Origin of the sequence: Desulfovibrio sp. Fe33 (assembly GCF_028532725.1) — a bacterium.
GTDB lineage: Bacteria > Desulfobacterota > Desulfovibrionia > Desulfovibrionales > Desulfovibrionaceae > Pseudodesulfovibrio.
Genome location: NZ_JAQKGU010000015.1, coordinates 1 through 43,902 on the forward strand (window position 1 = coordinate 1; position 43,902 = coordinate 43,902).

The window sequence follows — 43,902 nt, forward strand, 5'->3', positions numbered from 1 at the left end:
GCGGATCGCCTCCGGTGCCACGGATTCGGCCCTGCCCGCCCGGGTGGCCTCGTCCCTGGCCAACTACATGCTCTGGCTGGTCAACCAGTCCGAGGCCATTTGCGCCACCGAGGCGCGCCTGGCCGACATCCTCACCGTCCTCAACAAGGCCATCGAGGAAATGACCCGCCCCATCGACACCATCCGCCACCAGGCAAAAACCGTCACCGTCGGCATCTCCAGGCCGCAGGGATAGACGGACAAATCGAGACGAAGACAAAGGCCGGACGCGATCGCGCCCGGCCTTTTTTTCACGGGACCGCCCGGTCCGGGCCGATTTACTTCCGCCATCCGATCGGCTAGCATTCGAATGTCCGGGCTTCCGCACCGAAAAGCCGGACCATTTCCCCTAACCCGCTATCCAGACACGCGCCCGGCCGGACGGCCGAAACGCGGAACGAGGCCCCAATGCAGATGACCGTCACCACTCCGGCCCTGCTCTTCCCCGCCATCTCCCTGTTCATGCTCGCCTTCACCAACCGCTTCCTCTCGCTGGCGGCGCGCATCCGCACCCTGCACGACGAATATCGGCGGTCGCCGGACAAATCCATTCTGGCCCAGATCGACAATCTGCGGACGCGAGTGCGCATGATACGGAACATGCAGGTATACGGCGTCCTGTCCATGCTCGCCTGCATCTTCGCCATGGTCTGCATTTTCCAGGAATTCATGCTCGCGGGGCAGATCCTGTTCGGCGCAAGCCTCCTCTTCCTGATAGTCTCCATGCTCTATTCATTCCTGGAAATCCGCATTTCCATCCAGGCCCTCGACATTCTCCTTCAGGACATGGAGCGACGCTGACCCAATGCGCCGCGAGGAATGAAGCAAAATAAAAAAGGCCCCGGACGATTGTCCGGGGCCTTTCGGCGAACATCTTTCAGCGGCTAGATATACAAAGTCTTGAAATTCTGTTTGACGTCGGGAAACCGCTTGAACTCCTTGTACTCTCCTGCGGCCTTGCCCATGTAGCCGACCAGTTGGGAGACCATCTTGCCGCGCGGGACCTTGCGGCTCCACGACTTGACCACCAGGTCGCCGTTGGTCTGCAACTCCACGGCGAAGACCAGCACCGTCGACGGGGTTATATCGTCCACGCGCCCCACCGTATCCACCGTGAGGATCACACCGGTAAACGTGTCGCGATATTTCTCCACGGCCCGGTTGATGTCCTCGACCTCCCGGTCGGACAAAGCCAGCCGGTCGAGGGAGACCGTCCCCCTGACGAAGACCAGCCCCGACAGGCCGCGCTCGGGAGAACCGCCACGGAAGAAATCGGTCTGGAAATACACCAGCCCGCCAACGGCTGCGAAAAAGAAGAAGACTGCAAAAAAGCCGACCGGAAAGCGTCTCCCGGAGCCTGCGCCCTTCGTCATGACAAATAGACCGCCTTAATTCAATTTTTCCAACATGAAAGAATGTGGAAAACCTGCCTGTAAACACAGAATTAAACCATTTGGGACATATTGGCAACGCTTTTCCGGGAAAAGGCGAGTCGGCTCAAGTCCCGGCCGACGCGGGACAACGGGCCGTATAAAATCGTGGATAACGGACATAAACTTAATGAACTCGTTATTAATCAAGCGTTTAAACAAACATTTCTTCCTTAAGTGTTGTCGGGAACTTCGCAATGTTGTATATTCCCGCCCATGGTGGACAAAAACGTGCCCGAACTCCGCATCTCGGTTGCCCAGCTCAAGCCGGGCGTCTTCATCCGGCTGGAAGAAACCAACTGGTTCGAGCACCCGTTCCTTTTCAGCAACTTCAAGATCAGGGACGATGACCAGATAGCCCTCCTACGGAGCCTGGGCATTACCCATGTAATCTGCATCCCTGAGAAATGCGACGTCCTGCCCGCCGTCCCGGCCAAGGGCGGGGAAACGGCCCGGCCCGAATCCGAGCCCGTGCCCCGCGAAGTCATCGACCGGCTGTGGGAGGTCAAGAAGGAGCGCACCCGCAGGCTGAAACGGAAGAAAGAGCGCATCGCCCAATGCGAGGAGCGCTTCAACGCCTGCATCAAGGCCTTCAACGACATCCTCAAGGGCGTGACCGCCGGGCAGGCCGATTCGGTCGGCGACGCCGTGCGTTTCGTCTCGCGCATGACCGGCTATTTCCTGGACGACCGCGAATCCACCCTGCACCTGATGAACGTGGTGGATCGGGGCGAATCCGCGTACTCGCACCCCATGAACGTGGCCGTGCTGTCCATGATCGTGGGCAAGGAGGCCGGTCTTTCCGAAGAGGAAATGACCATTCTGGGGCTGGGCGCACTGTTCCACGACATCGGCAAGGACCGCATCCCGAAGAAGATACTGAAGAAGCGCGGCGAGTTGACCCGGCCGGAAAAGGAACTCATCGAACGGCACCCCGCCCACGGCGCGGCCATGCTGGCGGCGATCGACGTCTTCCCGCGCGAGGCGGCCACGGTGACGGCCCAACACCACGAACGCATGGACGGTTCGGGCTTTCCCCAGAAGCTTGCCGGAGACAAGATAGACCGGCTGGCCCGCATGGTGGCCATTGCGGACGCCTACGACAACCACTGCAACCGGCCCGATCCCATGGAGTCCCTGACGCCCTACCTGGCCCTGTCCTATATGTTCGGGCAGCAGAAGCACCTCTTCGACGTCCAGTTGCTCGCCCTGTTCATCCGCTGCCTGGGCGTATACCCGCCCGGCACCGTTGTGGAGCTGTCCAACGGCGAGGTGGGCATGGTCATGGCCGTAAACCCCAAGAACCAGCTCAACCCGAGCGTGATGCTCTACGATCCGGACGTGCCCAAGAAGGAAGCCCTCATCGTGGACCTGGCCGACGAGCCGGACCTGCGCGTGGAAAAATCCATCCGTCTCGCCCAGCTCTCCCCGGAAATGCTCGAATACCTCTCCCCGCGTACACGCATCACCTACTACGTGGACCCCGCGTAGCCCGGCCCGGGACGCGTTCCGTCCCGGTTCCTCCTACTCCCAGCGGCGTTATTCGCCGGACAGCAGACGGCTGATGGAAGCCATCAGATCGTGCTTGAGGATTGGCTTCATGATGAAGTCGCCGATGCCGATGTCGCGCAGCCGGTCGTAGGACACCGCATCGGAAAAGCCCGTGCACAGTATGATCGGGATGTCCGCGCGAATCTTCAAGACCTCGCGGGCGAACTCCATGCCGGTCATGTTGGGCATGGATTGATCGGTGATTATCAGGTCGAAATCGTCGGCCCGGAACTTGAAGGCTTCCAGTGCCTCGATGGAGGATGTGCGCGTGACCACCTGGAATCCGAAGGACTCCAGCATCTCGCGGCCGATGTCCGTGAGCGGCTTCTCGTCGTCCACGAACAGGATGCGCCCCTCGCGGAACACCAGATCGGCGGGAATGTCCGCGTCCGGACGCTCGGTCTCGGAACTGCGCGGCAGGAAAACATGGAAGGCCGCGCCGCTGCCCGGCCGGTTTTCCAGCTCCACATAGCCGTCATGCCGCTTGACGATGCCGTGGACCATGGCCAGCCCCATGCCGGTCCCCTCCCCCTGCTTCTTGGTGGTGAAGAAGGGGTCGAAGACGCGCTCGGCCACGTCGGGGTCGATTCCCGGTCCCGTATCCGCCACGGTCAGCCGCACGAACCGCTCGGCCTTGCCCAAATCGCCCGGCGGCAGCACGGGATCGTCGGGACGCACATCGGCCAGGGTCAGGGTCATGGCTCCGCCCGTCACCTGCATGGCCTGGGAGGCGTTGCCGCAGAGGTTGAGCAGAATCTGATGCATCTGGGTGGGATCGGCCATGACCTGATCCCGGTCGGTTTCGAACCGGGTGATGATCTCCACGTTGGAGGGCACGCTGGACCTGAGCAGTTTCAGGGCCTCCTTGATGAGCGGAGTCAGGGTCATGGAGTGCCGTTCCTGCGGCCCTTGCCGGGAGAAATTGAGAATCTGCGTGACCAGGTCGCGCGCCCGGCGGCCCGCCCTGGATATCTCCTGAATACGCCGCTCCAGGCCGGAATCAGGCTCGGCGGACGACTCGATGATCTCCGCGTAGCCCAGAATGACGCCCAGGATGTTGTTGAAGTCGTGGGCGATACCCCCGGCCAGGGTGCCCAGGGCTTCCATCTTCTGGGATTGACGCAACTGCTCCTCGAGCCGCTTGGGCTCGGAGATGTCGAAAAGATAACCGCGAACCTCAACCGGCTCGCCCTCGGCGTCGGTCACCGTGTCGCAACTGACCAGAAGATGCCGCCTGAGCGCGCCGCGCGTGAAGACTACCTCCTGATTGGACATGCGCCCGGGAACGGCCAGCAGGTCGCGCAGGGGCTCCCCGCCCCCGGCCCGGTCCCACAGTTCGAAGATGTTCGCTCCCAGGGCGTCCCTGGGCGAAAGGAAGTTGAACATTTCGGCAAACGTCGCGTTGCAGTCCAGAATGCCGCCGTCCGGGTCGGCCGCGAAGTTGCCGGTGATGTTCCTCTCGAAAAGCAGCCGGTAGCGCTTCTCCGAAGCCTGCAACTCGCGCAGGACCGCCGCGCGTTTGGCTATGTCCAGCCGCAGCCGCCTGTTGGCCGCATTGAGTTCGCTGGTCCGGGCCTCGACCTTGCTGGCCAGGGTCTCGTTCAGGTCCCGCAGCCGATTTTCCGCATCCCACTTGGAACCGAGGGACAAGGCGATCTGCTTCAGCTCCGGGGAGCGGAACGGTTTCTGGACGAAGAGCAGCTTCTCGGGCGGCTGGACCCTCTTGTTGAATTCCTTGAGTGGAACATCGTGGCGGGCCGAAAGGAGCACGATTTCCACGTTCGGGTCCAGGCTCCGCAGGCTCTCGGCCAGTTCGAGGCCGCTCAACGCCGCGCCCAGATCGGAAAGATGAATGTCGACGAGCGCGATGGAGAACGGCTCGCCCCTGGCGATGGAGTGTTCCATGGCCATATACCCGCTCTCGGCATCCATTGCCTGGACCACTTCGAAAACCGGCCGGACCGCGTCCTCGTCGATCTCCTCCCGGGACGGCAGGCGCGCGTCGTCGCCGAACAACGCCTCCAGGGCCGACGGCTCCTCGCTCTCGTAGCAGAGGATATCGCGGTAAAGCATACGCATGGACTCGTCATGGTCCACGGTGAGAACGCGGAAGCGGTTGGTGCGTTCGGCCAAATTGTGTCTCCCAGGTCGGTTCAGGCCCGAAACGTGCATCATGTCTTTTAATGCAACATACGGAAATCCACCGAAAAAGGGAAGGTTGAACCATGCGGCAGGCACCCCGGTCGGGTCGGCGGACGCCGACCGTTCCGGGGTGTCGTGTGGACCGGTGCCTTTCAAGGCCATTGGCCGGGACTAAAGCTGCGCAGAAGCGGCGGGCATGGAGTCCGTGCGCTCGTAGACCTGCGCGTTATCGAGGTTCAGGATGGCCAGCACGTCGGCTCGTTCGGCACGGGCCTCCCTGGCCGAGGCGAAGTTGCCCACCAGAACGCGATACCAGACGCCCTTGTCGGCGAGGTCGACCTGGTTGATCCAGGTTTCGAATCCCTGCCTGCGGAGCTCCTCGCAATGGGCGACGGCGTTCTTGCGGTTGTTCCAGGAGCTGACGTGCAGTCCATAGGACTTCTGCCGGGAAGTTATATTCTCACCCCCGGAACCCTCCTCCTTCACGGCCGTCGTGATGACCGTTTTCGGAGCCTCGACGATCGTTTCCGAGGTCTCGACGACCGCCACGGAGGAGGAAGGCGAGCCTGCGGACGCGGGAGATGCCACAGGCTCGCCGGGGTTCTGCTTCGGGTCGGGGAAGGACTGACGAAGCAGAGGGTTCGGGGTGGAACCACTGAATTGGTTGCCGGTATCCTGGAAGCGGGCCGACAGTCGGGCGCGCTTCAGGTTATCGGCGGCCTTCACATAGTAGCGGGGGGACAGCTCAAGCGCCTTCTCGAAATACGGTACGGCCATGCCCGGCTGGTTTTCCGTCAGCAGGACGTACCCGAGATTGTTGTTGGCCTTGGCTTCGCCACCGGCGTACTTGAAGGATTCGATGGCCTCGTCCAGGCGGCCCGAGCGGGCGAGGGCGAGACCGAGGTTGTTGTAGGTGCGGGCGGAAACGCCCCCGTTCTTCAATGCCAGGCGGAACGTTTCAACCGCCTTGTCGTATTGCTGGCGGGCGATGTAAACCACGCCCAGATTGTTGTAGATATCCTCCGCGCCGTTGCCCTGATGCAATTCGAGGGCGGCGGAGAACTCTTCGGCGGCCTTTTCGTAGCGGCCTGCGCGGTCATACAGGATTCCCAGGAAATTGTGGGCCTTCCAGAGCATGGGATTAAGGGACACGGCGCGGCTCAGATGCGTCTCGGCCTCGCCGTACAGCCCGGCCCGAAAGTACACGCAGCCGGCGGCTTCGTTGGCGATGGCGTGGTCCGGGGCCATCTTGAGGACCGTATTGAATTCCGCCAGGGCCTGTTCATCCAGCCCCTGGGAGAGCAGCAGATTGCCGCGCTTGATGCGGGCCGCGAGGTTGCCGTTGTCGAGCTCTATGGCCTTGTTGAAATGCACCATGGCCATCTCGGGCTTGGCGCGGCGGGAATAGCCGTCGCCGACCTGCTCATGCTGCTCGCTTGTCAGATTGATCGAGGAATCGTCGCCATAGGCCAGTTCGTCGAAGGTCTTGTCGTTGAGGGACTTGTTCGCGCAACCGGACAGGGCGAGCCCGGCGATAACAACAACTGCCAGGATGAAAAGCTTCTTCATTTTTGTTCTCCTTTACGGTTCCGCGCTATTGTTTGTTCATCTCGACGAACATATCCAAGCTCATGATGACCGCCGGTCCGAGGATGGCCACGAACAGGGACGGAAGAATGAATGTCACGAGCGGCAGGAGCAGCAGCACCGGCATCTTCGCGGCTTTTTCCTCGGCGCGCTGGGAGCGCTTGACGCGCATGGCGTCCGAATAGACCCGGAGGGTCCGCCCGACGCTGATGCCGAAGGCGTCGGCCTGGATGAGCAGGGAGGTAAGGCTGTTCAGGTCGTCCAGCCCCACCCGTTCGGCCATGGAACGGAGCGCCTCGACGCGGGACTTGCCCGCACGCAGCTCCAGGGTGAGCAGTTTGAATTCGGAACTGATGATCGGCCCGGAGGTTCTCATTTCCTGACAGACGCGGTCCACGGCCTGGTCCAGGCCCATGCCGGACTCCACGCAGACCACGAGAAGATCAAGCGCGTCGGGCAGTTCATCGCCCACATCCATCTTGCGCCTGGATATCTTCTTGCTCAGCCAGTACTCGGGGCCGTACACACCGACGGCGGCCAAAAGGACGAAACCGAAGCCGGTCATCGGCAGGGCCATGTCGGGCATGAACAAGAACCGGAAGAGGAGGAAGCCTCCGCCCAGCCCCACGGCCAGAAAGCCTTTGAGACCCTGGAAAATCTTGTACGAATCGGGCTTGCGCAGCCCGGCCTGGATGAGGCGCAGACGACTCTTGTCGATCTCGGCGGCCTCGGTGGGACCGATCTTGGTGCCCAGCCTGCCGAACAATTCCGCGAATCTCTTCATGGCGTTGCCCAACGGCGCGGTCAGGGCGTCGGACCGCTTTACGGCCGTGCCCGAGACCCGCTCCTTGAGCCGCGCTGAATCGCTTGCGCCGCTCAGGTAGCCCATGAGTCCATATCCGGCCAGGAGCACGGAGACGAAGCCGATACCCGCCGCGAACAGGGGAAGAATCTGATCGTTCATGCCGTCCTCCCTACACCTTGATCTTGATGATCTTGCGGATGATGAGCGCGCCGAAGACCGTGGAAATGATTGCGGCCCAGACCATGTTCTGACCAAGTTCCCGGGTCCACAGCAGACTGACGTAATCCGGGTTGACCACGTACAGGATGCCGGTCAGCAGGAACGGCAGGGCCACGAGGATGTATGCGGACACCCGCCCTTCCGCCGAGAGCACTCGAATCTTGCCGAACAGGGCGAACCGCTCGCGCACCAGGGCGGCTATCTTGGCGATGATTTCGGCCAGGTTGCCGCCGGTTTCGCGCTGGATGTTCACCGAGACGACGAAGAACTTGAGGTCCGGGCAGTCCACCCGCTCCTGCAGGTTGGAGAGAGCGCGGTCCACGTCCATGCCGTAGTTGATTTCATCCAGGGTCTTGCCGAACTCGGGCCCGATGGGGCCGTCGAACTCGTCGGCCACCATGCGCATTCCGCCGCCGAAGGTATGTCCGGCCTTGAGCGCACGCGCCATGAGATCAAGGGCCTCGGGGAGCTGCTTCTGGAACCGGTCCATGCGCTTGCGCTTCTTGCTCATGAGGAGCCAGACCGGGATGTTGCCGAGCAGGATGGCCGCAGCCAGCGAAACCCACAGCCTTCCGGAGAAGCTGCCCGCGTAAAATCCGACGACCGCCAGCAACATGCAAAGGAGCAGGTACATGCCCGGAGCGCCCTTGGCGTCCGCCTGATACATGAGCCTGCTGAACTTGGCGGACCAGCGCATGTTTTCGAGGAGCCGGTTGAACATCGGCACCTCGCTCATGGCGGACTCGCGCAGGACCAGGTCCACGGAAGCCGCATTGAGATCGGCGGAAATGGCCATAGAGCGGAGACGGTTCTTGACCCGGCGGTCGACCTTGTCGGAACCGGACTGCATGAGCGAACCGATACCCATGACGAGCAGGAAGACGAAAAGCACGCCTACCGCGGCGATGACGACGGTCATGGTCATGGCTTACTCCTTCCTCGCGGGCCGGGGGGTCACGTTGAACATCTCCGCAGGGAACGGGAATCCCATGCGCTCCAGCTTCTCGGCGAACTTGGGCCGGATGCCCCGGGCGGTGAAGTACCCTTCGACTTTGCCTTCCGGGCTCATGCCGGTCTGCTCGAAGGCGAAAATCTCCTGCATGGTTATCATCTCCCCTTCCATGCCGGTCACTTCCTGGATGGAAATGACCTTCCTGGTGCCGTCCACAAGCCTGGTGGCCTGGATGATGACGTCGATGGCCGAGGAGATGTAGCGCTTCATGGAAAGGGCGTTGAGATTCAGCCCGGCCATGGAGATCATGGTTTCGAGACGCATGAGCGCGTCGCGCGGGGTGTTGGCGTGAATGGTGGTCAGCGAGCCGTCGTGACCGGTGTTCATGGCCTGGAGCATGTCCAGGGCCTCGGCCGAGCGGACCTCGCCGACGATGATGCGGTCGGGGCGCATACGCAGGCAGTTCTTGACCAGATCGCGCATGGTGATCTCGCCGCGCCCCTCGATGTTGGCCGGGCGGGTCTCCAGACGGACCAGATGCTCCTGCTTGAGCTGCAATTCCGCCGCGTCCTCGATGGTCACGATGCGCTCGTCCTCGGGCACGTTGCGCGACAGGCAGTTGAGCAGCGTGGTCTTGCCCGAGCCGGTGCCGCCGGAGATGAGCACGTTGAGCTGGGTCTGCACGATGCCCTTCATGAGCATGGCCATTTCCGGCGTCAGGGAGTTGAAGCCGATGAGGTCGGCCACTTCCAGCGGGTCCTTGGAAAATTTACGGATGGAGAGCGACGGGCCGTCGATGGCCAACGGAGGAATCACCGCGTTGACGCGCGAGCCGTCGAGCAGACGGGCGTCGCACAAAGGCTGGGATTCGTCGATGCGCCGTCCCACCCGGGAAACGATGCGGTCGATGATCTTGCGCAGATGGTCGTCGTCCTTGAACCGGGCCGGAGTCAATTCGAGCTTGCCCGACCGCTCGACGTATATCTGCCTGTAGCCGTTGACCAGGATATCGTTGACCGTGGGGTCCTGCACGTAGGGCTCCAGCGGCCCCAGGCCGATGACCTCGTCCTGGATCTCGGCCAGCATCCGCTTGCGCTCGGCCAGGTTCAGCGGCGCGTTGCGGAACTCGCCCCAAAGCAGCCCCTCGGTGACCTTGCCGATCTCGCTGCGCATCTCCGACTCGGCCAGGGAGTCCAGGAGCGAGAGGTCGATCATGTCGATAAGCCGGTCGTGAATGCGGGTCTTGATGTCGAAATAATGTTCGGCGGCCTCGGCCTTGACGGTCTGGGGCTCTGCCTTCGCCTTGATCTTGGCCTTGGGCTTGGCCGCCGCCGGAGCGGCGGCGGAGGCGCTGCGCCTGACCGCGTTTCTGTTCAATCGTTCCGCGAGGTTCATAATGCCGCTCCCGCCAGATTGTCATTGGTGTCCGAGTCCTTGCCCTTTTTGCGGAAGAAAGAGGCGAACGGCAGGCCGAAGCCCTTGCCCGCCTTCTTCGCTTCGGGCGCGAAGCCCTTGGCCACTGCCCGTACGGCCTTGGCCGAGGACGACTTGGGGAAGGCCTGGATCAGCGGGGTGCCCTGATTGATGGCCGAAAGAACGGGCTCTCCGTCCTCGGGAATGGCCCAGGCTATCTCGCGGCCCAGGACCTCGGCCGCCTCGGCGATGCCGATGGAGGCGTTGCGGGTCACGCGGTTGGCGATCACTCGCAGCCTCCGGTCCGTGTCCGGGTCCTGCCCGCCGAGGGAATCGACCAACCGGGCCACATGAGCCAGGCACGGCAGGGAAAGCTGCATGGTCAGCAGGATGGAATCCGCCAGCTCCACTTCCTTGGGAAGCTCGTCGTCGCCGGGGGTGGAAGCGTCCACTACCACGAAATCGTATCCGCTGCGGAGCTGTTCCAGAATGAGGAGCAGGGTCTGGGCGTCAGGCCGATCCGCGGAAACCGGGCCGGGCAGGACGTGCAGGCCGGATTCGTGTTCCGCCATGACGCTGCGCAGATAGGTGGCGTCCAGCCGGGAGATGTCGGCAACCAGGTCGCCCCAGGTGTAATCGTACTTGAGGTCCAGGAAATAGGGCGTCTCGCCCATGGGCTGGCGGAGATCCAGAAGCACCGTGCGGCCGGGGGCGCTCTCGTTCAGGACGCAGGCCAGGTTCACGGCCAGGGTGGTGGTCCCCATGCCGGACTTGCAGCCCATGACGGTGAGGATGCGCCCCTTGTCCGTTTCGTCCACGCCCAGGCTCGTGCGCATGGCGGTGCGCAGGACAGCCGCGCGCAGGTCGTTCTCGGCCACGGGAAATTCCAGAAATTCGCGAATGCCGCTACGCATGGCCCGAATAAGGATTTCGGGGTCGGCGGCGCTGCCCGTCAGGTAGACGTCTTCGGCCTGACCGGACTCCAGGGCGTGGATGATGTGCGGCATGTCCTCCTCGACGGAGTCGCCGGGCTCGTAGATGAGCACGCCCATCTCGTCCGAATCGTCGGCTGCCAGCCGAACCATGGGATTGGCGTCGATCATCTTTTCCAGACGATCCCGCTGCTCCTTGTCGATGACTGCCAGCGATATGGGTATCACTCTGCTGTTCATGGTTCCCCCTTTCCCCTATCCTTGTCTGTTCGATCCCGACAACCACGGCCTTCCGGCCATCGTCTTCCCCGCGGGACCGCCTGTTTTCAAAACAATGTCCGGCCGTTGTCGGGCGGATGGGACGCCGGGAGCGTGGCGATCAGCCCGCGCCCGTGCCCGACACCGCCCCGGCGCGTCACAACTTCGTATCCACCACGCCGAACATGGACGGTCTGTTCCGTTCGGTCTTGTCGCGGGGACCCTTGTTGTAGTTCTCCGCAACCTTCGCGGCGTAGCGGCCGTCAAGGCCGACCACCGGGGCGTCGTCCTGCCCCGCTTCGGGGTTCGCCGTCTGGCTCAACATGACGCTCCGCACCGAGCTGCCGAAGTCGGGTGTGGTGGGCTCGCTCTCGAACATGGTGCCGCAACCGGCCTGAAGCATGATGGCGATCATGCCGAGGTAGATGATGATATTTTTCATGGCTCCTCCAATCTCGCTTTACTTGGGCCAGGAATGGCCGAACTCGCCGTCGAATCCGTTCTCGGGCCGCACCACGACCTCGGGCCCGGCAGGCGAACCGCCGGATGCGGGAGCGGACTTCTCCGAAGGCTTCCCGCGCCCTTCGAGAAGACCCATCAGATAAAACTCGGTGTCGTCCGGGGCCTGGAAATCGTCGGTGGGCAGAGTCATGGAATTCCTGTCCACGGGCTTGGCCAGATGCGCGGTGACGAGCACCACCAGTTCGGTCTTGTTGGAAGCGAAATCCTTGGAGCTGAACAGGCTGCCGAGCACCGGGACTTCACCCAGCACCGGGAACTTGCTGCTGTTCTCCCTGAGGGAATCGCTGATGAGCCCGGCGATGGCGAAGGACTGCCCGTCGCCCAGTTCGACGACGGTGTTGGCCCGACGGGTGGTCAGGCTGGGAATCTCGTAACCGTCGATGCTCAGGACCTTGGAATAATCCAGCTCGGAGACCTCGGGGTTGACCTGGAGGTTGATGCGGCCGGAGCCCATGACCGTGGCCGTGAACTTCAACCCGATGCCAAACGGCTTGAAGACGATGCCCACGGTTCCCAGAGCGCCGGGCATGGGCAGCGGTATCTCGCCGCCCACCAGGAACTCGGCGGATTCGCCGGACACGCAGGTCAGGTTCGGCTCGGCCAGGACGCGGATCAGGCCGTTGGCCTTGAGCGCGTCGATCATGCCCAGCAAGGAGGTGCTGCCGGTTTGATAATTGGCGGTGAAGTTGATGTTGTCGGTCAGCTCGAAGACATTGTCGTCGGAGTTGTACCGAGTCAGGTTGTTGATGATGGAGTAGATGGAAAAATTGGACCCGGTGGCCGCGAAGTTGATGCCCAGCCGCTTGGTCACGGAGCGGGACATCTCGGCCACGCGCACTTCCAGCATGACCTGCTGGATGCCGTCCACGGTCATGAGATTGACCACCTTGCCCGGAGCGGCCGCTTCGGCCAGGGCCAGGACCGACGAGAGATTCGCCGTGTTGGACACGTAGCCGGACAGGGTGATGACGCCGCCGGAGGTCAGCACGCGGACATTGCTCTCGTTGGGAAGCAATTCGTAGATCATCCGCTTCAGTCGGGTGGTGTCAGGGTCGACGGAGACGTCGTAGATTTCCGAGACTTCCTCGCCCGCCCACAGGGTCAGGGTGGTCGCGCCGATCTGGTTGGCGGTCAGGTATACCTGCCGGGGCGAGATGACGACGATGGAACACACGGTATCCGAGCCGAGGGAAATCCGGCTTACGTTCTTGTCGGTGGTGATGACGGTGGACTCGCCGACTATCATGGAAATGTTGTCGGGCCTGTCCGACTTGACCACCCGGGCGCCGGCCGCGGTGGCGGTCAGCAGGACCAGGCAGGCCAGCAGGACTACCAGGGTGTATTGTATGATTCCGTTTTTCTTCATCACTCACGCTCCTAAAACTTTACCGACGAGCGGTTTGTGCCGGTGATGATTTCGATATTGACGCTGCGCCTGGTCTGCCGGACCTGATGGTAGGGACGAAGGGCGGCCAGGGTCTGGGGCACCGTGGCTCCGTTGGTCCGGACCTCGGACTCGTCCTGTTCATTGCGCAGGGCGAAATGCAGCGTTCCCTGGGTCGAGGCCAGGGCGAGCCGCTCGGACTCGGTCGGGGTCAGCTCCAGGGTGTAGACGTCAACCGACGCGGTCCTGCCGTCCTCGTTGGGAGGAGCCAGCTCGGTGCCGGTGGCGATGACCTTGACCCGCTCCAGGACCAGCTTGGTCACGGGCTTTTCCTCGCGGCCGACGGTCATGGAGACGATGACGTCCACGCTGTCGCCGGGACGGACGAAGCCGGACAATCCCATGACGCTGTTGCCCTTGACGGCCATGGCGCGCTTGCCGGGAGTGATGAGCGCGGACACGCCGCCGCCCATGACCGACTTGTCGGCCAGCTTGAGCGGCGTCAGGACGTCGCCCATGCCCACGGGCTGATTGAGCACGCGGCCCTCGATCTGCTTGAGTTCGGAAAAGGCTCCCGAGGGACGGGAATCCTTGGTGAACATGCGGACCTCGAGCATCTCGCCGCTCAGCTTGATGCCGCGTCCCAGGTCGGCCTTGGCCACGACCACGGGGACGGTGTCGTTCACGGCTGTCGGAACGGCCTTGTTCATGGTGCTGGTCCAGCGGAAAATCATGACGCCTGCCACGATGGCCAGGACCAGGGCCAGCCCGATCTGAATCAATGCCTTGTTGGACTTGCTCATGGCGCGCCTCCCTTAATAGCCGGTGTAGACGGAGCCGGTGAGCCAGGCCTGGAGGCCCATGGCGACCACGGTTCCGACGGCGATGGCCAGGCCGTAGCACAGTCTCGGCATGGCGTTTTCAGCGGTTACGGGGGCGAAATCGAACCGGCGGCTGACCATGAACACAGAAAAGGTGGCCACGATGTTGCGCAGGACCCGCTTGAGGATTTCCGGATTGAAGGCGAGAACGGCCAGGGCGTAGACGCCGCCCGCGATGCAGGTGAAGAGAAAAGCGGTCAGCGTCGCGTCCAGACCGAGCCATGCGCCGATACCGGCCATGAGCTTGACATCGCCCGCACCCATCACGCCCATGAAATATGGAATGGCCATGGCCACGAAACCGAGGGCGAAGCCGCCTGCGGCGAACTTCAGTCCGGCGTAACCGCCGAACACGGTGTGCGTGGCGAATCCCGCGATAATGAGCGGGAATGTGAGCCAATTGTAAATGCGCTGGTTTTTGAGATCGGTGACGGAGGCCGTCACCAGGGCGGTCGCGAGCGCGATGGTGATGAGAGTATCCATGGTTCCCCCGAGGCGCCTGATTCGCCGCTTGCCGTCTCCACTTCCCCTGGAGACAGAATCGGGGCTAACGGGACCATCCCGAAAGCCCCGGTTCGGCTGCTCTGGCTGCTTCCGTTAAACGGTTAGCTTTGTTCCGCGAGACCTACTGGACGGTAGCCTCGGACATCTTGGTCTTGATGAATTCGAAGGTGGAGACCACCTGGTCGCCGAGGGCGGAAGTGGCGGTAACGATACCGGCGGCGATCAGGGCGGCGATCAGGCCGTATTCAATAGCGGTTGCGCCTTCTTCGTCACGGATGAGGTTCATCAGCTTCGTCATTGTCGTTCTCCTTGGTTTGTAAATTTTTGTCTTTTGAAAATTTGTGCCTTTCAGCACCAGCCACGCCCACCATTGAGCAACCCGTGTGCCACAACGAAAATCTTGTTTGAAAAAAGTTTGTATTCAACTGTAATCAAATGAAATATTTTTTACGGCCCGCCGCACCGCCCTTGGCACGCCCTTTTCTCCGGCCTTTTTAAAACCGCAGAATCTACGATTCGTGGACTACCTCCAAAGGCCAAAGATCAACTTATCAATGTATCTCCTTGAAATTCAGTATGATATATTATCCATTTTTTGTAGATAGGCTTGTGCAGAAGTTGGCAACACACTGATTTCAGGCACTAAAAACAGAAAAATCCCTGCGGGGAGGGATTTTTCTGAAAGTGGCCGAACCACAAAATGTGGATATTACGCCGCAACGACTCCGGCCGGGGGCCGGACAAAGACGTATTAGAGGCTAATTCTTGAATAATACAGGGTCGATACCATGTTTCTTGAGCTTGTTCCAAAGATTCTTGGCGGACACGCCCAGGGCGGAAGCGGCCTCGGTCTGGACCCCGCCGCACGCTCTCAGGGCGTTCTTGATGAGGGTCTTCTCGTATTCGGCAAGGGCCTGCTTCAGGGGAAGCCCCTCGCCGGTGGGCAGGTATGCGGCGTTGTCCGAGGCGGGCCGGGCGTTGGAAAAGGCCTGGTCCACCTCGGCCGGGGTGATCCGGCCGGAGGTGCAGAAGATCGCCGCCCGTTCCATGGCGTTGGCGAACTGCCGGACATTGCCCGGCCAATCATAGTTGAAGAATATCTCCATGGCCTCGGGCGAGACGCCCGCGATGTCCGTTCCGAGCCGACGGTTGGCGCGATCCAGGAAGAACTCGGCCAACTGCGGCAGATCGGACTTGCGTTCGCGAAGGGGCGGCAGAATCAGGGTGGCCACGTTCAGTCTATAGTATAGATCGCTGCGGAAGCCGCCCTCCTTGACCCGCTCTTCCAGTTCCTGGTTGGTGGCGGCGATGATGCGGACGTCGTAGTGGATGGGCTTGGCCCCGCCCACACGCTCGGCCTGTTTCTGCTCCACGGCGCGCAGGAGCTTGGGCTGGAGGTGCAACGGCATGTCGCCGATTTCGTCGAGCATGAGGGAACCGCCCTTGGCCAGTTCGAACTTGCCCTGTTTCATGGCCGTGGCCCCGGTAAAGGCCCCCTTCTCATGGCCGAACAGTTCGGATTCGATGAGGTTTTCGGGAATGGCCGCGCAGTTGATCTTGACGAACGGGGATTTGGCCCGGGAACTCAGGGCATGAATGGTGTCCGCCACCAGCTCCTTGCCCGTGCCGGTCTCGCCCATGATGAGCACGTCCGCATTGAGTTCGGCCACCCGGCTGATGCGTTCCTTGACTCCCATCATGGGCGCGCTGTGCCCGATGATGCCGTTCAGGGGACTGGAACCGCCGTGACGCTTGAGTTCGGCCAGCTCGGTCTGAAGATGGCGCTTCTCCAAAGCCCGGCGGACCACGACGGCCATCTCGCGCAGGGAAAACGGCTTCTCGAAATAGTCGTAGGCCCCCTGCTGCATGGCCGTGATCCCGGTCTCCTTGGAGCCGAAGCCGGTCATGACGATAACGTCCACGCCGGGGGCCACGTCGGCTAGATGCCGCAGGGCTTCGAGCCCGGACATGCCGGGCAGTTGGATGTCGTGTAAAATCAGCTCGAAGGCGGTGGTCCCGGCCTTCTTGATACCTTCCTCAGCACTGGCCGCGGTTTCAACCGCATAGCCGTTCTCGACCAGCGCCTCGACCAACATGCCCTGGAAGGCACGGTCGTCGTCGACCACAAGAATTCTTTCGCCCACAGGTCTGCTCCCTGATGGTATTCTCCCCCGCGTGGCGACACCCTACAGGAATCGGGGAATATTATCCACAAAAAATAGATACTCGAGATCGCCCATGGCCTGTCCTTACGCCAAAGCGTCCCCTACACAAATTTTTTTAGTCTTTTAGAACAAGCTATTAAGCGCATTTTTCTCACGCGCCGCGGTCCCTTGGCACGCACAATGCTTTGATCCTGGTACCCGGGCTTACGCCGGGCCAATTTTGGAATGCAAGGAGAACGGGAATGAGAAAGAGAGATGAAAGACGCCGAGGGATGGCCGCAGTGGAATTCGCCCTGTTGCTTCCCGTCGTGCTGCTCTTGATCCTGCTTCTGATTGAGGGCGGCAACGCCATGCACACGTACTCCTCGCTGGTGGAAGCCAGCCGGGAGGGCGCGCGGCACGTGCTCATGGAAGGCGAAACCGCCGACGTGCAAAGCCTGGTCAACGCCGTGCTTGCCGATTTCGACCCCGATGACCTGTCCACCAACGTGACCACCGACCCCGTCGACAACACCGTCACAGTAGAGGTTTCCTATGTTTACAAGATGTTCGGATCGCAGAGCGGAGAAGGCATGTTCGGCAACGACGAGCCGTTTACGCTTGTCGCGCAGACAACCATGCCGCTTCCCTAGGGAATCCCGCCGGGGCTCCACCAGCGCCATCATGGCTCTGCTGCTCCCCATCCTTCTGGGGGTGGCGGGCATAGCTGTGGACATGGGCAACATGTATATGACCCACACCAAGCTCCAGGCCTCAGTGGACGCCGGCGCACTGGCCGGAAGCCTGCAACTGCCCTACGACCCCGACCTGACTCGGGGCATCGTGAACCAGGCCGTAAGGGACATGGTCGCCGCGAACATGGAAGGCGCCGAGGTCACGAGCATCTCGGCGGGCACCGAAATCCGCAGCGTCAAAGTCACGGCCCGGGCCGAAGTCAACATGCTGCTCATGGAGGTGCTCGGCCTCGCCGACCAGGAAGTCCAGGCCAGCGCCGTCGCGGGCTTCAACAAGCTCGAAGTGGTCTTCGTCATCGACAACTCCGGCTCCATGCGCGGCACGCCCATCACGCTGGTCAGGCAGGCGTCCGTCGAGCTGACCGACCTGCTCATCCCGGACGGAGCCACGCCCGACACCAAGGTCGGCCTGGTGCCCTTCCGGGGAAAAATTCGCCTCGCCTCGGCCGTGGACGGCCACACCGCGGGCTGCCAGAACGCGGACGGCTCGCTCAACACGGGCATCCACGAAGACTTCATGGATGAATACAACGCCCTGCCGTACTACATCAAATACAACATCCCCCTGGATACCTGCTCCAGCATTCCGACCGTGCAGGCGCTCAGCCAGAACAAGAACGAAATCGTCCAGGCCATCGACTCCCAGACCGCCCTGGGCGCGGCCTCCGGCACGCTCATTTCGGAAGGCATCAAGTGGGGACGGAACCTCCTGACCCCGGAACCGCCCTTCACTCAGGCAGGCAGCAAGGAGGACTTCCGTAAAATCATGATCGTGCTCACCGACGGCGACACCGAGGACGGCGAGTGCGGCGGTCCCTACCGCGCCTCCTACCGGCCCAACGTGTACTGGACCAACGCCTACTACGGCATGGGTGTCGAAACCGCGCACTGCGAGGACGGCGGCGTCCTGAACCAGGAGACCCTGGACGAGGCCCAGGCGGCCAAGGATGCGGGCATCGAAATCTTCACCATCCGCTTCGGCACTTCGGACAACGTCGACATCGCGCTCATGAAGCAGATCGCCTCGAGTAAGGAAGGGACCGACGACCACTACTTCGACGCCCCGTCCGTGTACGACATTCCCGACATCTTCAAGCAGATCGGCAAGCAACTCGGCTGGCGGCTGCTGTAAGGGAGGTTTGAGTCATGCGCAACAATCGAAAGAACTCCCGCCGAGGCCTGGCCGCCGTGGAAACGGCTCTGATCCTGCCCATCATGTTCATGCTGGTGATGGCCGTGATCGAAGGCGGCAATGCCGTCTACGCATGGGTGACGGTGCAAAAGGCTGCCCAGCTCGGCTCACGCTACGCGGCAACGGGCCGGGGAGCCGACGAAGGCACCCGGCTGGCCGACATCATCAAGGCGACCGAAGCGGGCCTGACCACGCTGGACTCGGCCAACGCCAGGATCACGGTCCGTTCCTGGCCCGATCTGACGGCCAGCGGAGACGGCATCGACAACGATCCGGGCGCGCCCTGCCAGTTGGCGGAAGTGGCCGTGGTCTACGACTACAAGCCCTTCACCCCCCTCGTCAGCCCGCTGCTTCCCGAGACCATCCCTCTCCGGGGATTCGACCGCAAGGTCAACGAACCCTGGAAGCCGTGCGAGTAATCATCGCCGCGACCCGTCAGCAAAAGGCCCCTTTCCGGGGCCTTTTTACTGCCCGAGCGCAACTCGAAACAATAATTGGTATTGATATACGACACGACCTGCCTTAATCTGGGTGCATCGATATTTCAAATCATGCAAACCCATCAACAAGGGAGATTCGAGTCTTGGACGACTATCCGGCCATTCTGGGCGTGTACTCGCTGCAAATCGAAGCCGACGTGGGATCCGGCCACACTTCGGCGAAACACGCCAACATCACATACTGGTATGCCCGACAGCTTTCTCCCGAGCAGTTCGAAATCCAGCCCCTGAACGCCCACCACGTTCCCTCCGGAGTGCGCAGCGTCCTCGGCGAGCTCGACTTTCTCCGCCAGTACACCCCGGAACCGACTTACTACCGGGTGCACACCGTCCCGGCCCTGGAAACCCTCAAGCGTAAGATCGAAATGGGCCAGGAAGCCTTTTCCAAGGGCAACCTGGATGAAGCCGAACGGCAGTTCCTCAAGGCCCTGATGATCGACGACAAGAACATCGACGCCAATTACGGGTTGGGCGAGGTCTACTCCGAGAAAAAACAATTCGACAAGCTCAAGAAGGTCCTCGACACCCTGCTCGGCCTGGACGAGGCCTTCACCTTCGAGTTCCGCCAGAAGTTCAACTCCTTCGGCATCTCCCTGCGCAAGAACGGCCACTACGACGAGTCCATCCGCTACTACGAGAAATCCCTCGAGATCGTGAACACCGATGAAAACGTCTACTTCAACCTCGCCCGCGTCTACTACGAAAAAGGGCGCAACGACTACTGCATGGACAACCTCGAACAGGCGCTGAAAATCAACCCCGCCTTTATCGAAGCGCAAAAATTTCTCAATTATTGCCGGAAGCACGCCTGATCCGCGATCCTGCGTTCGATTTTCCGACCTCCCGCCTCTTGCCAATCATGCCCATATGGTTACTTATAACGTATGTTCATGCATGATTAGCCCGGCCGTCATGCCGGGTCGGTAGATACTCCAACCACGGAGGACACTATGCCCAACATGGATTACCCCGGACCGTGCCTCTCCTGCATCGACCACAGCTGCGGACTGTGGGACGAGAACATCACGGAGAGCAAGGACGAACATAAGGACGATGAAGACCGCAACTGACAACCCTGCTCGATACACAGACAATGAAAAGGCCCGGACAAATGTCCGGGCCTTTTTTTGCGCCTCCGGCGGCCGGGGGAAGGGGAAGGAAAAACCTTTCGGTGAAAGGTTCTTTCCTTCCCCTTCCCCCGGACCCCCAACCCCATCCTTTTCCAAAGCTTTTTATGCCGCTTCGCGGAGAGATGCCCACCCTACGGTCATCATCCTGCAAAAAAACGCCGCTCACACGGCATAGTTATCTATGCCAGCCTCTTTATTTTGGAGCGATTCGGGGCGGCGCAGCAACCCCGACAGTGGCTCTCCGCGCCAGGAATGCCACTGCCCCCCCCCTAGCCTCTTCTCTCACATGGAGCGATTCGGAGCGGCGCAGCAACCCCGACAGCGACTCTCCGCGCCAGGAATGCCACTGCATCCCCCTAGCCTCTTCTCTCACATGGAGCGATTCGGGGCGGCGCAGCAACCCCGACAGTGGCTCTCCGCGCCAGGAATGCCACTGCACCCCCCTAGCCTCTTCTCTCTCATGGAGCGATTCGGGGCGGCGCAGCAACCCCGACAGTGGCTCTCCGCGCCAGGAATGCCACTGCACCCCCCTAGCCTCTTCTCTCACATGGAGCGATTCGGGGCGGCGCAGCCACCCCGACAGCGGCTCTCCGCGCCAGGAATAGGCTTGGGAGAGTGGGGTAGCTGTGCATTTTCTCCAGGGGGGGCTTTCACCGCAGCGTAGCCGTCTACGTGAGGAGGAAAGCGCCCCTGGAAAAATGTGCAGATGCCCCGCTATCCCAAGCCGCGCCCCGCGCCAAGCCCTACTCCTCCTATTCTTTCACAGAGCCTGCGAGAAGGCCGCGAATGAAGTAGCGTCCGAGGAAGATGTAAATAGCCAACACGGGCAGGGCCGCCATAATGGAACCGGCCATGGGCAGGTTCCAGGTCACGGCCTGGCCTCCGGCCAGATTGGCCAGGCCCACGGTGATGGGATTGGCCGTATGCCGGGTCAGGCAGATGCCCCACAGGAATTCGTTCCAGATCTGGGTGAACTGCCACAGGGATGTGACCACGAAGCCAGGGATGGACAAGGGGAAGACTATACGCAGATAGATGGAGAAGAAGCCCGCGCCGTCCAGCCTCGCCGACTCGATGAGGGCGGTGGGAATTTGCGCGTAAAAGTTTCGGAAGATGAGCGAGGTGATGGGCAGTCCGTAAACGATATGGGCCAGAATCAACCCGGGAAGGCCGCCGTAGAGATTCATGGCCCGAAGGGTCTGAAAGAGCGGAATAAGGATGACCTGATACGGGATGAACATGCCGAACAGGAACAGCGTGAAGATGACCTCCGACCCCTTGAACTGCCACTTGGAAAAAACGTAGCCGTTGAGGGAGCCGAGCATCGTGGAGCCTATGGTGGCGCAGATGGTCAGGATGATGGAGTTGATGAAATCGGGCTTCAGCTTCTCGATGGCCTGGGAGAAGCTGGACCAGTTGATGACGGACGGCCATTCCCAGGCCGAGGGCAGACTGATGTCCGCAGGCATCTTCAGGGCCGTCACGGCCGCCATGTAGGCGGGCATGAGAAAAAAGAGCGCGAGCAGGACCAGGGTTCCGTAGAGAAACACGCTGCCAAGGGTGAATTTACGGGTAATCATCTAGTGCCTCCCCCGCTGCCGGTACTGGCCGATAAGATAAGGCACGATGAACATGGCCGCGATGAGGAAAAGGACGATGGCGATGGCCGCGCCCTTGGCGAAATCATTGGCCCGGAAGGTCGTCAGATACATGGTCAGCGCGGGGTGGCCGGTGGCGGCGTTGTCAGGTCCGGTCATGGCGAAGATCAGGTCGAACATCTTCAACGAGATGTGCGAAAGGATAATGACCGCTGAAATGGTGATAGGCTTGAGCATGGGGATGGCCACATGCCTGTAGTAGCCCGCCTGGGACGCGCCGTCGAGCATGGCCGCGTCGCGCAGGTCCTGGGAAATGCCGTTGAACCCGGCGAGATAGAGGGCCATCGTATAGCCTGAATACTGCCAGATGGTGGCCATGATGATTCCAAGGGTCGCCAGGTTGAAGCCGTGCTCCTCCTCCATAAACAGGGCGTCCGGGATGATGTCGCCGAAGAGCCAGACAAAAGCCCCCAGCGCGATGCCGGGAACGAGCAACCGCTTTATGGCCTTGGACTGGTCCTTCCGGAGCATGTAGATGCCCGTCAGGATCAGGGCGAAAGCGACGAAGGAGACCAGGATGCGCAGAATGTCCTGCCAGTTGAAGACCAGCACGGCCGACTGGCTGGACAGCCACTTGAAAGTCAGAGGCTCGAAACCGAAATATTTGGGCAGGACGTTGACTCCGCCCTGGGGAGCGAGCAGCCACCGCCAGATGGTTCCGGAAACGATGAAGGACAGGGACATGGGATAGAGGAAGATCGTCCGCAACACATCCTCGCCCTTGGGCTTCTGATCGAGCAGGATGGCGATGAACATGCCGAGCCCCACGGCCCCGGCCAACAGCATGACCGAATAATAGACCGCGTTGACCAAATCCTGGCGGAATCCGCCGCCCAGAAACCCGGTGAACAGATCGACGTAGTTCTCCAGTCCGACGAAATTTTTCTGGGGGTCCAGCGCCAGCGATCCCACGCCGCCCCAGTCGGTCATGGAGGTCCAGATGGTGTTGCCGATAAACCCGTAGACGAAAACGCCGATGAGGATCATGGACGGAAGCAGCGTCAGGAACGCTTTCCACTTGTCGCGCGAGGCTTCCCGCATAAGCAAATCCAATGAGTTAGGGCCGACGCCGCGCCGGGGAGCCTCCCCGGCGCGGCGCGCGGCCGTTTTGTTGTTACGCTCTTAAATCCCGGCCTTCTTGGCGAGCTGTGCGCAAGCCTTGGAGGCGGCCTGGGGGTTCTTGCTCTTCAGGAACATCTCCATGATGGAGGCGAATCCGCCCATGAAGGTCTCGTTGGCGGCCACGCCGTGAGCCAGGGAGCCGACCACGCGGTCACCGGCCCAATCCTTGGCGGCGGACTTCAGGTAGTCGTTGTACTTGGACAGGTCGGAGTCCTTGCGCGCGGAGATGGAGCCCTTGAGCGGGTTGAAGGTGTCGGAGCCCTCGCTGGAGCCCAGGACCTTCAGCCAGGCGATGGCGTTGTCGCGATGCGGAGCGCCCTTGGGCAGGCCGAAGGAATCGGCGAGGAACATGAACTCGCCGGAGGTGCCCGGGGACGGGACCCAGCCGTAGCCCTTGCCCGGCATGAGCTTCTTGGTGGTGGTCATGTAGCCCGCAGCCCAGTCGCCCATGATGTTGAAGGCGGCGCGGCCGTCAAGGACCATGTCCGTGGCCTGCTGCCAGGACAGGGAGGAAGCGTCGCTGTTGGTGTACTGCAACACCTTGCCGAACAGTTCCCACGCCTTGACCACTTCGGGGGAATCGAAGGACAGCTTGCCCGCCCACAGGGCGTCCCAATTGTCGGGGCCCATGGAGGCCAGGGCAATGGATTCCCACAGGTGGTTGGCAGTCCAGTTCTGGGCCATGGCCAGGGGCACAACGCCCTGCGCCTTCAGCTTCTCGGCAGCGGCGAAGAATTCATCCCAGGTCTTGGGAGCCTCGACGCCCCACTTAGCCAGGTTGGCGGGCACATACCACATCACGTTGGAGCGATGGATATTGACCGGCACGGACCAGATGCCGTTTTCGGTGCCGATGAGCTTGATGAGGCCTTCGGGGAAGACGTCCATCCAGCCCTGCTCCTTGAACAGCGGAGTCAGGTCTTCCATGCGGTCGGCCTTGACCCAGGTGCCGATGAGTTCCTGGCCCGCGTGGACCTGGAAGGAATCCGGCGGCTCACCGCCGAGCATACGGGTCTTGAGGACCGCCTTGGCGTTGACGCCGGAACCGCCGGTCACGGTGGCGTTGATGACGTTCACGCCGGGATTCTGTTTCTTGTAGATGTCGATCAAAGCGGCGAGAGCCGGACCTTCGTCACCGGCCCACCAGGAAAAGATCTCCAAATCACCCTTCAGATCGCTTGCCTGGGCGGCTTGCGGAGCGCCGATCAGCAGTGCTGCCGCAAACACGATCAACATTTTCGCAAAAGCTTTTTTCATACGTACCTCCTACAGGTTTGCAAACTCAACTTCAGACAATCAATTATCAATTAAATCAAGTGGCTGTTAGGCCACAAATTTAATAAATAGCCAACTGAGTCTCAGGGTCGAACAGGACCATGCGGTCGAATTCGAAGCCAATGGGGATGATCTCGCCGGGATGGGCCACCACGCGGCCCTCCACCTCGGCTATGAGCTTGTTTTCACCGTCCACGACGATTTCAAGATGTGAATGGCCGCCCAGGATTTCGGAGACAACCACCTCCCCGTGACACAGCCACTCCTCGGGCAGCTTGCTGATGCGGTCCCCCATCTTGATGGAATCCGGGCGGATGCCCGCAAGCACGGGCTCGCCGTCCTTCATGGACTCGCACTTGCCGTCGACCACGGGGAACTTCGAAGGACCGGCCTGGACGAACCTTCTGCCGTCCTCCACGCGGAAAGTTCCTTTCAGGATGTTCATGGGCGGGTTGCCGATGAACTTGGCCACAAAGGCGTTGACGGGCCGCTCGAAGACCTCGATGGGCGTGCCCACCTGCTGGATGTATCCGTCCTTGAGAATAACGATGCGGTCCGCCAGGGTCATGGCCTCGATCTGGTCGTGGGTGACGTAAATGGTCGTGGTCGCCAGCCGCAGGTGCATCTTGCGCAACTCCATGCGCATCTGGGTCCGCAACTGGGCGTCGAGGTTGGAAAGCGGCTCGTCGAACAGGAACACGTCCGGGTTGCGCACGATGGCCCGGCCCATGGCCACGCGCTGCCGCTGGCCGCCGGAAAGCTCGGAGGGTTTGCGGTCCAGGTACGGCATCAGTTCGAGAACCCGCGCGGCCTCCTCGACCTTGGCATCCACGTCGTTTCCGGTCTCCTTGCGCATCTTCAGAGAGAAGGACATGTTGTCGCGCACGGACATGTGCGGATACAGGGCGTAGTTCTGAAAGACCATGGCCACGTTGCGGTCCTTGGGCGAGACCTGGTTGACCACCCGGTCCCCGATGAGCACCTCGCCGCCGCTGATGGGCTCCAGTCCCGCGATCATGCGCAGCACAGTGGATTTACCGCAGCCGGACGGCCCGACCAGGACGATGAATTCGTTGTCTTCCACCTCCAGGTCAATGCCGTGAACCACTTCCACGTCGCCGAACCGCTTGACCACATTCTTCAATTGCACATTCGCCATACTGTCCGTCTCTTTGTTTCGCTGCAAAACCGGATTGAGCTATTTCACGAAAAACTTATACAAAATCGACTGGTTGTACGCCTCGCCCGGACGAAGCGTCACCTGCGGGAAGTCGGCATGGCCCGGCGCGTCCACAAACCCCTGAGGCTCAAGACATAATCCCGACCATTCACCATACACCGCCCCGCCCTTGCCGGGCAACCCTTCCGGGATGTGATTGCCGGAATAGAATTGCAGGCACCGTTGGGTTGTCCAGACTTCCATGCCGCGTCCGGCGACCGGCTCGAACACCGAGGCGGCCTGCCGCAGCCCCGCCCGGTCGTCCAGCACGTAGCAGAGGTCATAGCCGTGGGCGGCGACAAGCGGCGGGAAAGCGTTCCCTATGCGTTCGCCGACGCCGACGCCGTCCGAAAAATCGAGGGGCGTCCCGGCCGCGTCGGCCAGCCGTCCCGTGGGAATCAGTTCCTCATCCGTCTCCAGATAACGGAGAGCGGGGATGGTCAGGACGTGCCCAAGGCAATTTGCGCCGGGCCGACCCGACAGGTTGAAATATCCATGGCCGGTCAGGTTTACCGCCGTGGCCCGATCCGTGGCCGCCGAGAAATCCAGCCGAAGCCCATCGGCGGTCAATGTGTAGACAGCGGAAACGGCGAGGTTTCCGGGGTACCCTTGCTCCCCGTCCGGGCTTTCGTAGGTCAGGACCAGACCGGAACCGATCTCGGTTTCTATGGAACTCGCTTTCCAGACCCGGCTATGGAATCCCCGCCTGCCGCCGTGCAGATGATGGCGGCCGAGGTTGCGGTCCAGCTCGAACTTGTCCCCGTCCAAGGTCAGGCGCGCCCCGCCGATACGGTTGGCCACCCGCCCCACCAGCCGCCCGAAATAGCAACTGTCCGACAGGTACTCGTCAAGCGTGTCGTAACCCAGCACCACGTCCGCCAGGTTCCCGTTCCTGTCCGGAGCGGTCAGCCGGACGAGCGTCCCGCCATAGGTGATGATGTCCGCCTCCATCCCCGCTTCGTTGGCAAGGGTATAGATGTCCACGGACTCGCCGTCGCCGGTGACGCCGAAGGCGCGCTTGCTCAGTTGCATAGCCCCTCCCTCGGGGCCGAAGAGCCCCGCACCCGCAATTCGGTTTCGAGCACCACCGTCTCCGGCTTGAAGTCCGCGCTCTCCGCGAACTGGCGCAACAGCAGGGAAACGGCGGTCCGCCCCATCTCGAAAGCGGGCTGATAAACCGTGGTCAGGGCCGGGTCGATGAGCGCGGCCGCCGGGGTGTCGGAGAACCCCACCAGGGCCACGTCGTCCGGGATGCGCACCCCGGCTTCCTTGAAGCGGGTATACAGCCCCACGGCCACGGGATCGTTGATGGCCAGTATCGCGTCGGGCAGTTCGTCCATGGCCAGGTACCGCTCGGCCCCTTCCCGGCCGTCCTCCTCGCGATACCCGCCGTAGAAATGAAATTTTTCTTCCAACGGCAGCCCGTGGGCCGCAAGGGCGTCGCGGTATCCATCGAACCGCTTGCGGTTGAGCGCGATGCCCGTCTGCCCGGCCATGTGCCCGATCCGCCGGTAGCCGGCCGCAATGAGATGCTCCACAGCGCCGTAGGCCGCGGCATAGTCGTTCACCACCACCTTGCCGGTGTCGAGCTCCTCCACCACCCTGTCGAACTGGACCAGGGGGACGTTCTGCCGGATTACCCGCGCCAGGTGGTCGAAGCGGGTGGTCTCGGAGGATATGGCGATGAGCAGACCGGCCACGCGGTTGGCCACCAGGGCCTGGACGTTGAGGATTTCGCGGGCGAGGGTCTCGTGGGATTGGCATACCATGATGGTGTAGCCGTTGTCGTAGGCCACTTCCTCTATGCCGCTGATGACGTTCGAGAAAAAATGATGTCGGATTTCGGGGACGATGACCCCGATGACGTTGCTGCGTTTTTTTTGCAGAGACTGGGCGAGCTGATTCGGGTGGTAGTGGTATTTTTCCGCGGCATCGGCCACCCGCTGCCGGGTGGCCTGGCTGATGTCCGGATGGCCGCGCAGGGCGCGTGACACCGTTGAGGGCGACACGCCCAGCTTGCGGGCCAGGTCCTTTATGGTGAACTGGCTCATGTGCGGCCCTCCCCTTCGAGACGGATGCGCTCGAATCCCGGCCTGCGCACCTTGAGGGACATGACCGACCCCGGGCCGAAGACTTCTTCCATGAACACCGTGTAGGCGGCGAACCGCTTCTCGGGCACATAGGCCTGGATGGTCCCGGCGAACCCGCCCCCCTGGATGCGATACGCGCCCATGCCCCGCAGGAACCGCTCCGTCAGGGTCAGGGCCAGCGGAATGGGCTGGGACAGGGGATCAACGGCGGAAATGCAGTTCTGCAACAGGCGCCATGAGGAGTCGCCGGAACGGCGGACCAGGTCGAGGAACGGGGCCATGCGGCCGCGCGACAGAACCCTCGCCTGCTCGGCGGCGCGGCTCGTCTCCTCGATGAAATGGATAAGCCGGAGCGCCCCGCGATCCCCGGCGGCCTCGCGAACCCGGTCGATGTGGGACAGGACCGCATCCACGGTCAGCCCGCGCGCGTACTCCTGGCCCAAGGCGCGGGCGGCCCGGCGCATTTCCGCCGGGATGGCCGCGTAGTCCGGGGTCAGGTCGGCATGGCTGCCGCCCGTGTCCACCACGGTCAGGCGGTATCCGGTCCCCTCGAAATCGAAATCCACCCGTGTCATGACAGGTTCGGACGGATTGGCGAAATCGATGGACAGAATGCCTTGGGCCGCGCAGGAGAGTTGATCCATGAGGCCGCACGGCTTGCCGAAATGAACGTTCTCCGCACTGCGGCCCGCCATGGCCAGCTCAAGGGACGTACACTGCCCCTCGTTGAAAAGCTCGCTGAAAATCCGTCCGACCAGGACCTCGAAGGCGGCCGAGGAACTCAGCCCCGCGCCCATGGGCACCCTGCCGTCCACCTGGGCGTCGAACCCGGCGATCCGGCGGCCGTTCGCGGCCAGCGCCGCGGCCACTCCGCGCACCAGCGCCGTGGGACTGCCTTCCTCCCCCGGCCTGGGGGCGAGATCGTCCAGGTCCACCCGTATTTCCTCGTCGAAGCCCCTGGACCGGACGCGGACCACGGACCCGTCGTTGGGCCGGGCCGCCGCAAGGCAATCGAAATGCACGGCCGCGGCCATGACCACGCCCAGATTATGGTCGGTATGGTTGCCGCCCAGTTCGGTCCTGCCCGGAGCCAGAATCAGGGCGACCGGGCCGGAGCCGAGCCACAGCTCGAACCGGCTCAGCAGATTGAGATAACGGGTGCGCTGGTCCGCCTTCTCCTCCGGCCGGTACAGCTTGGCCAGGACAGGGTCCAACTCTCCCCGGAGCAGGGCTTCGACATATGCGGAGATCTCAAGCATCACTTGCCCTCTCCGGCTTTTACCGCGTTCATGTAGTGAACCTCGGACTGTTCGCGCAGCCTCGCCGCCGCGGATTCGGCAGTCAGATCACGCTGGGGCATGGCCATCATCTCGAAGCCGACCATGAACTTGCGCACCGTCCGCGACCGCAACAGCGGCGGGTAATAATGCAGATGGAAATGCCAGTGAGAATGTTCTCCGCCGTCCGTCGGGGCCTGGTGAATGCCCATGGAATAGGGGAACGAGGTCTGGAAAAGATTGTCGTAACGCACGTTCAGCCGGATCATGGCGTCAGCCAGATCAGCTCGCTGGGCCGGAGTCATTTCGAGGATGTCGGCAAGATGCGCCTTGGGCAGAATCATGGCCTCGAAAGGCCACAGGGCCCAGAACGGCACCAACGCCGCGAAGGAGTCGTTTTCGAAGATGATCCGCTCGCCCCGCGCAAGTTCGGTTTCCAGGTACGCGCAGAGCAGGCACTTGCCCTTGTCCCGGAGATGCTCGGCCTGGCGGGCGGCCTCGGCGGCCGGGTACATGGGCACGCTGCGGGTGGCCCAAATCTGGCCGTGCGGATGCGGATTGGAACAGCCCATGGCCGCTCCCCGGTTCTCGAATATCTGCACATACCCGATATCGCCTCGTCCGCCGAGCTGGCGGAACTCGTCGCACCACACGTCCACCACGCCCGAGACCTGTTCACGCCCCATCCGGGCCAGGGTCAGATCATGGCGCGGCGAGTAGCAGATGACCCGGCAGATGCCCGTCTCGGGCTCGGCCACGAGCAAATCGTCCTCAGGCCCGTCGGGAGCGGGGGAAGTCGGCTCCGGCAAAAGCGCCGCGAAATCGTTGGTGAAGACAAACGTGCCGGTGTATTCGGGATTGACCGCGCCTCCGGCCCGCCCATTGCCGGGACAAAGATAGCAGCTCCCGTCATAGGCGGGCAGGGTCGCCAGGTCCGGCTCCTCCTGCTGTCCCTGCCACGGCCGCCGGGTGCGGTGCGGCGAAACCAGCACCCATTCCCCGGTGAGCCGGTTCAGTCGCCTGTGCGGATTGTCCTCGAAAAACATGCTTTACCCCGACCCTCTTGAATCGCGTCCGGAGGGCGAGGCTCATCGCCATCCCCTCTCGTTCAGGTCCCAGCGCAAACGTTGCCGCAAACGTTTGCGGTACTTTGCAAAAAAATCACAGAATCGTCACCTTGTCAATAAGGCCCGGCGGATAAACGCGTCTGTCGGAGGGACTGCCGGAAGGTTATTGCAGGCTGGGATATTCCCGCCTGATGGCCTCGTACCGGCCGCTCGCCTTCAGCTTGCGCAGCCCGGAGTTGAACAGCTCCATGAGTGCGGGGGCGCCCGGCGCGCGGCGGCTGAGAACGAGATGATTGGTCTCAATAAATATGGGACGGGGATGCGAGACGACATTGTCCCCGCCTACCTCGATCCGGTTGGCCAGGATGTAGCGCCCCACGGCTCTGTTGCAGGCGTAGACGTCTATCCGTCCGGCGATCAGCATTTTCATGCCCGACACATAATCCCGGGCCACGTCCAGCTTGTTCGCTCCCCCGCTCATAATCTCTTCGAAAGGAAATTCCTCGGCGCTTCCCAAAGTGATGCCCACCCGCAGGCCGCGCAGGTCTTTCAGGGTCCGCCAGTCGAAGGGGTTGTCCTTGCGGAAAAAGAAGACTCTTTCCGATTCGAAGACCGGATCGCTGAACAGGAACCGCACCTTGCGGTCCTCCATGGGCAGCCAACCGGCGGAACCCACGGCAGGACCGCGATACGCCGTTTCCAGAGCGCGCCGCCAGGGAAGGAACTCAAAGCGGACCTTGAGCCCCTCCAGGGCGAAACTCTCGCTAATGACGCGATTGGCGAACCCGCCGCCAGGCATGGTTTCGGAATAAAACGGGGGCCATTCTCCGGATGTCAGCAGAACGACGTCGGGAATATCCTCGGCCTGCGCGGAAACCGCCCACAGGAGCAGGCACAACAGCCACCACGCAGAAAGACGCGGCAATGGCCGTATGTTCCGGGAAATGCGCGCCGGGGTCATTCCGCTAGACCATCACTCCGCCACCTGGGACAGAATCTGGCCGATGATTGCGGCGGCCGGAACGGAAAAGCACAACCGCGCTTCGGTCTCGCCGAAGAACACGTCCAGATAAATCATGTCGCCGAACTGAAAACTCGTCCCGGCCGCGCCGGTCAGAAGCGGCAGCTCCAGCGTCTCGGACAGGTCGAACTCCAGGGGAGTCATGCCCTCGCGCTCAGGTCCCGCGTCGGCTTGGGACATTTCGGTCAGCGCGTCGGCCAAAGGGCCGCAGGCCGACAGGGAAACGGGCAGGAAAAGCTGGTTGAAACGGAAGAGGCAAACCTCGTGGTCCTCCAGCAGCATGGCCTCCGGCAGATCGGACAACACCTGGAACAGGTAGGGGCCATCGCCGCCGAACTCGATTCTTCGGCCTTGATCCGACATGGCGCCTCCTAGTCCATATACGAGCAACAGTAGTCGGTCACGGTGTTGACCTTGACGCGGAACTTGGCCTCTCCGGGAACGTTGAAGCTTTGACCGGCGGTCATCGCCACCCATTCGTCAAAGCCGGGCAACTGGACGGAAAGCTCGCCGGAGGTGATCTCCATGAATTCGGGCTTCTGCGTGCCGAACTCGTACTCGCCGGGGAGCATGACGCCGAGCGTCTTCACGCTGCCGTCGCTCAGGGTGATGGTCCGGCTGGTTACCTTGCCGTCGTAATAGACGTTTGCCTTTTTGTTGATGGTCGCGTTGGCGAATGCGGTCATACTCTCTCTCCGATTGATGATGGCTGGATCGCGGGGATATCCGCGCTTGCGTGGTGTCGATTTCCGTTTATACTTGGTGGCGGCAATCACCGTCAACCCTGGGGGACCCATGAAAACAGTCCGTATCGGCATACTCTCCACGGCCAAGATCGGCCGCACCAAGGTAATACCGGGTATGCGCCAGGCCCCGAACTGCGAAGTCGCGGCCATAGCCTCCCGCGACGGGGACCGCGCCCGCCGGGCCGCCCTGGAGCTGAACATTCCCAAAGCCTACGAAAGCTACGAAGAGCTGCTGGGCGATCCCGACATCGACGCGGTCTACATCCCGCTGCCCAACCACCTGCACACGCCTTGGGCGAAAGCCGCCCTCGAAGCGGGCAAGCACGTACTCTGCGAAAAGCCCGTGGCCCTGACCGCCGACGAGGCCCAAAGCCTGCTCGACGCCGCCGCCGAGCATCCGAAGCTCAAGATAATGGAGGCGTTCATGTACCGCTTCCATCCCCAATGGATCAAAGCCGCGGAGCTCGTCCGGTCCGGGGCCATCGGCGAGACGACCGCCATCCAGTCCTTCTTCTCCTATTACAACGACGACCCCGCCAACATCCGCAACAGGGCCGACATCGGCGGCGGCGGACTCATGGACATAGGCTGCTACAGCATCTCCCTGTCCCGCCTCATCTTCGATTCCGAACCCGAACGCGTCGCGGGATTCGCCGACATCGACCCCGAGTTCAACACCGACCGGCTCTTCTCGGGCATGATGGACTTCGGAGGCAGAATTTCCTCCTTCACCTGCTCCACGCAGCTCGCCCCCCACCAGCAGGTCGACATCTTCGGCACCACGGGGCGCATCCAGATTCCCATTCCCTTCAACGCCCCGCCCGACAAGCCGTGTTCCATCCTCCTCCAGGACGACGCGGCGGGCGTCATCGAGACCATCACCTTCGACGCCTGCGACCAATACGCCCTCCAGGCCGAACAGTTCGCCAAGGCCATCCTCAAGGATACGGACGTGCCCACCCCGCTCTCCGACGCCTTCGACAACATGCACGTCCTCGAAACGCTCGCCCGAAGCGCCCGCCTCGGGGAATGGATCGCCTGCTGACCGGCCCGCGTCGGCCGGATGGCCGGAAAAGGATATCCGGGCCGGGACCGGGACGACGCCCGGCCCTCTTCGCCTACTTCGCGGGTATGTAGGTCACGCCGGTCGAGGAAAGCGGTTTGAGCATATGCTGCCGCCGCACGTACCGGATGAACGCCTGCGCGTCGACAAAACCGGTATCATAGGCCGGGGCGGCCGACTTGAGCACCTCGTACCCGTCGCCGCCCGAAGCGAGATAGGCGTTGGTGACCACCCGATAGGTTCGCAGGGGGTCGAGGGACGTCCAGTTGCCCGAGCCGTCGAGAATATCGACGCTCAGGACACGACGGCCTTCGGGACGCCGCATGTCCGCGGTGTAGCGCGCCCCGCCCACGTAGGGAAAGGCCCCGTCCCCCCGGTCCACCCCGGTTTCGAGAGCGCGGCGGACCTGCCCGCCCGTAAGTTCCAGCAGGACCAGAGTGTTGTTGAACGGCAAAAGCGCGTGGGCCGCGCCTGCCGTGATGGCCCCGCGCTCCACGGACTCGCGCACGCCGCCCGCGTTCAGCAGGGCGATATCGGCCGGTTCGCCGGTGGAATCAAACCTGGCGAGCATGGACTGGCAGACCAGGGGCGCGATGAGACTGCCGCGCGGCAAACGCACTCCGGTTTCGGTTACGCCGGGCACGCGAATATGCGGGAGGGCCAGCACGGCCTCTCCGATGACCTCGGCGTTCATGGCCTCCACTCCCTTGCGGAACGGGGCCAGGTATTCCTTGATGGCCGGGTCTTCCGGGCCCACCGCGGCCTCGGGGTCCGCTCCGATGCGCGCGAGCAGGGCCTCGCGGTCCGCGCCCTTGAGTTCGGCCATCCGCCCGGCATCGTCCCTGCGCCTGAAGGAGTCGCCGAGAAGAAGGACGGGCCTGCCCTCGGCCCCGGTCACTCGTCCGGCCTCGTCGAACGACAGGTCCAGGCGGCCCAGCACCCGCCCCCACTTCCAGGCCGAAACCACGTAGACGTCCTGGCCGTCCGCGCCTCTGACCACCGTGGGATAGGCGGCCTCCGGCCGCAAGCCGAGGGCTTCGACGCCGCCGGGATTGCCGAGCAGGGTATGTGAATGGCCGCCGACCACGACGTCCACGCCGGGGACCTCGGCGGCGAGGCGCTTGTCCTCGGCGAAGCCCTGATGGGTGAGAAGCACGATCTTGTTCACGCCGCGCGCCTCCAGCTCCCGCACCAGAAGCGCGGCCGCGTGAACCACGTCGCGGAACTGCACTTCACCCGGACTGGAGATAACGCGGGTCTCCGGAGTGAGCAGCCCGATGACCCCGATTCTGTCGCCGCCCCGCTCGACGATAGTGTAGGGCCGGACCCGGGCAGCCAGCGCGGGGACCGCCGACGCGTCCAGGTTGGCGCAGACCACCGGGACCTTGGCGTATTGCAGCATCCCGGCGAGAAAGGACGCGCCCCGGTCAAACTCATGGTTGCCGGGCGCGAAGGCGTCGAACTCCAGCCGGTCGAGCAGCTCCATCTCCGGCCTGCCCCCGTACCTCATAAAATAGAGGCCGCCCTGCACCGCGTCGCCCGCGTGGAGCAGGATGACGTTCCCGGCCCCGGCGCGAACGTCCCGGACCGCGCTCGCGAGCCGCGCCCAGCCGCCCATCCGGGCCTGAACCGGTACGCCCTGCGGAACGATCCGCTCGGTGGAGGCGTCGAGATAGGAGTGGGAATCGTTGACGTGCAGCAGGGTCAAATCGAAACAAAGCCCGGCGGCGGGCTGTAACACAATGGCGGCGGCCAGAACAAAATCAATAAAAAAGCGTATCATGTACCCCTCCGGCTATAGCTGCCTGGGTAGCAGCATTCCGCCGAAAAGGAAATGAAGCCGGGCGCGCGGATTCGCCCGCCGACCTCCTGTGTGAACAATTGTGACAATCCGGTAAGGCGCATTGTCTCGAACCGATTTTATCAGGTATGCATGTAATAATTAATTCCAATGGAGTCCCCATGAGCAACGACACGACCATCAGCAAATATCTTGACCCCAAGGAACTCGCCGCATTCTTCCGCGAACTGGCCGACGCCGTCGAAAACGGCGGCCATGACGAGTTCGCCTGCGTGGACGATTTCCGCAAGATCAAGATCGGCGTGAAAAACGAATATGGCCAGATCAGCCTCAAGGCCAAGTTCAAAGCGGCCAAACCGTGTGCCGAGGAACCCGTCGGCGAGGACGGGCAGCCCGCGAAGCCCAAATACAAGGACCTCAAGAAACGTATGCGCTCAAGCTTCAGGATAGTGCTCAAGATGATCCACGACGGCAGCGTGCCGCCGGAAGAGGCTGTTGACGCCTTCCTGGCCGACTCGGCCCTCATGGTCACCTACCCCGGCTACGGGGACGAATACTATGAAAGCTACACCGCCGTCTGCGCGGAGTTCAAGGCGGCATACGAATCCGGCGACCTGGAGCGTATGCACGCCGCCGTGGACGCCCTGGTCCACGAGAAAGGCCGCTGCCACGCCAAGTACGACTGAAACACCCGACCCGGAACGACGCCCATGAAACTTATCAAGAACGACCCGAAGCTTTGCGACTGCCGAGCCTTTCCGGCCGACATCGGCGAAGAGATCACCGAAGCCGACCTGACTCGGTTCTTCGCCGTGGTCTCCACGGACCTCGAGCCGTGGCAGGTGGAGCAGGTGGTAACCCCGCAGCAAAGCTACGTCCGCCAGGAGGCCCTGCTGGCCGTTCACTGGCACCCCGAGTTCGTGCCCATGGAACACATCCGAACCAGGGTGGACGCCATGTTTCCCAACCGCAGGGACGAGTTGCTCATCCCCACCCAGCATAACCAACTCATGAGCTGGGACGGCTACTCCGGGGTGGAGGTGGACTGCTTTTCCTCCGGCTTCAACAGAAAGGTGCAGCTCCTGCTGCATTTCACCGATGAACGGGTCAAGGACGCGGGCGTGCTCAAATCCATGCTGGCCCACACTTTCAAGTACCGTTCCGGCCAGCTCTTCGACTTCATGCACACCATCACCAAGCCCGACGAGGCCCGCATCGAGCGCGCCGCCAAGGCCACGGGAGCCGATCAGGAACTTATCGATTTCGTGCGGATCAACGTCTCCAAGGTGGAACGCCTCCTCAACGAGCACTGGACCGATGTCCCGCGCCTGTCGGTCAAGAACAAGCTGCTGCGCAACTGGTTCGACGCCATGCGCGACGAGTTGGGCGACAACGCCGTGGACAAGGTCCAGGCTTACCTCAAAGTCGTCAAGAACCTGGTCAAGAAGGGCTTCGACCTGTCCTTCTTCTACCGGGCCAGCGAAGTCATCGAGGAAGTCCGGTCCCTGGGCGGCTGCATCGTCATCCCGCACCCGGAGCAGTTCTGGCCCATCCTGCTGCGCGACTACGACGTGGACGGCATCGAGGTCTGGAACCCCCAATCGCAGGAATACACCGAATTCCTCATTTCCGTGGTCAACGAACAGAACGGACGCCGCATTTCCGGCAGGGACAAGCTCATCTTCATGGGCGACGACTGCCACATGGGCGAAAAAACCAAGCCACTGAACCAGCAGGAATCGGACAAGGCCGCCCGTGAGATTGGCCTCCAGCCCGCCTGGGACGACCTGGGCATCCGAAAGAAACTCATCGTCAACAACATCTCCCGACGCTCGATCATCCAGGAATACAAAGCCCGGCTGGCGGGATAGACAACAGACAGGCAAGGACCCCATGGCAGAAGAAAAATTCGTGTTCGATTCGCTCCAGGACTGTGAAACCATCAAAGACTTCCTCAAAGCGCTTATCGATGGTTTCGAAAAGCATTCCATAGACCTGTCCACCAACGGCAACGAGATTCATCTCGAGCCCCATGGCCTTCTCAACTTCACGGTCAAAGCCAAGAAGAAAGGGACGGAAAACAAGCTCTCCATCAAGGTGGAGTGGAAGGAATCCTCTTCCGTCCAGGCGTCGGAAAGCGCTTTCCTCAAGGTTCGCTGAGCCCATGATTACATTCGAAGGACTGGGCGAGAATTTCAAGTTCATCGTCTACGAGGTGGAAAACCAGGCCCGTTCGACGCAAAAGTTCATGGATGCCCCTTCACGCAAGCGGTACGCCAAGATCACCTCGCGCGACGACTACATCGACAACCTCAAAACGATCATCGAGAACAAGTGCTATTCGCGCATCCACTCGGACCGGACCCTGGACAAGCGGCAGCTCAACAAGATCCGCGCCATCCAGGTCATCTGCGTGAACCTTGAGAAGATCGCCGACTATTTCGTCAATATCGTCAAGCAGATGCAATATCTCGACGACCAATCCTTCGTGCAGCGCTACGGCTACACCGAAGTCTTCGAGATCATCCTGGACCGGCTGGGGAGCATCCTGGACGCCTTCGACAACGAAGACATGTCCAAGGCGCTCTACATCTGCAAGGCCGAGCCGCAGCTCGACGACGTGTACAAGGTCCGCTTCGACCGGGTCATGAACGAAATGGGCATGGGCCGCGACGCCCAGTCCCTGGTCACGGTGCTGTTCATCTTCCGCTACTTCGAGCGGGTGGGCGACGCGTTGCTGAACATCGGCGAGGCGATCATTTTCTCCCTGCTGGGCGAACGCATCAAGATCGAGCAGTTCGAGGCGTTGCAGCAAACCCTGAGCAAATCCGGATTCAGCGACTCCTTTTCGGACATCGACTTCAGCGCCATCTGGGGCACCCGTTCCGGCTGCCGCATCGGCAAGGTGGAAACCCGCGACAACGCGCTGACGCCCGAGGAGAAAAAACAGGGCTCCATCTACAAGGAAGGCAGCCTCGAAAAAATCCGCAAGGAACGCGAGTCCATCCAGCGCTGGAAGCAGATATTCCCCAATCTGGTGGCCGACATCTACGGTTTCCACGAGGACGCGGACAAGGGCTCCATGCTGGTGGAATTCCTCAACGGCTGCACCCTGGACGAGGTCATCCTCTCCGGCGACGGCGAACTGGTCCGCAACGCGCTTTTCATTCTGGAAAACACCGTGCAGGAAACCTGGAGCACCACCATGGTCCGCCTGCCGATCAAGACCGACTACATCCGGCAGATCCAGTCCCGCCTGGAAGGCGTGCTCCAGACCCATCCCCAGTTCTGGCGCGACCCCAAGAGCCTGGGCTCCTCGGAGGTCGCCTCCACCAAGGCCCTGCTCGACATCTGCGCAAAACTCGAAGCCGAGCTGGAAGCGCCGTTCTCGGTCTTCATCCACGGCGACTTCAACATCAACAACGTGGTCTACAACCACGAGGCCCAGCAGATTCACTACATCGACCTGTACCGTTCGCGCGACTTCGACTACATCCAGGACGCATCGGTCTTCCTGGTGTCCAACTTCCGGGTTCCCATCTTCGACAGCGCCCACCGCGCCCGCCTCAATTCGGTCATCGCGCAGTTCTACAGGTTTATCATCCAATTCGCCCGGCGGCACGACGACCACACGGTCGAGGCGCGTCTGGCGTTCGCCCTGGCGCGGTCCTTCTATACTTCCACCCGATTCGAACTAAACTTCAAGTTCGCCAAGGAAATGTATAACAGGTCCATGTTCCTGCTGGAAAAGCTACACCAGTTCCAGGGCGGGGCGTGGGAGCGGTTCTCCCTGCCCGAGGACGTCCTCTACTACTAGGCAACCAAGGAGCCTTTTCGTGAAGATAGGAGTCATAGGCATCGAAGGAGGCTGGTCCTCCGAAAAGCTGGCGGACACCGTGGCCGAGAAGACGGGCGGCGAACGCGTGCTCATCAACATGGAGGACGTCCGGCTGGACCTGCCTTCGGGCAAGGCGTACTACAACGGGCACACCCTCAACGACTTCGACGCCCTCATCATCAAGAAGATCGGCGCGCGCTATTCGCCGGACCTCCTGGACCGGCTGGAAGTGCTGCGCTACCTGCACGAGCGGGGATTGCGGATATTCAGCTCGCCCTACTCCATCCTGCGCGCCCTGGACCGGCTGTCCTGCACCATCTCCCTCCAGCTCAAGGACATCCCCATGCCGCCCACGACCATCACCGAGAGTGTGGACCAGGCCATGACGGCGTTGGAAAACTACGGCGAGGCCGTGTTCAAGCCGCTCTACACCTCCAAGGCGCGCGGCATGTTCGTGCTGAAGAACGGTCCCGACGCCCGGGCGGCCATCGAGGAATACCGGGCCGACCATCCCATCATGTACATCCAGAAGACCATCGACCTGGGCGACCTGGACCTGGGCATAGCCTTTCTCGGCGGCGAGTACCTGACCACCTATGCCCGATGCAAGACCAACGGGGCGTGGAACACCACCACGGCCTCGGGCGGCAAGTACAGGCCTTATGAACCGGCCCCCGAAATAATCGAGCTGGCCCGCAAGGCCCAGGCCGACTTCAACCTCGACTTCACCTGCGTGGACGTGGCCATCACCGACGACGGCCCCTATGTCTTCGAGGTCTCCGTGTTCGGGGGCTTCCGGGGCATTCAGGAAACAAGCGGCATCGACGCCGCCGCGCGCTACGTGGACTATGTCATGGAGAAACTGAAATGAAACTGACCGGCACGACCCGCAGGGAGCTGGCCGAGGCCGTGAAGACGGCCTGCCCCGCCGCCCGCAAACTCTTCCTCGACCTCGGCGGCTGCCGCATCCGGGTGGACAGTTCCTCGGACGAGCTCAATGACGCCCTGGCCGCATACTTCAAGGAATTCGTCACGGAAAGCGGCGATTCCGACATCGTCGTCTCGACCCACGAGACCCCCGCCCCCGAGTCCGATCTCGATTTCAACGTCAAGCAGCCAGATCCCGGCAAGACCAAGATCAAGGAGGAATGGATCGACCTGCCCGACGGACGAGTCGTGCGCAAGCGGCTGACCGGAATGCACTTCATTTTCGGCGACGGCGAAAACGTGGCCGTGGGGCCGTGCCTGAAAAACTCCAACCAGGTCATCAATTTCATCAACAACCGGTTCATCGAGTGCAAGCTCAACCGGGGCGGATTCCTGGGCCATGCAGCGGGAGTCCGCTCGGGGGAACGCGGCATCTCCCTGGCCGGATTCTCGGGCGCAGGCAAATCCACCCTGGCCCTGCACCTCATGAGCAAGGGCACCACTTTCGTCTCCAACGACCGGGTCATGGTCGAAGAGAACGGCGGGGGCCTGTTCATGTACGGGGTGGCCAAACAGCCCCGCATCAATCCCGGCACGGCCCTGAACAACCCGGACCTCTGCCGCATCGTGGAGCCGGATCTGCGCGAACGGTTCCTGTCCCTGCCGCAGGACGAACTGTGGCAACTGGAGCACAAGTACGACGCCCTCATCGACGAATGCTACGGACCGGGCAAATTCGAGCTGCGCTGCCCCATGAACGGGCTGGTCATCCTCAACTGGAAACGGGAAGATCTCCCCATGCGCGCCGACTTCGTGGACCCGAGGGAGCGCAAGGACCTCCTGCCCGCGTTCATGAAGCCCACGGGGCTGTTCTATCTGCCTGACGATCCCGCGCGCCGCGAAGACCCGGACGAGGACGCCTACGCCGACATCCTTGCCAAGGCGGACCTCATAGAAATATCCGGGGGCATAGACTTCGACCGCGCTTCCGAGGTATGCCTGCACTATATGAAAACCGGTCTTCTTCCGGCCGATTGATGGAGCGGACATTGCGCATTCGAGTCACCAGGGACGTCACCATCCCCGACCCACGCAAGCTTGAGCAGTTCAGACGGGCCCCAGAACTGGGTCCGTCCGTGCTCTTCTTCAGCGGCGGCACGGCCCTGCGCGACACTTCCCGGGAACTGATCCGCTACACGCACAACTCCATCCATCTCATCACCCCCTTCGACTCGGGCGGCAGTTCCGCGGTCATCCGCCGGGCCTTCGGGATGCCCGCCGTGGGCGACATCCGCAACCGGCTCATGGCCCTGGCCGACCAGTCCGTGAAGGGCAACCCCGAAATATACAACCTCTTCACCCACCGTCTGCCCAAGGACGCGGAAAATGCGGCCCTGCGCGAAGAGCTGGACGCCATGGCCACGGGCGTGCATCCCCTTGTCCGACGCATCCCGGACCCCATGCGCAAGCTCATCCGCAACTATTTCTATGAATTCCTGGACCGTATGCCGCCGGACTTCGACCTCAGGGGCGCGAGCATCGGAAACCTGGTCCTGACGGCGGGCTACCTGTCCAACCGCCGCCAGCTCGACCCGGTCATCTATCTGTTCTCCAAGCTGGTCCAGGTCTGCGGCGTGGTCCGTCCCACCGTGAACAAGGACCTGCACCTGGCCGCCCGACTGGCCGACGGCCGCACCATCGTGGGCCAGCACATGATTACCGGCAAGGAATCGAAGCCGATTCCCTCGCCCGTGGAATCCATCTGGCTGACCCCTTCCCTCGATTCAAGGGAAAAGGTCCACACGGCCATCCGCAACAAGGTCAAGGACTGGATCGGCAGGGCGGACCTCATCTGCTACCCGCCGGGCAGCTTCTATTCCAGCGTGGAGGCCAACCTGCTGGCGGACGGCGTGGGCAAAGCCGTGGCCTCCAACACCTGCCCCAAGATTTTCGTACCGTCCACAGGCGCGGACCCCGAAACGCCCGGGATGTCCGTGGCCGATCGGGCGGAAGTGCTCTGCCGCCACCTCTCGGCCGATGCCGGGAGCACGGACGCCGAAGTCCTCGGCTATGTCCTGGTGGACTCGAAACACGGCGAATACGCGGGCGGCATCGAAAAGGACCGGCTGAAAGCGAACGGCTTCACGGTCATCGACGGGCCGCTTGTTACCGAGCGGAGCGCCCCGTTCCTCGACGGGCGCGCAATAAGCGAATTCCTGCTGTCGCTTTGCTGACGGCCAACCGAAAGGAGGTTGCGAACGTGGAAAAGCAGAAACTCAGCGTCAAGAAGGTACTGGAGTACAAGGAAGCGGTGTCCTACATCGAAGACCTTGCCAAAAGCTTCAAATCCGGCACCATCGTTCTGGAAAGCGGTGAGGAGCTGGTGGTCATGAAGCCCTCGGCCCAGGTAACCGTCAAGGTTGAGGCCAAGGTCAAGAACGACAAGCAGAAAATCGGCTTCGAATTGAGCTGGAACGACACATCGGAAACCGACCTTAAAATCGGCGACGCCGTACCCGCCCCCGCGGTACGGCCCGAGAGCGGTGCGCCCGCCGTAAAGCCCGCGGCCAAGGTCCCGGCCGCCAAGGAACCGGCCATGCCTCCTGCCAAAAACGAGCAGGCGAAGCCGCCCGCAATGGCCGACTCAAAGATTCCGGCCAAGGCCGAAACGCCCGAAGCCGAGATGAAAACCGGCGGCAAGCCCGCATCCGAAGCCAAGCCCGAAGCCCCGAAGGCCGCCCCCGGCAAGACTGCCGCCAAGACGGCAAAAAAGAACGCGGCCTCGAAAAATACTGCGAAAAAACCGGCCAAGACCGCCGGCAAGAAATAAACCGTCACTGCAAATCGCGGAGATCAAAACAATGGCTGAAACGCAAGATCAATCCTTTGAATGGAATGAGGTGGCCGACCTGTTCGGCATCGAAGATGAAAACTCCGACATGGTCGAGGCGGATCGGGACCGGATTCTCGAAAGGATCAACACCCTGACCGGCCGCTACGGGCGGGAGTACGTCATCAAGAAGATAACCCTCCAGACCACGCACTAGGCAGGGCTTCGGGAACCATGCGCACCATCGCCGTGCTGAACCAGAAAGGGGGCGTGGGCAAGACGTCCACGGCCGTGAACCTGGGAGCCGCCCTGGCCCGTCAGGACCAGCGCGTGCTGCTGCTGGACCTCGATCCCCAGGCGCATCTGACCTACTCGCTGGGCATCATGGCCCACGAGCTGCCCCGAACCGTCAGCGCGGTCCTGATGCGCGAATGTCCCGCAGACGCAGTGACCATGGAGGTCGGCCCGCTCCACGTGGTGCCCGCCTCCGTGGCCCTGGCAGGAACCGAAGTCGACCTGGCCTCGGCTGAGGGACGCGAATCCCGCCTGCGCGATGCCCTCTCCTCCGTCTCGGGCTACGACTTCGCCATCCTCGATTGCCCGCCCAACCTGGGTATGCTCACCCTCAACGCCATGGTTGCCGCCGGAGAGCTGCTCGTTCCGGTGCAGCCCGAATTCCTGGCGCTGCAATCCCTGGGCAAGCTCATGGAAACAGTCAAGGCGATCCGCAAGGGCTGGAACCCGGACCTGGCCCTGACCGGCATTCTCATGACCCGTTACCAGCGTACCAAAAAACTCCACCGCGAGATCCGTCGCAAAATCAGGGACTACTTCGGCGACGCCCTCCTGGAAACGGCCATCCGCGACAATATTTCCCTCGCCGAGGCGCCCAGTTTCGGCAAGGATATCTTCACCTACAAACCCCGCAGCAACGGGGCCGCAGACTATCGGAACCTGGCCCTGGAACTGCTCCGCAGAGGTGCTCCATGAGCGACGAAAGACTCGGGACAAACCCCCTGGATTGGGTCGCGCCCGACACCGCGCCCGCAGCGGTCCGCCCGTCCGGCGAAACTACGCAATCCGCGCCCCCGCAGGAAAATAAAAATTCCGACGGACCTGCCGCCGCACCGCGAAGCGGGCTGTTCAGCTTCGTCGGAACCGAAAACGAGGAGGATACGATGGGCAAAGGCAAGATCAAAATCAAACAGACCATGGAGACCCCCCAGGTGGTCGCCTACCTCAAGGACCTGGCCGACTCCCTCGAATCCGGAGTCATCCGCGCCGAAAACGAGGAAGGAACCCTGGTTCTCGGCGTGCCCGACTCCATGCAGGTCGAACTCAAACTCGCCCGCAAAAAAGACAAGGCCAAATGCGAAATCCAACTCGAATGGATCGATGACGGCTCCCAGGCCGAAACCCTCAAAATCTCCGGCGAATAACGCCCCATGCGGATAATGAAGCGCGGCCCCGCACATCGTGCGGGGCCGCGCTTTTTTGGGAGCCTCCGGCGGCCGGGGGAAGGGGAGAAAAAACCCTTTGAAAAGGGTTTGTGCAACCAGGAACATGGGTAACACTTCTGCCCGGGAACATAGGTAACACTTTTACCGTTTCTGTTTCGGCTCCGGGGG

At 62.0% G+C, this 43,902-nt stretch carries 44 protein-coding genes; 19 read left to right on the forward strand and 25 right to left on the reverse strand.

The genetic code is table 11. The features are described 5' to 3' along the window. A partial coding sequence (locus PSN43_RS15280; RefSeq protein ID WP_272701605.1) for a hypothetical protein occupies positions 1 to 235 on the forward strand: 235 nt, incomplete at its 5' end. Between the two features lie 212 nt (positions 236 to 447). After that, positions 448 to 840 carry a DUF2721 domain-containing protein gene (locus tag PSN43_RS15285; protein WP_272701606.1) on the forward strand — a complete coding sequence of 131 codons (393 nt, stop codon included), beginning with the start codon at positions 448 to 450 and terminating at the stop codon, positions 838 to 840. 83 nt (positions 841 to 923) lie between these two features. Here PSN43_RS15285 and PSN43_RS15290 read toward each other — a convergent pair whose 3' ends face one another. After that, positions 924 to 1,328, reverse strand: coding sequence for a hypothetical protein (locus PSN43_RS15290; protein ID WP_272701607.1), 405 nt, complete (start codon positions 1,326 to 1,328; stop codon positions 924 to 926). 357 nt (positions 1,329 to 1,685) lie between these two features. On the opposite strand from PSN43_RS15290, the gene PSN43_RS15295 reads away from it, so the two are divergent. Further along, positions 1,686 to 2,960, forward strand: coding sequence for an HD-GYP domain-containing protein (locus tag PSN43_RS15295; protein ID WP_272701608.1), 1,275 nt, complete (start codon positions 1,686 to 1,688; stop codon positions 2,958 to 2,960). A 48-nt stretch (positions 2,961 to 3,008) separates the two neighbouring features. Here PSN43_RS15295 and PSN43_RS15300 read toward each other — a convergent pair whose 3' ends face one another. From PSN43_RS15300 to PSN43_RS15355, 12 genes are all read right to left on the reverse strand, one after another. Next, positions 3,009 to 5,153: a response regulator gene (locus PSN43_RS15300; protein ID WP_336314041.1), complete on the reverse strand. Its 2,145-nt coding sequence runs from the start codon at positions 5,151 to 5,153 to the stop codon at positions 3,009 to 3,011. A 180-nt stretch (positions 5,154 to 5,333) separates the two neighbouring features. After that, positions 5,334 to 6,731, reverse strand: a complete 1,398-nt coding sequence (locus PSN43_RS15305; protein WP_272701609.1) for an SPOR domain-containing protein — start codon at positions 6,729 to 6,731, stop codon at positions 5,334 to 5,336. A 25-nt stretch (positions 6,732 to 6,756) separates the two neighbouring features. After that, the gene (locus PSN43_RS15310) at positions 6,757 to 7,713 is read right to left on the reverse strand and encodes a type II secretion system F family protein (RefSeq protein WP_272701610.1); all 957 of its coding nucleotides are present in this window, start codon (positions 7,711 to 7,713) and stop codon (positions 6,757 to 6,759) included. Between the two features lie 10 nt (positions 7,714 to 7,723). Beyond that, entirely contained in the window at positions 7,724 to 8,698 is a 975-nt protein-coding gene (locus PSN43_RS15315; protein ID WP_272701611.1) for a type II secretion system F family protein, read from the reverse strand. Between the two features lie 3 nt (positions 8,699 to 8,701). Next, the gene (locus PSN43_RS15320; RefSeq protein ID WP_272701612.1) at positions 8,702 to 10,120 is read right to left on the reverse strand and encodes a CpaF family protein; all 1,419 of its coding nucleotides are present in this window, start codon (positions 10,118 to 10,120) and stop codon (positions 8,702 to 8,704) included. Next, on the reverse strand, positions 10,117 to 11,310 hold the full coding sequence (locus PSN43_RS15325) for an AAA family ATPase (RefSeq protein WP_272701613.1): 1,194 nt from the start codon (positions 11,308 to 11,310) through the stop codon (positions 10,117 to 10,119). Before PSN43_RS15325 ends, PSN43_RS15320 begins: the two co-directional genes overlap by 4 nt. Before the next feature lie 175 nt (positions 11,311 to 11,485). Continuing rightward, positions 11,486 to 11,770, reverse strand: coding sequence for a hypothetical protein (locus PSN43_RS15330; protein ID WP_272701614.1), 285 nt, complete (start codon positions 11,768 to 11,770; stop codon positions 11,486 to 11,488). Positions 11,771 to 11,788: 18 nt separating this feature from the next. Further along, the gene (locus PSN43_RS15335; RefSeq protein WP_272701615.1) at positions 11,789 to 13,216 is read right to left on the reverse strand and encodes a type II and III secretion system protein family protein; all 1,428 of its coding nucleotides are present in this window, start codon (positions 13,214 to 13,216) and stop codon (positions 11,789 to 11,791) included. An 11-nt stretch (positions 13,217 to 13,227) separates the two neighbouring features. Next, positions 13,228 to 14,037: a Flp pilus assembly protein CpaB gene (gene cpaB, locus PSN43_RS15340; protein WP_272701616.1), complete on the reverse strand. Its 810-nt coding sequence runs from the start codon at positions 14,035 to 14,037 to the stop codon at positions 13,228 to 13,230. A gap of 12 nt (positions 14,038 to 14,049) precedes the next feature. Continuing rightward, positions 14,050 to 14,598, reverse strand: coding sequence for an A24 family peptidase (locus PSN43_RS15345; RefSeq protein WP_272701617.1), 549 nt, complete (start codon positions 14,596 to 14,598; stop codon positions 14,050 to 14,052). Positions 14,599 to 14,740: 142 nt separating this feature from the next. Continuing rightward, positions 14,741 to 14,917 carry a Flp family type IVb pilin gene (locus tag PSN43_RS15350; protein ID WP_269942835.1) on the reverse strand — a complete coding sequence of 59 codons (177 nt, stop codon included), beginning with the start codon at positions 14,915 to 14,917 and terminating at the stop codon, positions 14,741 to 14,743. 460 nt (positions 14,918 to 15,377) lie between these two features. After that, positions 15,378 to 16,763, reverse strand: coding sequence for a sigma-54-dependent transcriptional regulator (locus PSN43_RS15355; protein ID WP_272701618.1), 1,386 nt, complete (start codon positions 16,761 to 16,763; stop codon positions 15,378 to 15,380). Positions 16,764 to 17,026: 263 nt separating this feature from the next. On the opposite strand from PSN43_RS15355, the gene PSN43_RS15360 reads away from it, so the two are divergent. The 4 genes from PSN43_RS15360 to PSN43_RS15375 all read left to right on the forward strand — a co-directional run bounded on the left by PSN43_RS15360 (position 17,027) and on the right by PSN43_RS15375 (position 20,022). Continuing rightward, positions 17,027 to 17,416: a TadE/TadG family type IV pilus assembly protein gene (locus PSN43_RS15360; protein ID WP_272701619.1), complete on the forward strand. Its 390-nt coding sequence runs from the start codon at positions 17,027 to 17,029 to the stop codon at positions 17,414 to 17,416. Beyond that, positions 17,385 to 18,650, forward strand: coding sequence for a pilus assembly protein TadG-related protein (locus PSN43_RS15365; RefSeq protein ID WP_272701620.1), 1,266 nt, complete (start codon positions 17,385 to 17,387; stop codon positions 18,648 to 18,650). The genes PSN43_RS15360 and PSN43_RS15365 overlap by 32 nt, the downstream gene beginning before the upstream one ends. Positions 18,651 to 18,664: 14 nt before the next feature. Further along, the gene (locus tag PSN43_RS15370) at positions 18,665 to 19,129 is read left to right on the forward strand and encodes a TadE/TadG family type IV pilus assembly protein (RefSeq protein WP_272701621.1); all 465 of its coding nucleotides are present in this window, start codon (positions 18,665 to 18,667) and stop codon (positions 19,127 to 19,129) included. Positions 19,130 to 19,293: 164 nt separating this feature from the next. Beyond that, complete coding sequence (locus tag PSN43_RS15375) at positions 19,294 to 20,022, forward strand: tetratricopeptide repeat protein (RefSeq protein WP_442874882.1); 729 nt, start codon at positions 19,294 to 19,296, stop codon at positions 20,020 to 20,022. Positions 20,023 to 21,092: 1,070 nt separating this feature from the next. Here the strand turns inward: PSN43_RS15375 and PSN43_RS15380 are convergent. The 11 genes from PSN43_RS15380 to ppnP all read right to left on the reverse strand — a co-directional run bounded on the left by PSN43_RS15380 (position 21,093) and on the right by ppnP (position 31,755). Further along, the gene (locus PSN43_RS15380) at positions 21,093 to 21,920 is read right to left on the reverse strand and encodes a carbohydrate ABC transporter permease (protein ID WP_272701622.1); all 828 of its coding nucleotides are present in this window, start codon (positions 21,918 to 21,920) and stop codon (positions 21,093 to 21,095) included. After that, entirely contained in the window at positions 21,921 to 23,039 is a 1,119-nt protein-coding gene (locus tag PSN43_RS15385) for a carbohydrate ABC transporter permease (RefSeq protein ID WP_272701623.1), read from the reverse strand. It lies immediately after the preceding gene. Positions 23,040 to 23,120: 81 nt separating this feature from the next. Then, on the reverse strand, positions 23,121 to 24,377 hold the full coding sequence (locus tag PSN43_RS15390) for an ABC transporter substrate-binding protein (protein ID WP_272701624.1): 1,257 nt from the start codon (positions 24,375 to 24,377) through the stop codon (positions 23,121 to 23,123). 79 nt (positions 24,378 to 24,456) lie between these two features. Beyond that, complete coding sequence (locus PSN43_RS15395) at positions 24,457 to 25,554, reverse strand: ABC transporter ATP-binding protein (RefSeq protein WP_272701625.1); 1,098 nt, start codon at positions 25,552 to 25,554, stop codon at positions 24,457 to 24,459. 39 nt (positions 25,555 to 25,593) lie between these two features. Continuing rightward, positions 25,594 to 26,646 (reverse strand): aldose epimerase family protein, encoded by a 1,053-nt coding sequence (locus tag PSN43_RS15400; RefSeq protein WP_272701626.1) that lies wholly within the window; start codon positions 26,644 to 26,646, stop codon positions 25,594 to 25,596. After that, the gene (locus PSN43_RS15405; RefSeq protein ID WP_272701627.1) at positions 26,637 to 27,665 is read right to left on the reverse strand and encodes a LacI family DNA-binding transcriptional regulator; all 1,029 of its coding nucleotides are present in this window, start codon (positions 27,663 to 27,665) and stop codon (positions 26,637 to 26,639) included. The genes PSN43_RS15400 and PSN43_RS15405 overlap by 10 nt, the downstream gene beginning before the upstream one ends. Continuing rightward, positions 27,662 to 28,963 (reverse strand): galactokinase, encoded by a 1,302-nt coding sequence (locus PSN43_RS15410; protein ID WP_272701628.1) that lies wholly within the window; start codon positions 28,961 to 28,963, stop codon positions 27,662 to 27,664. Before PSN43_RS15410 ends, PSN43_RS15405 begins: the two co-directional genes overlap by 4 nt. Further along, on the reverse strand, positions 28,963 to 30,027 hold the full coding sequence (locus PSN43_RS15415) for a UDP-glucose--hexose-1-phosphate uridylyltransferase (protein WP_272701629.1): 1,065 nt from the start codon (positions 30,025 to 30,027) through the stop codon (positions 28,963 to 28,965). Before PSN43_RS15415 ends, PSN43_RS15410 begins: the two co-directional genes overlap by 1 nt. A gap of 184 nt (positions 30,028 to 30,211) precedes the next feature. Continuing rightward, a complete protein-coding gene (locus PSN43_RS15420; RefSeq protein WP_272701630.1) occupies positions 30,212 to 30,973 on the reverse strand; it encodes a substrate-binding periplasmic protein in 762 nt (253 codons plus the stop codon). Positions 30,974 to 31,021: 48 nt separating this feature from the next. Next, positions 31,022 to 31,432, reverse strand: coding sequence for a hypothetical protein (locus PSN43_RS15425; protein ID WP_272701631.1), 411 nt, complete (start codon positions 31,430 to 31,432; stop codon positions 31,022 to 31,024). Positions 31,433 to 31,440: 8 nt separating this feature from the next. Then, on the reverse strand, positions 31,441 to 31,755 hold the full coding sequence (ppnP, locus tag PSN43_RS15430) for a pyrimidine/purine nucleoside phosphorylase (protein WP_272701632.1): 315 nt from the start codon (positions 31,753 to 31,755) through the stop codon (positions 31,441 to 31,443). Between the two features lie 109 nt (positions 31,756 to 31,864). On the opposite strand from ppnP, the gene PSN43_RS15435 reads away from it, so the two are divergent. After that, positions 31,865 to 32,860 (forward strand): Gfo/Idh/MocA family protein, encoded by a 996-nt coding sequence (locus PSN43_RS15435; protein ID WP_272701633.1) that lies wholly within the window; start codon positions 31,865 to 31,867, stop codon positions 32,858 to 32,860. Between the two features lie 73 nt (positions 32,861 to 32,933). Here PSN43_RS15435 and PSN43_RS15440 read toward each other — a convergent pair whose 3' ends face one another. Next, complete coding sequence (locus tag PSN43_RS15440; protein ID WP_272701634.1) at positions 32,934 to 34,661, reverse strand: bifunctional metallophosphatase/5'-nucleotidase; 1,728 nt, start codon at positions 34,659 to 34,661, stop codon at positions 32,934 to 32,936. 179 nt (positions 34,662 to 34,840) lie between these two features. Here PSN43_RS15440 and PSN43_RS15445 point away from each other — a divergent pair, with 179 nt between their 5' ends. From PSN43_RS15445 to PSN43_RS15495, 11 genes are read left to right on the forward strand one after another with little or no spacing between them, the layout of a single operon-like run. Next, positions 34,841 to 35,365, forward strand: a complete 525-nt coding sequence (locus PSN43_RS15445) for a GAK system XXXCH domain-containing protein (RefSeq protein ID WP_272701635.1) — start codon at positions 34,841 to 34,843, stop codon at positions 35,363 to 35,365. Positions 35,366 to 35,389: 24 nt separating this feature from the next. Continuing rightward, positions 35,390 to 36,550 (forward strand): hypothetical protein, encoded by a 1,161-nt coding sequence (locus PSN43_RS15450; protein ID WP_272701636.1) that lies wholly within the window; start codon positions 35,390 to 35,392, stop codon positions 36,548 to 36,550. A gap of 22 nt (positions 36,551 to 36,572) precedes the next feature. Beyond that, entirely contained in the window at positions 36,573 to 36,839 is a 267-nt protein-coding gene (locus PSN43_RS15455) for an amphi-Trp domain-containing protein (RefSeq protein ID WP_272701637.1), read from the forward strand. A 4-nt stretch (positions 36,840 to 36,843) separates the two neighbouring features. Further along, entirely contained in the window at positions 36,844 to 38,496 is a 1,653-nt protein-coding gene (locus PSN43_RS15460; RefSeq protein ID WP_272701638.1) for a phosphate signaling complex PhoU family protein, read from the forward strand. A gap of 19 nt (positions 38,497 to 38,515) precedes the next feature. Next, complete coding sequence (locus PSN43_RS15465; protein WP_272701639.1) at positions 38,516 to 39,388, forward strand: GAK system ATP-grasp enzyme; 873 nt, start codon at positions 38,516 to 38,518, stop codon at positions 39,386 to 39,388. After that, positions 39,385 to 40,482: an HprK-related kinase B gene (locus tag PSN43_RS15470; RefSeq protein WP_272701640.1), complete on the forward strand. Its 1,098-nt coding sequence runs from the start codon at positions 39,385 to 39,387 to the stop codon at positions 40,480 to 40,482. The genes PSN43_RS15465 and PSN43_RS15470 overlap by 4 nt, the downstream gene beginning before the upstream one ends. Positions 40,483 to 40,493: 11 nt before the next feature. After that, entirely contained in the window at positions 40,494 to 41,678 is a 1,185-nt protein-coding gene (locus PSN43_RS15475; protein ID WP_272701641.1) for a GAK system CofD-like protein, read from the forward strand. A gap of 26 nt (positions 41,679 to 41,704) precedes the next feature. After that, positions 41,705 to 42,274 carry an amphi-Trp domain-containing protein gene (locus PSN43_RS15480; protein ID WP_272701642.1) on the forward strand — a complete coding sequence of 190 codons (570 nt, stop codon included), beginning with the start codon at positions 41,705 to 41,707 and terminating at the stop codon, positions 42,272 to 42,274. A 31-nt stretch (positions 42,275 to 42,305) separates the two neighbouring features. Then, positions 42,306 to 42,491 (forward strand): hypothetical protein, encoded by a 186-nt coding sequence (locus tag PSN43_RS15485; RefSeq protein WP_272701643.1) that lies wholly within the window; start codon positions 42,306 to 42,308, stop codon positions 42,489 to 42,491. 17 nt (positions 42,492 to 42,508) lie between these two features. Continuing rightward, a complete protein-coding gene (locus PSN43_RS15490; protein ID WP_272701644.1) occupies positions 42,509 to 43,264 on the forward strand; it encodes a ParA family protein in 756 nt (251 codons plus the stop codon). Beyond that, positions 43,261 to 43,713, forward strand: a complete 453-nt coding sequence (locus PSN43_RS15495; RefSeq protein WP_272701645.1) for an amphi-Trp domain-containing protein — start codon at positions 43,261 to 43,263, stop codon at positions 43,711 to 43,713. Before PSN43_RS15490 ends, PSN43_RS15495 begins: the two co-directional genes overlap by 4 nt. Positions 43,714 to 43,902: the final 189 nt, after the last annotated feature.

Coding starts and splice junctions, on each gene's coding strand:
- PSN43_RS15390 (WP_272701624.1), bottom strand. CDS start 24,377: ATGAAAAAAGCTTTTGCGAAAATGTTGATCGTGTTTGCGGCAGCACTG.
- PSN43_RS15460 (WP_272701638.1), top strand. CDS start 36,844: ATGATTACATTCGAAGGACTGGGCGAGAATTTCAAGTTCATCGTCTAC.
- PSN43_RS15485 (WP_272701643.1), top strand. CDS start 42,306: ATGGCTGAAACGCAAGATCAATCCTTTGAATGGAATGAGGTGGCCGAC.
- PSN43_RS15370 (WP_272701621.1), top strand. CDS start 18,665: ATGCGCAACAATCGAAAGAACTCCCGCCGAGGCCTGGCCGCCGTGGAA.
- PSN43_RS15315 (WP_272701611.1), bottom strand. CDS start 8,698: ATGACCATGACCGTCGTCATCGCCGCGGTAGGCGTGCTTTTCGTCTTC.
- PSN43_RS15285 (WP_272701606.1), top strand. CDS start 448: ATGCAGATGACCGTCACCACTCCGGCCCTGCTCTTCCCCGCCATCTCC.
- PSN43_RS15435 (WP_272701633.1), top strand. CDS start 31,865: ATGAAAACAGTCCGTATCGGCATACTCTCCACGGCCAAGATCGGCCGC.
- PSN43_RS15445 (WP_272701635.1), top strand. CDS start 34,841: ATGAGCAACGACACGACCATCAGCAAATATCTTGACCCCAAGGAACTC.
- ppnP (WP_272701632.1), bottom strand. CDS start 31,755: ATGACCGCATTCGCCAACGCGACCATCAACAAAAAGGCAAACGTCTAT.
- PSN43_RS15305 (WP_272701609.1), bottom strand. CDS start 6,731: ATGAAGAAGCTTTTCATCCTGGCAGTTGTTGTTATCGCCGGGCTCGCC.
- PSN43_RS15450 (WP_272701636.1), top strand. CDS start 35,390: ATGAAACTTATCAAGAACGACCCGAAGCTTTGCGACTGCCGAGCCTTT.
- PSN43_RS15425 (WP_272701631.1), bottom strand. CDS start 31,432: ATGTCGGATCAAGGCCGAAGAATCGAGTTCGGCGGCGATGGCCCCTAC.
- PSN43_RS15385 (WP_272701623.1), bottom strand. CDS start 23,039: ATGCGGGAAGCCTCGCGCGACAAGTGGAAAGCGTTCCTGACGCTGCTT.
- PSN43_RS15470 (WP_272701640.1), top strand. CDS start 39,385: ATGAAACTGACCGGCACGACCCGCAGGGAGCTGGCCGAGGCCGTGAAG.
- PSN43_RS15320 (WP_272701612.1), bottom strand. CDS start 10,120: ATGAACCTCGCGGAACGATTGAACAGAAACGCGGTCAGGCGCAGCGCC.
- PSN43_RS15310 (WP_272701610.1), bottom strand. CDS start 7,713: ATGAACGATCAGATTCTTCCCCTGTTCGCGGCGGGTATCGGCTTCGTC.
- PSN43_RS15395 (WP_272701625.1), bottom strand. CDS start 25,554: ATGGCGAATGTGCAATTGAAGAATGTGGTCAAGCGGTTCGGCGACGTG.
- PSN43_RS15335 (WP_272701615.1), bottom strand. CDS start 13,216: ATGAAGAAAAACGGAATCATACAATACACCCTGGTAGTCCTGCTGGCC.
- PSN43_RS15410 (WP_272701628.1), bottom strand. CDS start 28,963: ATGCTTGAGATCTCCGCATATGTCGAAGCCCTGCTCCGGGGAGAGTTG.
- PSN43_RS15325 (WP_272701613.1), bottom strand. CDS start 11,310: ATGAACAGCAGAGTGATACCCATATCGCTGGCAGTCATCGACAAGGAG.
- PSN43_RS15495 (WP_272701645.1), top strand. CDS start 43,261: ATGAGCGACGAAAGACTCGGGACAAACCCCCTGGATTGGGTCGCGCCC.
- PSN43_RS15455 (WP_272701637.1), top strand. CDS start 36,573: ATGGCAGAAGAAAAATTCGTGTTCGATTCGCTCCAGGACTGTGAAACC.
- PSN43_RS15440 (WP_272701634.1), bottom strand. CDS start 34,661: ATGATACGCTTTTTTATTGATTTTGTTCTGGCCGCCGCCATTGTGTTA.
- PSN43_RS15405 (WP_272701627.1), bottom strand. CDS start 27,665: ATGAGCCAGTTCACCATAAAGGACCTGGCCCGCAAGCTGGGCGTGTCG.
- PSN43_RS15330 (WP_272701614.1), bottom strand. CDS start 11,770: ATGAAAAATATCATCATCTACCTCGGCATGATCGCCATCATGCTTCAG.
- PSN43_RS15415 (WP_272701629.1), bottom strand. CDS start 30,027: ATGTTTTTCGAGGACAATCCGCACAGGCGACTGAACCGGCTCACCGGG.
- PSN43_RS15490 (WP_272701644.1), top strand. CDS start 42,509: ATGCGCACCATCGCCGTGCTGAACCAGAAAGGGGGCGTGGGCAAGACG.
- PSN43_RS15295 (WP_272701608.1), top strand. CDS start 1,686: ATGGTGGACAAAAACGTGCCCGAACTCCGCATCTCGGTTGCCCAGCTC.
- PSN43_RS15380 (WP_272701622.1), bottom strand. CDS start 21,920: ATGATTACCCGTAAATTCACCCTTGGCAGCGTGTTTCTCTACGGAACC.
- cpaB (WP_272701616.1), bottom strand. CDS start 14,037: ATGAGCAAGTCCAACAAGGCATTGATTCAGATCGGGCTGGCCCTGGTC.
- PSN43_RS15345 (WP_272701617.1), bottom strand. CDS start 14,598: ATGGATACTCTCATCACCATCGCGCTCGCGACCGCCCTGGTGACGGCC.
- PSN43_RS15350 (WP_269942835.1), bottom strand. CDS start 14,917: ATGACGAAGCTGATGAACCTCATCCGTGACGAAGAAGGCGCAACCGCT.
- PSN43_RS15400 (WP_272701626.1), bottom strand. CDS start 26,646: ATGCAACTGAGCAAGCGCGCCTTCGGCGTCACCGGCGACGGCGAGTCC.
- PSN43_RS15360 (WP_272701619.1), top strand. CDS start 17,027: ATGAGAAAGAGAGATGAAAGACGCCGAGGGATGGCCGCAGTGGAATTC.